The 57,671-nt window shown below is 47.3% G+C and carries 48 protein-coding genes and 14 pseudogenes (1 of these 62 cut by a window edge); 32 read left to right on the top strand and 30 right to left on the bottom strand.

What is annotated here, in order from left to right; translation table 11 throughout:
* Positions 1–59: 59 nt before the first annotated feature.
* Complete coding sequence (gntP, locus tag HBM92_RS20925) at positions 60–1,403, top strand: gluconate permease GntP (protein WP_000558251.1); 1,344 nt, start codon at positions 60–62, stop codon at positions 1,401–1,403.
* Positions 1,404–1,576: 173 nt separating this feature from the next.
* Here the strand turns inward: gntP and fimH are convergent, their stop codons facing one another.
* The 9 genes and pseudogenes from fimH to fimB (HBM92_RS20970) all read right to left on the bottom strand — a co-directional run.
* Positions 1,577–2,479 (bottom strand): type 1 fimbria D-mannose specific adhesin FimH, encoded by a 903-nt coding sequence (gene fimH / locus HBM92_RS20930; protein WP_000832222.1) that lies wholly within the window; start codon positions 2,477–2,479, stop codon positions 1,577–1,579.
* A 19-nt stretch (positions 2,480–2,498) separates the two neighbouring features.
* Positions 2,499–2,942, bottom strand: a complete 444-nt coding sequence (locus HBM92_RS20935) for a fimbrial protein (protein WP_077897989.1) — start codon at positions 2,940–2,942, stop codon at positions 2,499–2,501.
* A 72-nt stretch (positions 2,943–3,014) separates the two neighbouring features.
* Positions 3,015–3,545, bottom strand: coding sequence for a type 1 fimbria minor subunit FimF (gene fimF / locus HBM92_RS20940; protein WP_001244835.1), 531 nt, complete (start codon positions 3,543–3,545; stop codon positions 3,015–3,017).
* 9 nt (positions 3,546–3,554) lie between these two features.
* On the bottom strand, positions 3,555–6,191 hold the full coding sequence (gene fimD / locus HBM92_RS20945; RefSeq protein ID WP_000120918.1) for a fimbrial usher FimD: 2,637 nt from the start codon (positions 6,189–6,191) through the stop codon (positions 3,555–3,557).
* 66 nt (positions 6,192–6,257) lie between these two features.
* The gene (gene fimC / locus HBM92_RS20950; RefSeq protein WP_000066560.1) at positions 6,258–6,983 is read right to left on the bottom strand and encodes a type 1 fimbria chaperone FimC; all 726 of its coding nucleotides are present in this window, start codon (positions 6,981–6,983) and stop codon (positions 6,258–6,260) included.
* A gap of 36 nt (positions 6,984–7,019) precedes the next feature.
* A complete protein-coding gene (locus tag HBM92_RS20955) occupies positions 7,020–7,559 on the bottom strand; it encodes a fimbrial protein (RefSeq protein ID WP_000824114.1) in 540 nt (179 codons plus the stop codon).
* A 64-nt stretch (positions 7,560–7,623) separates the two neighbouring features.
* A complete protein-coding gene (gene fimA, locus HBM92_RS20960) occupies positions 7,624–8,172 on the bottom strand; it encodes a type 1 fimbrial major subunit FimA (protein WP_000695543.1) in 549 nt (182 codons plus the stop codon).
* A gap of 478 nt (positions 8,173–8,650) precedes the next feature.
* Entirely contained in the window at positions 8,651–9,247 is a 597-nt protein-coding gene (fimE, locus tag HBM92_RS20965; RefSeq protein ID WP_000044711.1) for a type 1 fimbria switch DNA invertase FimE, read from the bottom strand.
* A gap of 477 nt (positions 9,248–9,724) precedes the next feature.
* A pseudogene (gene fimB / locus HBM92_RS20970) lies at positions 9,725–10,144 on the bottom strand (type 1 fimbria switch DNA invertase FimB); the annotation flags it as partial.
* A gap of 87 nt (positions 10,145–10,231) precedes the next feature.
* On the opposite strand from fimB (HBM92_RS20970), the gene HBM92_RS20975 reads away from it, so the two are divergent.
* Complete coding sequence (locus HBM92_RS20975; RefSeq protein WP_000115885.1) at positions 10,232–10,750, top strand: ClbS/DfsB family four-helix bundle protein; 519 nt, start codon at positions 10,232–10,234, stop codon at positions 10,748–10,750.
* Positions 10,751–10,768: 18 nt separating this feature from the next.
* The gene (locus HBM92_RS20980; RefSeq protein WP_001546343.1) at positions 10,769–11,989 is read left to right on the top strand and encodes an ISL3-like element ISEc53 family transposase; all 1,221 of its coding nucleotides are present in this window, start codon (positions 10,769–10,771) and stop codon (positions 11,987–11,989) included.
* Positions 11,990–12,016: 27 nt separating this feature from the next.
* Here the strand turns inward: HBM92_RS20980 and fimB (HBM92_RS20985) are convergent.
* A pseudogene (fimB, locus tag HBM92_RS20985) lies at positions 12,017–12,220 on the bottom strand (type 1 fimbria switch DNA invertase FimB); the annotation flags it as partial.
* 1,453 nt (positions 12,221–13,673) lie between these two features.
* Between fimB (HBM92_RS20985) and nanC the strand changes: the two are divergent.
* The 4 genes and pseudogenes from nanC to HBM92_RS25495 form a co-directional block, all read left to right on the top strand.
* Complete coding sequence (nanC, locus tag HBM92_RS20990) at positions 13,674–14,390, top strand: N-acetylneuraminic acid outer membrane channel NanC (protein WP_001295734.1); 717 nt, start codon at positions 13,674–13,676, stop codon at positions 14,388–14,390.
* Between the two features lie 19 nt (positions 14,391–14,409).
* Complete coding sequence (nanM, locus tag HBM92_RS20995) at positions 14,410–15,516, top strand: N-acetylneuraminate epimerase (protein ID WP_001295733.1); 1,107 nt, start codon at positions 14,410–14,412, stop codon at positions 15,514–15,516.
* 63 nt (positions 15,517–15,579) lie between these two features.
* Positions 15,580–16,560 carry a sialate O-acetylesterase gene (locus tag HBM92_RS21000; protein WP_000991462.1) on the top strand — a complete coding sequence of 327 codons (981 nt, stop codon included), beginning with the start codon at positions 15,580–15,582 and terminating at the stop codon, positions 16,558–16,560.
* A 109-nt stretch (positions 16,561–16,669) separates the two neighbouring features.
* A pseudogene (locus HBM92_RS25495) lies at positions 16,670–16,875 on the top strand (restriction endonuclease); the annotation flags it as partial.
* Between the two features lie 267 nt (positions 16,876–17,142).
* Here HBM92_RS25495 and yjhR read toward each other — a convergent pair.
* Positions 17,143–18,249 (bottom strand): annotated as a pseudogene (gene yjhR, locus HBM92_RS21005) (helicase YjhR); the annotation flags it as partial.
* A gap of 62 nt (positions 18,250–18,311) precedes the next feature.
* Between yjhR and HBM92_RS21010 the strand changes: the two are divergent.
* From HBM92_RS21010 to HBM92_RS21095, 19 genes and pseudogenes are all read left to right on the top strand, one after another.
* Positions 18,312–19,481, top strand: a pseudogene (locus HBM92_RS21010) (IS3-like element ISEc52 family transposase).
* A gap of 61 nt (positions 19,482–19,542) precedes the next feature.
* Positions 19,543–19,656, top strand: coding sequence for a hypothetical protein (locus HBM92_RS25500; protein WP_228940813.1), 114 nt, complete (start codon positions 19,543–19,545; stop codon positions 19,654–19,656).
* A 376-nt stretch (positions 19,657–20,032) separates the two neighbouring features.
* On the top strand, positions 20,033–20,290 hold the full coding sequence (locus HBM92_RS21020) for a YjhX family toxin (protein WP_001054379.1): 258 nt from the start codon (positions 20,033–20,035) through the stop codon (positions 20,288–20,290).
* A gap of 11 nt (positions 20,291–20,301) precedes the next feature.
* Positions 20,302–20,849, top strand: a pseudogene (locus HBM92_RS21025) (GNAT family N-acetyltransferase).
* 55 nt (positions 20,850–20,904) lie between these two features.
* On the top strand, positions 20,905–21,651 hold the full coding sequence (locus HBM92_RS21030) for an SAM-dependent methyltransferase (protein ID WP_000354249.1): 747 nt from the start codon (positions 20,905–20,907) through the stop codon (positions 21,649–21,651).
* Between the two features lie 127 nt (positions 21,652–21,778).
* On the top strand, positions 21,779–22,039 hold the full coding sequence (locus tag HBM92_RS21035; RefSeq protein WP_000077645.1) for a zinc ribbon domain-containing protein: 261 nt from the start codon (positions 21,779–21,781) through the stop codon (positions 22,037–22,039).
* 37 nt (positions 22,040–22,076) lie between these two features.
* Positions 22,077–22,193 (top strand): annotated as a pseudogene (locus tag HBM92_RS25145) (VOC family protein); the annotation flags it as partial.
* 244 nt (positions 22,194–22,437) lie between these two features.
* A complete protein-coding gene (locus HBM92_RS21040; protein WP_000010833.1) occupies positions 22,438–23,559 on the top strand; it encodes a M42 family metallopeptidase in 1,122 nt (373 codons plus the stop codon).
* The gene (gene sgcB / locus HBM92_RS21045) at positions 23,556–23,834 is read left to right on the top strand and encodes a PTS sugar transporter subunit IIB SgcB (protein ID WP_000722973.1); all 279 of its coding nucleotides are present in this window, start codon (positions 23,556–23,558) and stop codon (positions 23,832–23,834) included. Before HBM92_RS21040 ends, sgcB begins: the two co-directional genes overlap by 4 nt.
* 11 nt (positions 23,835–23,845) lie before the next feature.
* Positions 23,846–25,159 (top strand): PTS sugar transporter subunit IIC SgcC, encoded by a 1,314-nt coding sequence (sgcC, locus tag HBM92_RS21050; RefSeq protein WP_000460845.1) that lies wholly within the window; start codon positions 23,846–23,848, stop codon positions 25,157–25,159.
* Positions 25,160–25,171: 12 nt separating this feature from the next.
* A complete protein-coding gene (gene sgcQ / locus HBM92_RS21055; RefSeq protein ID WP_000118626.1) occupies positions 25,172–25,978 on the top strand; it encodes a BtpA family protein SgcQ in 807 nt (268 codons plus the stop codon).
* A 130-nt stretch (positions 25,979–26,108) separates the two neighbouring features.
* Positions 26,109–26,540 carry an SgcA family PTS sugar transporter subunit IIA gene (gene sgcA / locus HBM92_RS21060; protein WP_000606405.1) on the top strand — a complete coding sequence of 144 codons (432 nt, stop codon included), beginning with the start codon at positions 26,109–26,111 and terminating at the stop codon, positions 26,538–26,540.
* Between the two features lie 11 nt (positions 26,541–26,551).
* Complete coding sequence (locus tag HBM92_RS21065) at positions 26,552–27,184, top strand: ribulose-phosphate 3 epimerase family protein (RefSeq protein ID WP_000600624.1); 633 nt, start codon at positions 26,552–26,554, stop codon at positions 27,182–27,184.
* A 16-nt stretch (positions 27,185–27,200) separates the two neighbouring features.
* Positions 27,201–27,983: a DeoR/GlpR family DNA-binding transcription regulator gene (locus HBM92_RS21070; protein WP_000082779.1), complete on the top strand. Its 783-nt coding sequence runs from the start codon at positions 27,201–27,203 to the stop codon at positions 27,981–27,983.
* A gap of 302 nt (positions 27,984–28,285) precedes the next feature.
* On the top strand, positions 28,286–29,074 hold the full coding sequence (locus HBM92_RS21075) for an IclR family transcriptional regulator (RefSeq protein WP_000251800.1): 789 nt from the start codon (positions 28,286–28,288) through the stop codon (positions 29,072–29,074).
* Between the two features lie 4 nt (positions 29,075–29,078).
* Positions 29,079–29,984, top strand: a complete 906-nt coding sequence (locus HBM92_RS21080; protein ID WP_000714563.1) for a dihydrodipicolinate synthase family protein — start codon at positions 29,079–29,081, stop codon at positions 29,982–29,984.
* A gap of 10 nt (positions 29,985–29,994) precedes the next feature.
* The gene (gene yjhG / locus HBM92_RS21085; RefSeq protein WP_000116325.1) at positions 29,995–31,962 is read left to right on the top strand and encodes a xylonate dehydratase YjhG; all 1,968 of its coding nucleotides are present in this window, start codon (positions 29,995–29,997) and stop codon (positions 31,960–31,962) included.
* A 106-nt stretch (positions 31,963–32,068) separates the two neighbouring features.
* Positions 32,069–33,418, top strand: coding sequence for a GntP family permease (locus HBM92_RS21090; RefSeq protein ID WP_001128363.1), 1,350 nt, complete (start codon positions 32,069–32,071; stop codon positions 33,416–33,418).
* 346 nt (positions 33,419–33,764) lie between these two features.
* On the top strand, positions 33,765–34,751 hold the full coding sequence (locus tag HBM92_RS21095; protein WP_000373366.1) for a sugar-binding transcriptional regulator: 987 nt from the start codon (positions 33,765–33,767) through the stop codon (positions 34,749–34,751).
* 40 nt (positions 34,752–34,791) lie between these two features.
* Here HBM92_RS21095 and HBM92_RS21100 read toward each other — a convergent pair whose 3' ends face one another.
* The 4 genes from HBM92_RS21100 to mtnK all read right to left on the bottom strand — a co-directional run bounded on the left by HBM92_RS21100 (position 34,792) and on the right by mtnK (position 38,956).
* Positions 34,792–35,796 carry a GRP family sugar transporter gene (locus tag HBM92_RS21100; RefSeq protein ID WP_000471145.1) on the bottom strand — a complete coding sequence of 335 codons (1,005 nt, stop codon included), beginning with the start codon at positions 35,794–35,796 and terminating at the stop codon, positions 34,792–34,794.
* 103 nt (positions 35,797–35,899) lie between these two features.
* Entirely contained in the window at positions 35,900–36,541 is a 642-nt protein-coding gene (locus HBM92_RS21105; RefSeq protein WP_000439686.1) for an L-fuculose-phosphate aldolase, read from the bottom strand.
* A 30-nt stretch (positions 36,542–36,571) separates the two neighbouring features.
* Positions 36,572–37,687: an S-methyl-5-thioribose-1-phosphate isomerase gene (gene mtnA, locus HBM92_RS21110; protein WP_001022015.1), complete on the bottom strand. Its 1,116-nt coding sequence runs from the start codon at positions 37,685–37,687 to the stop codon at positions 36,572–36,574.
* Positions 37,688–37,696: 9 nt separating this feature from the next.
* Positions 37,697–38,956, bottom strand: a complete 1,260-nt coding sequence (gene mtnK / locus HBM92_RS21115) for an S-methyl-5-thioribose kinase (protein ID WP_000132325.1) — start codon at positions 38,954–38,956, stop codon at positions 37,697–37,699.
* A 799-nt stretch (positions 38,957–39,755) separates the two neighbouring features.
* Between mtnK and HBM92_RS25730 the strand changes: the two genes are divergently transcribed.
* The 6 genes and pseudogenes from HBM92_RS25730 to HBM92_RS21145 all read left to right on the top strand — a co-directional run bounded on the left by HBM92_RS25730 (position 39,756) and on the right by HBM92_RS21145 (position 47,570).
* Complete coding sequence (locus tag HBM92_RS25730; RefSeq protein WP_000788354.1) at positions 39,756–40,010, top strand: glycosyltransferase family 2 protein; 255 nt, start codon at positions 39,756–39,758, stop codon at positions 40,008–40,010.
* Positions 40,011–41,113: 1,103 nt separating this feature from the next.
* A pseudogene (locus tag HBM92_RS21125) lies at positions 41,114–41,684 on the top strand (restriction endonuclease); the annotation flags it as partial.
* Positions 41,685–41,753: 69 nt separating this feature from the next.
* Positions 41,754–42,923 (top strand): annotated as a pseudogene (locus HBM92_RS21130) (IS3-like element ISEc52 family transposase).
* A gap of 7 nt (positions 42,924–42,930) precedes the next feature.
* A pseudogene (locus HBM92_RS21135) lies at positions 42,931–44,442 on the top strand (McrB family protein); the annotation flags it as partial.
* Positions 44,435–45,721 carry an McrC family protein gene (locus HBM92_RS21140; RefSeq protein WP_000504875.1) on the top strand — a complete coding sequence of 429 codons (1,287 nt, stop codon included), beginning with the start codon at positions 44,435–44,437 and terminating at the stop codon, positions 45,719–45,721. The pseudogene HBM92_RS21135 and the gene HBM92_RS21140, both read left to right, overlap by 8 nt.
* 109 nt (positions 45,722–45,830) lie before the next feature.
* Entirely contained in the window at positions 45,831–47,570 is a 1,740-nt protein-coding gene (locus HBM92_RS21145; protein ID WP_000781649.1) for an Alw26I/Eco31I/Esp3I family type II restriction endonuclease, read from the top strand.
* Positions 47,571–47,582: 12 nt separating this feature from the next.
* Here HBM92_RS21145 and dcm read toward each other — a convergent pair whose 3' ends face one another.
* The 15 genes and pseudogenes from dcm to HBM92_RS21220 all read right to left on the bottom strand — a co-directional run.
* Entirely contained in the window at positions 47,583–48,773 is a 1,191-nt protein-coding gene (dcm, locus tag HBM92_RS21150; RefSeq protein ID WP_001295727.1) for a DNA (cytosine-5-)-methyltransferase, read from the bottom strand.
* Positions 48,766–50,388 carry an Alw26I/Eco31I/Esp3I family type II restriction adenine-specific DNA-methyltransferase gene (locus HBM92_RS21155; RefSeq protein ID WP_001295726.1) on the bottom strand — a complete coding sequence of 541 codons (1,623 nt, stop codon included), beginning with the start codon at positions 50,386–50,388 and terminating at the stop codon, positions 48,766–48,768. Before HBM92_RS21155 ends, dcm begins: the two co-directional genes overlap by 8 nt.
* Before the next feature lie 661 nt (positions 50,389–51,049).
* Positions 51,050–51,355, bottom strand: a pseudogene (locus tag HBM92_RS25735) (helix-turn-helix domain-containing protein); the annotation flags it as partial.
* A gap of 262 nt (positions 51,356–51,617) precedes the next feature.
* A pseudogene (locus HBM92_RS25740) lies at positions 51,618–51,731 on the bottom strand (transcriptional regulator); the annotation flags it as partial.
* Positions 51,722–51,871, bottom strand: a pseudogene (locus HBM92_RS25155) (hypothetical protein); the annotation flags it as partial. The pseudogenes HBM92_RS25155 and HBM92_RS25740, both read right to left, overlap by 10 nt.
* A 105-nt stretch (positions 51,872–51,976) precedes the next feature.
* A complete protein-coding gene (locus HBM92_RS21175) occupies positions 51,977–52,153 on the bottom strand; it encodes a DUF957 domain-containing protein (RefSeq protein WP_000839286.1) in 177 nt (58 codons plus the stop codon).
* A gap of 16 nt (positions 52,154–52,169) precedes the next feature.
* Complete coding sequence (locus tag HBM92_RS21180) at positions 52,170–52,658, bottom strand: DUF5983 family protein (RefSeq protein WP_000761690.1); 489 nt, start codon at positions 52,656–52,658, stop codon at positions 52,170–52,172.
* Complete coding sequence (locus tag HBM92_RS21185; RefSeq protein ID WP_000854759.1) at positions 52,655–53,032, bottom strand: TA system toxin CbtA family protein; 378 nt, start codon at positions 53,030–53,032, stop codon at positions 52,655–52,657. The genes HBM92_RS21180 and HBM92_RS21185 overlap by 4 nt, the downstream gene beginning before the upstream one ends.
* 89 nt (positions 53,033–53,121) lie before the next feature.
* Positions 53,122–53,490, bottom strand: a complete 369-nt coding sequence (locus HBM92_RS21190) for a type IV toxin-antitoxin system YeeU family antitoxin (RefSeq protein WP_001295723.1) — start codon at positions 53,488–53,490, stop codon at positions 53,122–53,124.
* A 162-nt stretch (positions 53,491–53,652) separates the two neighbouring features.
* Positions 53,653–53,874 (bottom strand): DUF987 domain-containing protein, encoded by a 222-nt coding sequence (locus HBM92_RS21195; RefSeq protein ID WP_000692345.1) that lies wholly within the window; start codon positions 53,872–53,874, stop codon positions 53,653–53,655.
* 62 nt (positions 53,875–53,936) lie between these two features.
* A complete protein-coding gene (locus HBM92_RS21200) occupies positions 53,937–54,413 on the bottom strand; it encodes a RadC family protein (protein WP_001186775.1) in 477 nt (158 codons plus the stop codon).
* 15 nt (positions 54,414–54,428) lie between these two features.
* Positions 54,429–54,902, bottom strand: a complete 474-nt coding sequence (locus HBM92_RS21205; RefSeq protein ID WP_001350782.1) for an antirestriction protein — start codon at positions 54,900–54,902, stop codon at positions 54,429–54,431.
* 341 nt (positions 54,903–55,243) lie between these two features.
* Positions 55,244–56,062 carry a DUF932 domain-containing protein gene (locus HBM92_RS21210; RefSeq protein ID WP_001234738.1) on the bottom strand — a complete coding sequence of 273 codons (819 nt, stop codon included), beginning with the start codon at positions 56,060–56,062 and terminating at the stop codon, positions 55,244–55,246.
* A gap of 117 nt (positions 56,063–56,179) precedes the next feature.
* Positions 56,180–56,375: pseudogene (locus HBM92_RS21215) on the bottom strand (DUF905 family protein).
* Positions 56,376–56,445: 70 nt separating this feature from the next.
* On the bottom strand, positions 56,446–57,671 hold the end of the coding sequence (locus HBM92_RS21220) for an Ag43/Cah family autotransporter adhesin (RefSeq protein WP_001546341.1). The gene runs 1,621 nt beyond the window's last position; only the last 1,226 of its 2,847 coding nucleotides appear in the window; the start codon falls outside the window, past its right edge; the stop codon is at positions 56,446–56,448.

A 57,671-nucleotide genomic window follows, 5' to 3' on the forward strand; every position in this document is an offset into this window, starting at 1 on the left:
CAATTTACATAACATGTCGCCCAAAATAACAACGGTTCAACCAGGTAAGGTAAAACGTTATGCATGTGCTTAACATTCTCTGGGTGGTATTCGGCATTGGTCTGATGCTGGTACTGAATTTGAAGTTCAAAATCAATTCAATGGTGGCTTTGTTGGTGGCGGCGCTGTCCGTCGGGATGCTGGCGGGCATGGATTTGATGTCGCTGCTGCACACCATGAAAGCGGGCTTCGGCAACACGCTGGGGGAACTGGCTATCATCGTGGTGTTCGGTGCGGTCATCGGTAAATTGATGGTCGACTCCGGCGCGGCTCACCAGATAGCACATACGCTGCTGGCGCGTCTCGGTCTGCGCTATGTACAGCTGTCGGTGATTATCATCGGCCTGATTTTTGGTCTGGCGATGTTCTATGAAGTGGCCTTTATCATGTTAGCGCCGCTGGTTATTGTCATTGCCGCCGAAGCTAAAATTCCGTTCCTGAAACTGGCGATCCCGGCAGTAGCAGCTGCCACTACCGCACATTCACTGTTCCCACCGCAGCCGGGTCCTGTGGCGCTGGTGAATGCTTATGGCGCAGATATGGGGATGGTTTATATCTATGGCGTACTGGTGACGATCCCAAGTGTAATCTGCGCAGGTCTGATCCTGCCGAAGTTCCTCGGCAATCTTGAGCGCCCAACGCCATCATTCCTGAAAGCAGATCAACCGGTAGATATGAACAATCTGCCCTCTTTCGGCGTTTCGATTCTGGTGCCGCTGATCCCGGCGATCATTATGATCTCTACCACCATCGCCAATATCTGGCTGGTAAAAGATACCCCTGCCTGGGAAGTGGTTAACTTTATCGGTTCCTCGCCGATTGCAATGTTTATTGCGATGGTGGTTGCATTCGTACTCTTTGGCACCGCACGTGGTCATGACATGCAGTGGGTGATGAACGCTTTTGAAAGTGCGGTGAAAAGCATTGCAATGGTGATTCTGATCATCGGTGCGGGTGGCGTGTTGAAGCAAACTATCATCGACACCGGCATTGGCGACACCATCGGCATGTTGATGTCCCACGGCAATATCTCGCCCTACATTATGGCATGGCTGATCACTGTGCTAATTCGTCTGGCGACGGGTCAGGGTGTCGTTTCGGCGATGACCGCCGCCGGGATTATCAGTGCTGCAATCCTTGATCCAGCAACTGGTCAGCTGGTTGGCGTGAATCCGGCGCTGCTGGTACTGGCGACGGCTGCGGGTTCCAACACCCTCACCCACATTAACGATGCATCTTTCTGGTTGTTCAAAGGTTACTTTGACCTGTCAGTAAAAGACACGTTGAAAACCTGGGGTCTGCTGGAGCTGGTCAACTCCGTGGTTGGGCTGATTATTGTGTTGATTATCAGCATGGTAGCGTAAAAGAGCACCTGAGCCTGCCATTGGCAGGCTCTGTTCGGATTGTCGGCAAAGTGCACTTTGTTTATGCCAGATGCGACGCTGGCGCGTCTTATCTGGCCTACAAAGGGCTAACGTGCAGTTTTTTAGCTTCAGGCAATATTGCGTACCTGCATTAGCAATGTTCTGTGATTTCTTTATTGATAAACAAAAGTCACGCCAATAATCGATTGCACATTCCCTGCAGTCACCTGCCCTCCGGTACGTGCGTAATTTGCCGTTAATCCCAGACTTACCGCCGAAGTCCCTACTGCTCCTAACGATACCGTGTTATTCGCTGGAATAATCGTACCGTTGCGCGTCAACTGTACGCCGACGCCCTGCGCTGGTGAAAACGACGCGGTATTGGTGAAAATCGAGTTGCCCGCATCTGCGGTTGTGCCGGAGAGGTAATACCCCAGGTTTTGGCTTTTCGCACAATAAACGGTAAGAGGAATTGGCACTGAACCAGGGTAGTCCGGCAGAGTAACGGTGACATCATGAGCAGAAACATCGCAGCCGCCAGTAGGCACCACCACATCATTATTGGCGTAAATATTCCACACAAACTGGAAATCATCGCTGTTATAGTTGTTGGTCTGTCGCAAAATAAGCACGGCAATTAATGAGCCAGCTTTAATCGCCACCCCACCCGCACTGCTCACAGGCGTCAAATAAAGCGCCACCGGCCACGGCTTATCCGTTCTCGAATTATAAACAACCCGCGGCGTTTCGCTGGTAGTCGGAAATGGATAGCTACTGCCACTATATTTTACGGTCCCGGAAAAATTAGATAACACGCCGCCATAAGCCGAGCCTCGTTGCAGTGTGACATAGTCTGTAATGGTTTCCGGATAATCGTTATGGCAAAAGATTTGCGTCGAAAGATCTACGACCAGGTTTTGCCCCACATTCACGGCAGGCGCAAGGTTTACATAAACATTAGCGCTGCCACCGCCAATAGGAATAGCGGTACCATTGGCGGTTTTACAGGCGAATGACCAGGCATTTACCGACCAGCCCATCAGCAGTACAGCAAACAGGGTAATAACTCGTTTCATGACAATTATCTCTTCGGGTTCAGCTGTAGGTATAGGTGATGCTAATCACTGCCTGAATGGTTCCCTGAGTGGCTCCGCCATTTACCGTCAATGCTCTGACCTGTAACGGGAAGTGCGCTGATTGTGAGGAATCATCCACCTGAACTGTTTTGGTTGCGCCAGTATTCAATGTGTTGCCACTGTCATCCTGTAGCTCTAACTGGATGTTTTGCGCGGTCCCCTGGTTTTTATAATATCCGGTACTGTCGGCTGCCCCGCTGAAGCTGGCAGTGACCCTCGACGTTCCCACCGGACAATTAGTCAACTCAAGCGCAACATCATGCCAGGCCGATGCCGCCCCGGCAGACATCAGACTGAAAGAATAAAGATCGCCGAGATCAACCGTGGCATTGGTGGTGGAAACCGTGCACGGTTTGGCGACGACCTTACCGTTCACCGTGATGGTGACATCGGCTGCCTGTATCGTCGCACTTGCGAGCGCCAATATTGCCGCCAATAAATACCCACGTTTGCGCCATTTCATGAGCATCTCCAGTTACTGATATTCAAGAGTGAAGGTAGCCGTGGCATTGATATGCCCCGCAGTGACAGGCACCTGTGTCGCCATTAGCCGGGCGTAAAAATTCAGCGTATTTGGTTTACCCGGCGTCAGGGTCGTCCACGAAAGCGCGGACGATGGAGCATTAAGGGGTATTTGATTTTGCTGCTCATTCAGAAGCTGTATTCCCAGTCCCGAAGCCGCTGACACCGTATTTTCAAGTGCAAGCAGGTTGGCATTGTGGCTATCTGCAACACCGGTAAACCCAACTTTTACGGCAGAAACGGCATTACCACAGGGTGACAGCAAAATACGAAATGGAACGACAGGAGTCGTCGCGCCAATGTCGTTAAATTGCTTCGCCGCGTTTTCCATCAAATCAACAGTAAAATTGGTTGATTCAGCGGCCACACTACAGCCGTTATCTCTGACATAGCCGCGGATAGTAATCGTGCTATCCGCAGCCAAAACGCGACTTACCGCCAGCCACAAAAAAGCGCACAGAAGATAAAAAGGTTTGTTTCTCATCACGCCCCCTTAACGACATTCAGCTGATAGCTGGGTTAATAACTGCTGCTGACTCTCTGGTGGCAGTTGATAATTGGCGATACAGTGAGCATTTTCCTCTTCTCCCCATTTCACCTGAACTTTTCCCGCTAAAGGCATTCCGCTGAGGTAAACCTGACCATTATCCGCAACAATGCCGCTACTCTGGCTACTCTCTGATGTCACCATCGCCCCAAACGGCAGCGGCTTATTATTGTGGGTTAGCGTCATGAGCAGTTTTATCCCAACGCGCGCTTTAAACTCTGCTCGCACGATCGCCCCACGAGTGGGAACAACGTTAGCGACCGCGTTATCTAAATCGACGTTATCAGCCAGGGTATTGGTATCCAGCGCCACTCTGTTTTCCCGATATTCGGTGGCATAAGGCAGCACGGCATAACCGCGCCAGTCGGTACGCACCCCCGTCTGGTTTTCGACTTTTGCATCTTTTGCGCCAGGCGCTTTAACAAGTACCACCGTATCGTTTAACGGCTGCCCCAGCGTTACGCCATTGGCATGAGCCAGTACCCCACCGCTGACTCCGTAATAGAGCTGCTTAATATCATCGCTATGGCTGTAACCGATATTGGCATTGCCGTAACCACCGCGATAATTCAGCGTGGCGTAGCCTGTACTTCCGCTATTTCCATCGCCTCCCCCGGCATAGCCGGTTTGCACGCTATAGCTGAGGTTGTTGTCTTCCAGCAACGTACCGTATACACCAGCCAGATTGGTCATCCGACCGTTGAGATCGTGTGACATGCTGTAGCTGGCACTGGCATGTCGCCACTGAGATTTACTGTCAGAACGCAGCCAGTGGCTGAAAGGAATATTGACGTTAAGCGCTAACATCTGATCCCGTCCTTTTTGCCAGGCGTTTTTCGTCAGGCTATAGCTGAGCGTCCAGTTGATATCTTCGAACGCAGTATTTAATCCAGCCTGGAATTGCTCATCGACATTACTCGTTCCCCAATAAGTTTGATGGCTACCACTCAAATACAGTGTTGATGAGCGCCCGAGTTGCTGAGTAACGGTGAGTTGTAATTTCCCGCGTTTGTTATAAGCGAGGTTGTAATAGTCGGTGAATTTCGGCTTAACCTGAATAACACCATCCTGTGTTTCGATGTTGTAGCCATTCATTCGACTGTATGTTGTATCAGCGAAATTAAAATATCCGCTGGTCGAATAACGGTAACCCACTAACTGAATATTCGTGCCTGACTCATTGAGCGATTTGTTATAGAGAAAACGCACCGATTGTCCGTCATGCTGACTGTCATCGGGAAGTGTGGAATTAGCCTGCGTCATATCCACAGACAGAGCACCCAGCGCCCCCATGTTTTTCCCGATACCGAAATTAAAAGCACGATAACGATCCGCCAGTTGCGTTCCACCATATATTGTCCAGCCAGCCGGAAGGCCGTGGAGTAATGTACTCTGGAAAAAGCGGGGTTTTTCCTGTTGCGCATTTCCACTACGGTATTCTCCTGCCGTAATGGAATAACGAGTATGCCCTTCACGTTGCAAAAGCGGGACTGACGAATAGGGTACGGTAAAAATCTGCGTGCTGCCGTCAGCCTCTTTGATCGTTACCTGCAAGTCACCACTATTACCTGCGGCATAGATATCGTTGATGGTAAAAGGCCCCGGTGGCACCGTACTATTATAAATGTCATACCCATTTTGTTTAATAGTGACCTGTGCAGTACCACGAGCAATACCGTGGATCACCGGGGCAAATCCTCTTTGACTATCGGGTAACATATTGTCATCTGAGGCCAATTGTGCGCCGCGAAAGTTAATACCATCGAAAATATCGCCCTGAGTATAACCATCACCCAGCGTCAGCCGGGAACGTAACGGTATTATGTCTCGCTCAAGCCAGGTATTGATATGCTGCCATTTATTTTTGCTACCTGATGATCTGTCGCTACTGTTATAACTCCAGGTGGTATTGTCGCGTAAACGCCACGCACCAATATTTAACCCACTCTGTAGGTTTAAATATGCATAATGGCTGTTACCCCCAATCCGATTCTGTACACTATTTCCGCTGAAATTATAATTGAGCAATCCGGCATTAATACCGGGATCCCATAACTCAGGAGGAATATAACCACGCGCGCGATTACTCATAAATGCCTGAGGGATCGTCAGGTTGAGTCGCTGCTGACCAACATCTAAATGCGCAGTAGCGTCCTGGACCATTGTGGTTAATGGCACACAGGCATCATCCGCCAGCAGATTCATACCGGCGACAGAAGCCATATTCAGCCCCATACTGGCGAGTTGCGCGCGTGTCAGGCAGGGAACAATCCCTTGTTCACTGTCGCCCGTATTAAATGTGACATCACGCGTTGCCATATAACCATTATTCAAATAGATATCGACGCGATACGTCCCTGGCGGTAATTCTTGTCCATTTTCAAAACGCGATAAATCAGCCACAGCCTGGGGATCATCCGCTAAAAAGCGCGGGTTAAAATAGAGTTCGGCAGATGACAAAGGTGCCTGTGCGGCAAAAGCACAGGCAACAAAGAGCCGGACAAAAAAACCAGCCAAACGATGCTTACGAATATGCAAGCATTGTGTGTTTCGCTGGTAAAGTCTTAAATTCAGATATGACATTATTCCTCCGGTTTAAAATCACCCGGCAGTCAATTCTTTTTATTCAGGCGAAAAATTCCCCCTGAGTTATTCCATTACGCCCGTCATTTTGGGGGTAAGTGCGCCATAATCATTTATTGTTCGGTAAGTAATATTGCTTCCTGCATCAGAAGGCAATTTAACCGTGCTTTCGCCCATTGGAGGCACCAATGCATTTTCAAGAACCCGGGTTCCGGCATTCAACTCTGTTACCGTCAGGTAATAGGGTGTCGGGTTAATCAGCGTCAGAGAATTCGCGCTACGACGAAATCTTAATTTTTCTGCGGCCTGATCGGGTGGCAACGCTAATTTAGCCGGACGATAGTACAGTTTAATGCGGCTGATAATTGCGAGCTGTAGCGTATTCTCAGTCAATTTTGATTTATCCATTGACGGAATCGCTTTAACGTTCATCCAGAATAAACTTTCCCGGTCCTGTGGCAATTGGTTATTTGTTGCATCAAGAATACGCAAGGTATTCTCTTTTTTTCCCTTCATCGCAAACAGAGGAGGCGTCACGATAAAACGACCATCCTTTACACCATCGGCATTTTCCACCCATGATTGAATTAAATAGGTGCTATTTTCATCATTATTTGTCACGGCAAGTTGCACTTGTTTTTGCCCTGCCGGATAAATTACGCGAGTCGCACCTAAGGCCACTCCCGCTTCAGCGCGTCCGGCAACCATCATTGCCATGAACATCAGGATACCTGCCAGCAAGCAGAATGTTATTTCCTGCGATTTCCTTACATTGACGTTTTTATTACTCACTGTCCTGTTCCTGTTATCACATTATCTGCTGAACAATTACTGATAGGTTAAAGAGAACCAGGCCTGTGCATTGGCGATGCCGCCAGTAACCCGACGCCCGGTAGCACGATATTTGGCGATGAAATGTAGCGAAGTAGAGCCTGAGTAAAGCCGTTTCCAGTTTGCTGGAGGACGATTAATCGGTACGAGGTTTCCTTCATCATCAAACAACGCTACGCCAATATTGGTGGCTATCCCTGGCCCCTCTCCCACGGAAAGCACATCCGGATTTTTACCATCCGCGACACCGTGAAACGCCACACCCACACGTTCACTCACCACCGTGCTACATTCCCGTAAATGAATAACAAAAGGCACCGGTGCGCTATCTTCCCCTACCGCGTGAAACCGGTTACTGCTGATTTGCCCCATATTGACCGTCATTTGTTTATCACCAGCTTCAATCCGGCAAGTTTCCGCAATAATGACGCCCTGAAATTGCATATTTCCGCCGGGCAGCGTGGTATTCCATTTATTTCCGGCCAGAGCAAACATTGGCAGCAACGACGCTAATAGAAATAATCTCTTCCTTTTCATCGTTATTTTTATCACACAAGGGTGGGCATCCCTGCCCGTAATGACGTCCCTGAACCTGGGTAGGTTATTGATACTGAACCTTGAAGGTCGCATCCGCATTAGCAGCACCCGGGGTTGCGGCACCGGTTGCAAAATAACGCGCCTGGAACGGAATGGTGTTGGTTCCGTTATTCAGGGTTGTTTCTGAACTAAATGTCGCACCGTCCAGCGCCAGCGCAGCACCCGTTCTGTCCAGGATCTGCACACCAACGTTTGTTGCGCTACCCGCAGCTGAACTCTGCAGAGCCAGTACATCAGTATGCGTAGCATCAATTGCCGTACCTAAGAAGGCAACAGCGGCTTTTGTGGCAACAGTGGTATCGCAATCATTCAGCTGAATGTTAAAACCAACGGCAGAGCTGGTTGCTCCAGCCTGCTTCAGGCTAGCGGTACGAACCTGGCCTAACTGAACGGTTTGATCAACAGAGCCTGCATCAACTGCGCAAGCGGCGTTAACAACTTCCCCTTTAAAGTGAACGGTCCCACCATTTACCGTCGTAGTATCGGCCAGAGCCGCTGCGGAACTGAGGGACAGAGCCGACAGAACAACGATTGCCAGAGTTTTAATTTTCATGCTGCTTTCCTTTAAAAAACTATTTCTAAATCGACATGGGCAGTCGTTCTGTACACTTTGTTTTGTCAACGAGTTTGACTGCCAACACTGCACAGTTTTCCCCCAAAAGATGAAACATTTGGGGCCATTTTGACTCATAGAGGAAAGCATCGCGGACAAACTTTTTCAGTTTATTTGTTGGCTTAATATTCTATTGTTATCTTTATTTATAGATGTTTATATTGCATGAGGTGGTTTTTGGAGAGAAGAATGAGGAAGATGCGTCGAGCCACAGAAACGTTAGCTTTACATATAGCGGAGGTGATGTGAAATTAATTTACAATAGAAATAATTTACATATCAAACAGTTAGATGCTTTTTGTCGTTTTTTAATATTTTTATGCTTGAGAAAAATACGTAACTTATTTATGATATGGACAGTTTGGCCCCAATTGTCTTGTATTTATTTGTTTTTTAACTTTATTATCAATAAGTTAAATCAAACCTCTTCTCTTTTTAATTTTTCGTTTATGAGATTATTTCTTTCCCATAATCCGGCAAAACGAGCAGCATTACTGGCGGTATAACGCACAGTATGGCGAATATTTCGATGCCCGAGATAATCCTGAATTAAACGAGTATCTGCACCACGCTCCGCCAGTTCATAACCGCAAGCATGCCTTAACATATGAGGATGAGTCTGCGTTACGGTTCCAGCTTCAATACCGGCATCGCGAATAATGCGATAGGCCTGCTGGCGAGAAAGCCGACTCCCGCGGCGAGAAATAAATATAGCGTCAGTCCGGTCAGCGCCTTTCCAGTTAGCACGTTCCTGGGTCCAGCGTTCCACGGCTTCACGCTCATCAAAACGTAACGGGTGAACGGTAGAAAATCCGTTCTTCAGTCGGCGAATATTTATTCTACCTTCATTAAGGTCAAGGTCCTGATAATGCAGATCAAGCAGTTCACTAATACGCATCCCATGCCGATATGCCAACAGAATAAGACAATAATCTCTGGCTCCCGTTGCCCCGTAACAAACCGCCTGCATCATGGCCTGAACTTCTTTACCGGTAAGATAACGACGTTTACTCACAATAGTAGTACTCCTAACTGAGATATATTTGAATGAATACCTATAGGAAACCTCAATCGGTCAAAATTAGCCCAATAGATAAAAAGATAACCACACACGGAGTGATGTGGCTATCAGTCAATTACATTAAATATCATACAAAAATAAAATATCACTGATGTGACAACATCTATTTTCATTGATTTGATTCAATATAACAATAGATTGCAGTGGATTAACTTCCAGTTGCTTAAAAAATAAAGAAAAAAGTGCGGAAACAGGAGAATTTAAGTGATGTGTAAATTTATGAATGATTTTGTTTATTTATTTTGAAGAACATAAACCATTGTATTTTGTATGGATATGGTTAACTTAATGTTTATTATGAAAATTAATAATCACACTTACAATAACATCAATTAATAAATGGTTAATCATTTTTGATATATCGTAAGAATAATGTAGTTTTAAACACCATCCCTGGTATCTCAACTATCTCTATAAAACAGCGTGACGCTGTCGTCCTCTGGCTCTATCCCAGATGCCGTAAAAACGCCCTGCATTGCTGGCGGTATACCAGACAGTATGACGAATATTGCGATGCCCAAGATAATCCTGGATAAGTCGCGTATCTATTCCCATATTCGCCAAAGCAAAACCACACGAATGGCGTAACATGTGCGGATGAATCTCCAGTGACAACCCGGCATTACCACCGGAAGTCGAGATAATATGGTAAAACTGTTGCCGAGAAAGCGGATTTCCCTTACGAGATAAAAATACCCACTCGCTCTCAGCATGCGGGTACGAAGTACGGATACTCAACCAGTTTTTTAAAGCCTGAACTTCTTTGTTCAATAGCGGATGCGTTGTTGAAAAGCCTTTTTTTAATCGATGGATATATATGGGTCTTCCCCTGTTGTGGTGGGTGGTACATAATTGAGTGATTTTCAAACACCACACAGTACCTTTATGGTGTCTCTTTTTACATGAGAGGGAATTCTTATGAGTGTGCCGCAAACAAAAGCTGAACTGCTTTTAGCTATTGATAAAAATTTTAGTAAATTAATTAGTTACCTCAACACAATCCCACCAGAAATTACTTCAGATAAATCAATGGACGGACACGCCAAAGGAACGGAGATGAGTGTTCGTGATCTCGTTTCGTATCTGCTTGGATGGAATGCTCTTGTTGTAAAGTGGATCGCTTCTGATGCTAAAGGTCTGCCTGTCGATTTTCCGGAAACTGGCTATAAATGGAATCAGCTTGGCCTTCTTGCTCAAAAATTTTACTCAGATTACAGTGAGTTAAGTTATGAGTTGTTAGTAGCTGAACTTCAGACTGTAAAAAATGAGATTGTGAACCTTATTAATGATCGTACCGATGATATTTTGTATGGAAGACCATGGTACACAAAATGGACGATGGGGAGAATGATCTCATTTAACACATCTTCGCCTTACGCCAACGCTAATGGAAGATTAAGAAAGTGGGCAAAAAATAATAATATCAGTTTAAAGTAAGCTTCAGAATGAAATTATATGGACGAAAAATCCCTCTATGCCCATATCCTTAACCTGACTGCACCATGGCAGGTTAAATCCCTTACCCTCGATGAAAATGCAGGTTCCGTTACTGTTACAGTCGGAATTGCTGAAAATACTCAGTTAACCTGTCCGACCTGCAGGAAATCCTGTTCTGTTCACGATCACCGACATCGTAAATGGCGCCACCTTGATACCTGCCAGTTCATGACATTAGTAGAAACCGATGTTCCCCGCGTTATGTGCCCGGAGCATGGCTGCCAGACTCTGCCTGTACCGTGGGCAGGTTCCGGCAGTCGGTACACTCTGCTGTTCGAATCGTTCGTGCTCTCATGGCTTAAAATCAGCACCGTTGATGCGGTCAGAAAACAACTTAAACTTAGCTGGAATGCCGTTGACGGCATCATGACCCGCGCGGTTAAGCGAGGCCTGTCGCGGATTAAAAAGCCTTTATCAGTGCGTCATATGAATGTAGACGAAGTCGCCTTTAAAAAAGGGCATAGGTATATAACCGTGGTATCTGATCGCGACGGGCGGGCACTGGCATTAACCGATGATCGTGGCACAGAGAGTCTTGCCAGCTATCTCCGTTCGCTTACTGACAGTCAGTTGTTGGCCATCAAAACACTGTCGATGGACATGAATGCGGGCTATATAAGAGCAGCGCGTATCCATTTACCCAATGCGGTCGAGAAAATCGCCTTCGATCGCTTCCATGTGGCGAAGCAACTGGGCGAAGTGGTTGATAAAACCCGCCAGAATGAACATCCGCACCTCCCTGTTGAAAGTCGTCGTCAGGCCAAAGGTACCCGCTTCCTGTGGCAGTACAGCGACAAATGGATGACTGAGTCCCGGCAGGAAAAGCTGATGTGGTTGCGGGAACAGATGCAACAGACAAGCCAGTGCTGGACACTGAAAGAGCTGGCAAAAAATATCTGGGATCGCCCCTGGAGCACAGAACGCAGGAATGACTGGTTGCAGTGGATATCGCTGGCGTCTGAATGTGATGTGCCGATGATGAAAAACGCAGCGAAAACCATTAAAAAACGGTTATACGGAATACTGAATGCAATGCGTCATCGCGTCTCGAATGGAAATGCGGAGGCGCTGAACAGCAAGATCAGACTGCTGAGGATAAAGGCCAGGGGATACCGAAACCGGGAACGCTTTAAACTGGGAGTTATGTTCCACTATGGGAAACTGAATATGGCGTACTGAGTCTTCCCACCATGATCGGGGAAGACCCATATATATACACTTTGCCTTAAGATCAATATCCGAAATCCTCAATCGACAAATTTCACTCGCCCGGAAACCATGAATAAAACAAAGCAAAGTCAGACAATAATTACGTGCTGCATGAGGCCCGGTATTTGCTGCTTTAAGGAGTGATTCGATTTCACTATGGGTCAGGAAGTTCCTTTTTTTGTTATCAGCCTTATTCTTCATCGTTTTTCCCTTAGAATTACAGACGCGCACTAGCTGTGCTGGGTTAGCAATAATCCAACATTTTTATCCTGATTATGTTTATAAAAGCGAACGTTTGCTTAATAACTAACGTAAGTGGACCAGTTCTTCTGAGTGAACTTAAATGGAGTAGCGATAGTTACTTATAATAACTTTGCCATACAAACGCCATGCTCTTGCATGCTATGTACCTTTATATATTTATCAATCGGATACGAATCTAATAATAACCCTCATCATTAATGCAACTAATCTTATCTATATATCATGTGATATGTTCTGTAACAAGTAAAATCAACATAAAAAATTCAGCAAAATTTAATATTCGTTCAACTAGCCGTCTCACATATGACATTATTAGTCAACTCCATTTACCACAAAATGGCTATTTCATGGAACGCAGTAATTTCTTAGTGGCTATTATCAAGCTAATTCTTAGGTCCCTAGCGATTATTCCTGGCTGGTTCGTCAGTTTAGGTCATGAGATTGTTACATTCCTTTTTATCCTGGAGATATGGGGGAACGCAGGCGACGCTTTTTCATCTACATCCGTTGGTAAATATGGCTTTGGTCACTACGACTTAAACCCTCCTCAATCACAGCTACTCGCCGGGCGATATGGCAAACAAACTAATTGAAACATCATCCTGAAAACACCAGCATCAACAAGCCTCTCCAGATCGACATCAGGAGTGACCAGTTACAAGCCACAAACCAAGAAACATATTTCATGATGAGAATTATGCTCAGCCTGATGGCGGGTAAACACTTATTTTCACCAAGCTCACTGAGTTAGCTTGCAAAGCTTTCTTTGTTTATATTCTAAATAAATTATTTATAAAACATATAGTTAAAAGAAAATCTTTAGTTTTTGAAGACCACCGCAAGTGTTCGTCTGGCTTCACATGGCATCTGCCTCTTAGAAAAAGATCGACATATTTTGTGACACGAATTGCAAATCTGGTTTTGTTGTATGGATTGCGTGATTTTTGATCTGGTATAACAGGTATAAAGGTGCACCACGATAGTCAATGAAACTGGGCATCTCGCAATCTATGGCAAACATCACTTCAGTTCTTTCTCATCGGGTGATGAAAACGCACTTCAGTCTGAAAGGAATATGAAAATGAGATCAACAGACACTCTATTTTATGACTCTGGGTAAAATGGATTGAGTAAGCGATATAGCTTACGAAAATTCAAATCAATTAAACATCAGCAGAGATTTTATACTCAGGTATTTAATCTGGCTCTCTGTTTATTTAAATAATGTGGAAAGAGATTTTTCACAGGAGACATTATACAAAAAATATAAAATACAGCTACCCGTTGCCAAAGACACTATAAGCCTGGCAAAAAATATTACACAACATAAATGCTAATTGTTTATGCGGGCTTTGTATTGCTTTCTGTATCCTACAAATGAGTGAAATTTATGAAAAAGGCTAAAATACTTTCTGGCGTATTATTACTGTGCTTTTCGTCCCCATTAATTTCTCAGGCTGCGACACTGGACGTACGTGGTGGATATCGTAGTGGAAGCCACGCCTATGAGACTCGACTCAAAGTCAGTGAGGGATGGCAAAATGGATGGTGGGCAAGCATGGAAAGTAATACCTGGAATACCATTCATGATAATAAAAAGGAAAATGCCGCACTCAATGATGTTCAGGTTGAAGTTAATTACGCAATTAAACTTGATGATCAATGGACGGTACGCCCGGGAATGTTAACGCATTTTAGCAGCAACGGCACACGTTACGGACCCTACGTAAAACTGTCCTGGGACGCGACAAAAGATCTTAATTTTGGCATTCGCTATCGTTACGACTGGAAAGCTTACCGACAACAAGACTTATCCGGTGATATGTCTCGTGATAACGTTCATCGTTGGGATGGATATGTCACTTACCATATTAATAGTGATTTCACCTTCGCATGGCAAACGACGCTATACAGCAAACAGAACGATTATCGCTATGCAAACCATAAGAAATGGGCGACGGAAAATGCATTTGTTCTACAATACCATATGACGCCCGATATTACGCCATACATAGAATATGACTACCTTGACCGTCAGGGTGTTTACAACGGCAGAGATAATTTATCGGAAAACAGTTATCGCATTGGTGTGTCATTTAAACTGTAGTAGACAGGAGACAGTCACAATGAATAAAACAATAACGGCGCTTGCTATCATGATGGCTTCATTTGCCGCAAACGCGTCTGTATTACCGGAAACTCCTGTGCCATTTAAAAGTGGTACCGGAGCAATTGATAACGACACTGTCTACATTGGTTTAGGTAGCGCAGGTACGGCATGGTACAAGCTGGATACACAGGCCAAAGATAAAAAATGGACAGCGTTAGCTGCATTCCCTGGTGGACCAAGAGATCAAGCAACCTCGGCATTTATTGATGGTGATCTGTATGTGTTTGGCGGCATTGGCAAAAATAGCAAGGGCTTGACTCAGGTATTTAATGACGTACACAAATACAACCCCAAAACCAATAGCTGGGTTAAATTGATGTCGCACGCGCCAATGGGCATGGCGGGCCATGTGACTTTTGTACACAACGGCAAAGCTTATGTTACTGGCGGTGTTAACCAGAATATCTTCAATGGCTATTTTGAAGATCTCAACGAGGCTGGAAAAGATTCAACCGCTATAGATAAAATCAACGCTCACTATTTTGACAAAAAAGCAGAAGATTATTTCTTCAATAAGTTTCTGTTGTCTTTTGATCCCTCAACCCAGCAATGGAGTTACGCTGGCGAATCTCCCTGGTACGGAACGGCTGGTGCGGCGGTTGTGAATAAAGGTGATAAAACCTGGCTTATTAATGGCGAAGCCAAACCCGGATTGCGAACGGATGCCGTATTTGAACTTGATTTCACCGGTGATAATTTAAAATGGAATAGGCTTGCTCCCGTCTCATCACCAGATGGCGTCGCTGGCGGTTTTGCGGGGATAAGCAATGATTCTCTTATATTTGCCGGAGGGGCCGGATTCAAAGGTTCACGAGAAAATTACCAGAACGGTAAGAACTATGCGCATGAAGGCCTGAAAAAATCATATAGCACTGATATTCATCTTTGGCATAACGGGAAATGGGATAAATCGGGTGAATTATCGCAAGGTCGGGCCTACGGAGTATCATTGCCCTGGAATAATAGTCTATTGATTATTGGCGGTGAATCTGCAGGCGGCAAAGCGGTGACGGATTCAGTTTTGATCTCTGTGAAGGATAATAAAGTCACAGTACAAAACTAACGCTTCAGGGCCCCGGTAAAGGGCCCTGCTATCAATTTGTCATTTCAATTACGCGAAAATTATATGAACGCAATAATATCGCCCAATTATTACTATGTTCTTACCGTTGCTGGTCAGTCTAATGCCATGGCGTATGGCGAAGGACTGCCATTACCGGACAGGGAAGATGCGCCTCATCCCAGAATCAAACAATTAGCGAGATTTACGCATACGCATCCCGGAGGCCCGCCATGTCACTTTAACGACATTATTCCACTGACTCACTGCCCACACGATGTTCAGGATATGCAGGGTTATCACCATCCTCTGGCAACGAATCATCAAACACAGTACGGCACCGTTGGCCAGGCACTGCATATTGCACGGAAATTACTGCCCTTCATTCCTGATAATGCAGGGATTCTCATCGTCCCGTGTTGCCGTGGCGGATCGGCTTTTACCGCGGGCAGCGAGGGGACATATTCAGAACGGCACGGAGCCAGCCATGATGCTTGTCGTTGGGGAACGGATACCCCGCTCTACCAGGATTTAGTCAGCAGAACGCGAGCCGCACTGGCAAAAAATCCGCATAACAAATTCCTCGGCGTATGCTGGATGCAAGGCGAATTTGACTTAATGACCAGTGACTACGCGTCACACCCTCAACACTTTAATCATATGGTTGAAGCCTTTCGTAGGGATCTAAAACAATTCCATTCTCAGCTTAATAATATTACTGCCGCGCCGTGGTTTTGCGGCGATACCACCTGGTACTGGAAAGAAAATTTCCCTCATGCGTATGAAGCTATTTATGGCAATTATCAAAATAATGTTTTAGCCAATATTATTTTCGTCGACTTCCAGCAACAAGGTGAAAGAGGACTGACGAACGCGCCTGATGAAGATCCGGACGATTTAAGCACGGGATATTTCGGTTCAGCGTACCGGTCAGCGGAGAACTGGACGACGTCACTGCGAAGCAGTCATTTCAGCGCGGCAGCCCGTCGGGGGATTATTTCTGACAGATTTGTAGAAGCAATTTTGCAGTTTTGGCGCGAAAGGTGAGCGGGGAGTTTATTCATGGGGGATGTCCTTGTCCATTCCCAGAGCAGACAACAAAAAACAAATGAGATCAAGGTAATATCTCTTCACTTGCGGGCTCGAACAGCAGGCAATTGCCAATATAATAATCTGGCACAAGGGTGAAAAACGCGCACCGCATAAACCGTTGTTATTGCTTACAGATTAGCCGGATGCCTTAATAGACATCCGCGCCTTTTCGGTTATGGCTCGGAAATCTACGAACATCTACACAGTTTACTGGAACGTTTTGGGCCACAGCGTTCGCAGCACCGTCCTGATATGCCGTTCTGGCGATTATAAGTCGACGGATTCTGGCAAATAGACGATGATGATATGCTTAATGATGTTCAAAGAAATTAGGCCATTATTATATTATTGCTTGCATTTTCTTTCATTCCTAAAAGCACCCGCCATTAATCCCAGGCGCATTATGCAAAGGAAAATGATTAGGTAAACAATAAGATTTATAATCAGGAAAGGCGACTCGCAATAAAACGGAAAGTCGCCTTAACATTGGTAAAATATGCCCTTTACTACTCCTGTATCATGAACGGCTCATCACATTTAAAGCTGACGTTGATCCAGACTACCATATATTGCCTTTATTTCATTTTTTACGCCTTCGCCACGGTACACCAAAGACGTATCGTATCGTTGATACTTATCTTCCCGTGCAGCACTGAACCAGTTAAAAGATCCGACACACAGCAGTTCTTCATCCTCAATCACAATTTTGCTGTGGACACGATTAACCAATTTCGTAGCGATACCCATCTTATTGAGCTTTTCAACAGCATCATTCAGCAGATGTTGTTTCTCCTGACGCTTATCATCATCGACATGCGCTATATTGCAGTTTTTATCCGTCACCACGGTAATATCAATGCCCCGGGAACGGGCCAAAGCCATTGATGCCAGAAATCCCGTTTGCTCCACTTTTTGCCAAGATAACCAAGGGGAAATAATCGTTATTTTCTTTTGAGCTCCGGCAAGAGTCTTGTTCAAAAATCCATCATGCTGCTCCACACCATGCAGCGTTGAAATTTGTGTATGTGCGGAAATTAAATCCTGTCGTTTCTGAAACTCAAATTGCAACGCATTATTATCTGAAGAAAAGAGATATTTTGCCAATAACCCTCGCGGCGAAAATGCGGGCTGCATCTCGATAAGGTCCATATCGCCAAATACCAGAAAACTATCTTTAGCGCGTGAGACAGCAACATTGAGGATACTGCTGTTGCTATCAAGAAACCTGCCATCTTCATGTTTTGAGTAGACAGGAGAAAAGAGAACAATCGCCCTTTCCGCCCCCTGCAAGGAGTGCACAGTCCCCACTGTCAGTGAACCCTGCTCGTCTTTGCCATTAATTTCCAGCTTACGCAATGACGTTTTGATAGCATTAACCTGCGCCGAAAATGGCGTCACAACACCAACAACTTTGTACAGTGGTTCCCCGTAATGGCGCTCTATATCATCCTTATGTGCCACCAGCCATGCTGCTATTGTTTCAGCTTCAAGAGGGTTATAACGGCTTCCTCCATTTGGCTTCATGCCTCTACCATCAATATGTAAATATCCCATTGCGGGGAAAATCGTCCCTTTTTCCATCCCTCTTTTAGGCTGCAACTTACCGTGATAGCAAAGTGAGTTACAGTAGCCGATGAAGTGGTTTACTGAATTTGGCCACCTGAACAGAGGTGATATGCTCACCTCAGAACAACACAGGTGCCATAATGAAAAAAAGAAATTTCAGCGCAGAGTTTAAACGCGAATCCGCTCAACTGGTCGTTGACCAGAATTACACCGTGGCAGATGCAGCCAGCGCTATGGATGTCGGCCTTTCCACAATGACGCGATGGGTGAAACAATTACGTGATGAGCGGCAGGGAAAAACACCAAAAGCCTCCCCTATTACCCCGGAACAAATTGAAATCCGTGAGCTCAGGAAAAAGCTACAACGTATTGAAATGGAAAATGAAATATTAAAAAAGGCTACCGCGCTCTTGATGTCAGACTCCCTGAACAGTTCTCGATAATCGGGAAACTCAGGGCGCGTTATCCTGTGGCCACTCTCTGCCATGTGTTCGGGGTCCATCGCAGCAGCTACAAATACTGGAAAAACCGTCCTGAAAAGCCAGACGGCAGACGGGCTGTATTACGCAGCCAGGTACTTGAACTGCATGGCATCAGCCACGGCTCTGCCGGAGCAAGAAGCATCGCCACAATGGCAACCCAGAGAGGCTACCAGATGGGGCGCTGGCTTGCTGGCAGACTCATGAAAGAGCTGGGGCTGGTCAGCTGTCAGCAGCCGACTTACCGGTATAAACGTGGTGGTCATGAACATGTTGCTATCCCTAACTACCTTGAACGGCAGTTCGCCGTGACCGAGCCAAATCAGGTGTGGTGCGGTGATGTGACCTATATCTGGACGGGTAAGCGCTGGGCGTACCTCGCCGTTGTTCTCGACCTGTTCGCAAGAAAACCAGTGGGCTGGGCCATGTCGTTCTCGCCGGACAGCAGGCTTACCATGAAAGCACTGGAAATGGCATGGGAAACCCGTGGTAAGCCCGTCGGGGTGATGTTCCACAGCGATCAAGGCAGTCATTATACGAGCAGGCAGTTCCGGCAGTTACTGTGGAGATACCGGATCAGGCAGAGTATGAGTCGGCGTGGAAACTGCTGGGATAACAGCCCAATGGAGCGCTTCTTCAGGAGTCTGAAGAACGAATGGGTGCCGGCGACGGGCTATGTAAGCTTCAGCGATGCAGCTCACGCAATAACGGACTATATCGTTGGATATTACAGCGCACTAAGACCGCACGAATATAATGGTGGGTTACCACCAAACGAATCGGAAAATCGATACTGGAAAAAACTCTAACTCGGTGGCCAGTTTTTGTTGACCACTTCACTTATACTCGCCAGGGATATGCAATTGAAGCAATTACCGCCACGATTGACTGGATAAAAGAGAACGGTTTTTCACTCATCAAAGCCGGTGTGAATCCGGAAAATACCCTTTCAAAAAAATTACTTATCAGGATTGGCTTCAATTTTTCGAGCATCGAAGATGGGTGAGCATATTTATGTTCTGGATTAAACAAAAGGAGAATAATCTCCCGAAGGGAAAAGCCGATGAGGCCATTTCAGGCGTACTTCAACATGCATTCGTCAGTGTCATCTGCCTTTTCCAGTAAATGGGTTGGCATTCAATTTCCAAAGTACATCACACTTTTTCTACTGAAACATATCCCTCCTATAACTACGTGTTAATATTCGCTCCGTAAATACCTTTCAACTCAACCCGAGGCTTTGATGCTGGAGAATGTAATCATCCGATAATCAGTTCCCCGACCTTTTCAGGCCGGACTGATTATCAATGCGCCGAAATCGAATGCGGACACCGCGGTGTGTTTGCACGTTTTGCACATGATGATTAAACAGGTTCTTCAGTATGAATTTATCCCGTCAGGAACAACGTACGTTACACGTTCTCGCTAAAGGTGGACGTATTGCGCACGTCCGCGATTCTTCAGGCCGCGTCACTTCCGTTGAATGCTACAGCCGCGAAGGGCTGTTGCTGACCGACTGCACGCTCGCCGTCTTCAAAAAACTCAAAACCAAAAAACTTATCAAGTCCGTCAATGGTCAGCCCTATCGAATCAACACTACCGGGCTGAATAACGTTCGCGCTCAGCTCGATAATCGCTAAGGAGAGTTTCGATGACAGCACACCACTTCACTTTTCAAATCACAGATGAAAGTGATGCCAGTGATATCCGGGAAGTCGAAACCCGCGCATTTGGCTTCAGCAAAGAAGCCGATTTAACGGCCTCTTTACTTGAGGATGAAAGCGCGCGCCCTGCGTTATCGCTGCTGGCCCGACATGAAGGCAAAGCCGTCGGGCATATTTTATTTACCCGGGCAACCTTCAAAGGGGAAATGGATTCACCGCTGATGCATATCCTCGCTCCCCTGGCAGTCATACCGGAATACCAGGGGATGGGCGTGGGAGGACGGTTGATACGCACTGGCATCGAGCACCTGAGGTTGATGGGCTGCCAGACGGTTTTTGTTCTCGGCCACGCCACCTATTACCCCCGACATGGGTTCGAACCCTGTGCCGGAGACAAAGGCTATCCGGCACCTTATCCCATCCCGGAGGAGCACAAAGCCTGCTGGATGATGCAAGCACTCACCGCTCAGCCCATGAACGTGACCGGCCACATCCAGTGCGCGCAGGCCCTGATGAAACCGGAGCACTGGCGTGAATAACAATCTTGTTGTGCCCTTTTTAATGCTTAACCCAATAACAGGAATTAACTAATGGATATTCCACGTATTTTTACCATCAGTGAAAGCGAACACCGCATCCACAACCCGTTCACCGAAGAGAAGTACGCCACGCTGGGTCGCGTGCTGCGCATGAAACCAGAGACCCGAATTCTGGACCTCGGCAGCGGCTCGGGCGAGATGCTCTGCACCTGGGCCCGGGATCATGGCATTACGGGGACTGGAATCGACATGAGTTCGCTCTTCACCGCGCAGGCCAGACGCCGCGCGGAAGAACTCGGCGTCAGCGAACGCGTACATTTTATTCATAATGATGCGGCGGGTTACGTCGCCAATGAAAAATGTGACGTAGCAGCCTGCGTTGGCGCGACCTGGATTGCCGGAGGCTTTGCCGGGACAGTCGAACTGCTGGCGCAGAGCCTTAAACCGGGCGGGATCATGCTCATCGGTGAACCTTACTGGCGTCAGCTTCCGGCAACGGACGAGATAGCCCAGGCCTGTGGCGTCAGCTCGACGACCGATTTTCTGACGCTACCAGGGCTTGTCAGCGCGTTTGACGACCTCGGCTACGACGTGGTGGAAATGGTACTGGCGGACCAGGAAGGCTGGGACCGATATGAGGCCGCGAAATGGCTGACCATGCGCCGCTGGCTGGAGGCCAATCCTGACGATGACTTCGCCGCCGAAGTCAGGGCCGAGCTAAACATCTCGCCGAAACGCCACGTAACGTACGCGCGGGAATACTTTGGCTGGGGCGTGTTCGCACTCATCGCTAGGTAACAACAGGTTCCCGGTATTTCTGACTGGAGATACCGGGGGCTTAGCCTTTGCTTTAATCTGATGCATCACCTGCACAATACATATTCAGTATGTTTATTAATCAAGATGTCACCATAAGGAGCATCATATGTCACAACATGAACAGTTCTGTCAGGCTTGCGGAATGCCGATGTCGGCACCAGATGCACACAGTGCCAGTGATCAATATTGTGCGTACTGCAGCGACAGCAACGGCAATCTCAAACCCTGGGAAGAAGCGGTATCAGGTTTAGCCAGCTTCCTTGATTCCTGGCAAAAAGTCGGCCCGGAGGAAGCACATAAGCGTGCAAAACGTTATCTGACGGCAATGCCAGCCTGGGCTCATAAAGCGGAGAGTGATTTGAGCTGATTATCTATACTCCCTCTGAATCTATTCAGGAGATCCGATGTTTTCTTACATTATGCTGGGAACCAACGACCTGCCACGCGCCATTACATTCTAAGATCCGCTGATGGAGATGCTGGGGTATCCACGTGCAGGACGTAATGAAGAGGGAGCGTCCTGCAACAAAGTGGTGCGATAACAGTTACCGCGTTTTATTCATTCTCATTATTTCAACCATAATCACTGGTCTCTCTAGCCCGTAACTTTCACAAACGTTGAGCGCTTTTATTCCACTCGGCTCACATAATTTTTTATTTGTTCAGCTTTGCGCGTTTTCACGTGAACGTTCTCACAATTATTCGACCAGTCTGCGCCTATAAAACGCTCAACGAGTGATTGTTTTACGGTCTACGGAGATAGCTATGTCATTTTCTGTGCAGGAAACCCTGTTCTCGCTTTTGCAGCACAATGCGATTTCAGGACACGAAAACGCTGTCGCTGACGTCATGCTGTGCGAATTCAGGCGTCAGGCAAAAGAGGTCTGGCGAGACAGGCTTGGGAATGTCGTCGCGCGCTACGGTAGTGATAAACCCGATGCGCTGCGACTGATGATTTTTGCGCATATGGATGAAGTCGGTTTTATGGTGCGCAAAATAGAGCCTTCTGGATTTTTACGCTTTGAACGCGTAGGCGGTCCTGCGCAGGTCACTATGGCTGGATCCATCGTCACCCTCACCGGGGACAAAGGGCCAGTCATGGGGTGTATCGGCATTAAGTCCTACCACTTTGCCAAAGGCGACGAGCGCACGCAGTCACCTTCTGTCGACAAACTGTGGATTGATATTGGTGCCAAAGACAAAGACGACGCTATACGAATGGGCATTCAGGTCGGTACGCCTGTCACTCTGTATAACCCGCCGCAACTCCTGGCAAACGATCTGGTGTGCAGTAAAGCACTAGACGATCGTCTGGGCTGTACTGCCCTGCTCGGTGTAGCGGATGCTATCAGTACTACGGAGCTTGATATCGCCGTTTATCTGGTGGCTTCGGTACAGGAAGAATTTAATATCCGCGGCATTGTTCCCGTATTACGCCGTGTAAAACCTGACCTGGCGATTGGTATTGATATCACTCCATCGTGTGACACCCCTGATTTACACGATTATTCCGAGGTCAGGATTAATCAGGGCGTTGGGATCACCTGCCTGAACTACCATGGTCGGGGAACGCTGGCCGGATTAATCACGCCTCCTCGCCTGATACGGATGTTGGAACAGACGGCTCTTGAACACAACATTCCGGTGCAGCGAGAAGTGGCTCCCGGCGTGATAACAGAAACCGGTTATATCCAGGTTGAGCAGGATGGTATTCCCTGCGCCAGTCTCTCTATTCCTTGTCGCTATACCCATTCTCCGGCGGAGGTTGCCAGCCTGCGTGATTTGACTGATTGCATCCGCCTATTGACCGCTCTGGCAGGTATGTCAGCAGCACATTTCCCCGTTGAGCCTGATTCAGGCACTACACAAGAGGCACATCCATTATGAAAAAGATCCTTGTGGCATGCGGTACCGGCATGTCGACTTCAACCATGATTGCACACAAGCTGCAAGAGTTCCTGACTGAACAGGGCATTTCAGCCACTACCGCCCAATGCTGTCTGAATGAGATCCCTCTTAACTGTAACGGTATGGACCTTATTGTAACCTCCATGCGAACCAACAGTGATTACGGCATCCCTACGCTTAATGGCGCCGCCCTGCTCACAGGGATCAACGACGACGCGTTAAAACAACAAATCAAGGCTCTGTTAACTCAATAAAAGGAGGCATTATGTTTGATTACATCCTGTCTCTCGGCGGTACCGTTTTCGTCCCTATCATCATGATCGTGATTGGCCTTATCTTCCGCATCCCCTGGCTGCAGGCGATTAAGGCAGGGGTAACGGTTGGGATTGGTTTTGTCGGTATGGGACTGGTGATCGTCATGGCGATCGACAGCCTCAGTCCCCCTATCAAAGTGATGATTGAGCGTTTCGGCCTGGCCCTGCATGTCTTTGACGTTGGCGCAGGCCCTGCCTCCGGCGTTGGTTATGCGACAGCCATTGGCGCCATGATTATCCCAGTTATTTTTCTTCTCAATGTCGCCATGCTGGTCACCCGTCTGACCAAAACGATGAACGTCGATATTTACAATTACTGGCACTACGCCATTACGGGTACGGTGGTCCAGCTTATGACCGGTAGCCTGATTTATGGTGTGCTGGGGGCAATCTGCCATGCGGCGCTATCGTTAAAAATGGCCGACTGGACGGCAAAACGGGTACAGAACATCGTCGGGCTGGAAGGTATTTCGATACCGCAAGGCTACGGTTCCAGTTCAGTACCGCTTTTCGTTCTACTTGATGCTATCTATGAAAAAATCCCTTTCATGAAGGGACGCAATATCGATGCTCAGGAGATCCAGAAACGCTACGGCATGGTCGGCGATCCGGTGATTATCGGCGTAGTGCTCGGTCTGATTTTTGGCCTGGCGGCTGGTGAAGGCTTTAAAGGTTGCGCCAGTCTGATGATTACCGTTGCGGCAATCATGGTGCTGTTCCCGCGCATGATCCGCCTGATTGTTGAGGGCCTGATGCCCATCTCCGACGGTGCAAGAAAGTTCTTCCAGAAATATTTCAAAGGACGTGAAGTGTATATCGGTCTGGATACTGCTGTGACGCTGGGGCATCCAACCACCATTGCTGTCGGTCTGCTACTGATACCCATTATGTTAATTCTGGCCAGCATTTTACCGGGCAACAAAGTGTTACCCCTCGCAGACCTGCCGGTAGCACCGTTCTTTATCTGTATGGCTACGGTTATCCACCGCGGAGACCTGGTCAGGACGTTGATAAGCGGGGTCATCGTGATGATTACCGTCCTGCTGATCGCCACCCAGTTCGCGCCTTACTTCACTGAAATGGCGCTCAAAGGCGGTTTCAGTTTTGCCGGTGAAAGTGCGCAAATCTCAGCGTTGTCCGTGGGCAATATGTTCGGTTGGTCGATTTCTGAATTGATGTCGCTTGGGATTATTGGCGTTGTCGTGGCGGTCGGTATTGTCGCCAGCGTCGTGCTGTTCTTACGTAAACGTGAATTATCGGAATAAGGAGTACTTTCAATGAGTTGGCTGAAAGAGGTTATTGGGACGGAAAAAGCGGTCATCGCCATGTGCCATCTACGTGCATTGCCCGGCGACCCGAGTTTTGATGCGCAGTTGGGGATGAACTGGGTTATCGACAAAGCCTGGGACGATCTGATGGCGCTCCAAAATGGTGGGGTGGATGCAGTCATGTTCTCCAACGAGTTTAGTCTTCCCTATCTCACGAAGGTGCGTCCGGAAACCACTGCGGCAATGGCACGAATCATCGGGCAATTAATGAGCGATATCCGCATCCCGTTTGGCGTGAATGTTCTGTGGGATCCGGTCGCCTCATTCGACCTGGCGATGGCTACCGGCGCTAAGTTTATCCGCGAGATATTTACCGGTGCCTATGCCAGCGACTTTGGCGTCTGGGACACTAACGTCGGTGAGACCATCCGTCATCAACACCGGATTGGTGCAGGCGAAGTGAAAACCTTGTTCAATATCGTCCCAGAGGCCGCCGTGTATCTGGGCAATCGCGATATCTGTTCTATTGCTAAATCGACAGTATTTAACAACCATCCTGATGCGCTCTGTGTTTCTGGCCTGACCGCCGGGACGCGTACAGACAGCGCGCTGTTAAAACGGGTCAAAGAAACGGTGCCTGACACCGTCGTGTTGGCCAACACGGGCGTCTGCCTGGAAAACGTGGAGGAACAACTCAGTATCGCCGATGGCTGTGTGACCGCAACCACCTTTAAAAAGGACGGCGTTTTTGCCAATTTCGTTGACCAGGCGCGAGTCAGTCAGTTTATGGAGAAAGTGCATCATATACGCCGATAAGATAGGGATAAGCAGAGCGCTTATCCCCGGCAAAGAGCAATAACCCTTCTGCGATCCCTGCCGCCTTCGTCAAAAGTATCGACGGGGATCGCTACCAGATTAACCCGAATCGGCATGGAGTCAACGACGGATGATTAACGATATTAAATGGGTACAGGCACAACGTGAAGCCACCGACTGGCGTCAGGCCGTGGAAATCGCCACCCGCCCGCTGGTAGCCTATGGTGCCGCGCAGCCATGCTACGTTAATGGGATCATCGAAAATACCCTTAACTGGGGGCCTTATTATCTGATAGCCCCAGGAATCGCCTTGCCTCACGCCCGACCAGAGCAAGGCGCAAACTATAATCAGGTCAGTATCACCACGCTACGCACCCCGGTCGCCTTTGGTAACGAGGAGTGCGACCCCGTCTGGCTGCTTCTCTGCGTCAGCGCCACAGATGCCAACGCACATATTTTGACCATTCAGCGCATCAGCCAGTTTATTGATTCGCCACAACGCTTAGCGGCAGTGGGAAATGCCAGCACAGACGATGCACTGTTTGCGCTGGTATCAGGTTAACGGAGGCGCTTATGATCCTGCACCCTTCTCTCGCCAGCGCAAATCCTCTGCACTATGGTCGTGAGCTGACGGCATTGGACAATCTGGATTTTGGGAGCCTGCATCTGGATATTGAGGACAGCAGCTTCATTAACAACATTACGTTTGGGATGAAAACGGTGCAGGCCGTCGCCAGACAGACGCCTCATCCCTTGTCCTTTCATTTCATGGTTGCCCGGCCACAGCGCTGGTTTAACGCGCTGGCTGAAATCAGACCCGCGTGGATCTTCGTTCATGCAGAAACGCTGGACTATCCTTCGGAAACGTTAACTGAGATCCGCCATACCGGCGCACGAGCCGGACTGGTATTTAATCCGGCAACCCCGATCGACGCCTGGCGATATCTGGCGTCTGAGCTGGACGGAGTGATGGTGATGACCAGTGAGCCCGATGGGCAGGGACAGCGGTTTATTCCCTCCATGTGCGAGAAAATCCAAAAAGTACGCACGGCTTTTCCTCAGACCGAGTGCTGGGCCGACGGTGGAATTACGCTGGCAGCTGCACAGCAACTGGCAGCAGCCGGGGCGCAACATATGGTGATTGGGCGCGCCCTGTTCTCTTCATCTGACTATCGCGCGACCTTAGCTCAATTCGCCACCCTGTAAGAGGAGATTGTTTCTGATGAGCCAACAGAGACCTGACCGTATCAAACAGATGCTGCACTACCTGTGGCAACATCGTCACCTCTCCACACAGCAGGCCATGGAGCTTTTTGGCTATGCGGAAGCGACTGTCCGTCGTGATTTCCAGTATATTGCCAACCAGTATCCAGGCATGATCCGCGGTCACGGTTGCCTGGACTTCGACGACAGTACAGACGACAAAGAGTACGTCTTCGACGTGAAACGTACATTGCAATCTGTGGCGAAAAGAGAAATAGCTGCCCTTGCCCGAACAATGATCAAAGATGGCGACTGCTTTTTTCTCGACTCCGGCTCAACCTGCCTCGAACTGGCGAAATGCCTGGCCGATGCGCGGGTAAAGGTCATCTGCAACGACATTAAAATCGCCAATGAACTGGGCTGTTTTCCCCATGTGGAAAGTTACATTATCGGAGGACTGATTCGCCCAGGTTATTTTTCGGTAGGAGAGAGTCTGGCGCTGGAGATGATCAATGCCTTTTCCGTAGAACGTGCGTTTATCTCCTGCGATGCGCTGTCGCTGGAGACGGGGATCACCAATGCCACCATGTTTGAGGTCGGGGTGAAAACACGGATTATTCAACGCTCGCGTGAAGTTATTCTCATGGCCGATCACTCAAAATTTGATGCCGTTGAGCCGCATGCTGTAGCAACACTATCATGTATTAAAACGATCATCAGTGACAGCGGGTTACCTGAGACTATTGCACAGCGTTATCAGCGAGCCGGATGTCAGTTGTTTTTACCTCATTCAATAAAGTGATAAGTAAGTTCGTTCGAGAGGGATTTCAAGCAAAAATAATCAATGGCACCCAATAGAAAATATTGGCGATGCGCTCGAACGAATAAAGAAGCCCTATGCGCAATCCACACGCTACGATGTTGCAACAACACGCCATCTACTTTTTATTCTCATTCACTAAATGTGGTTGTTCTGGATTCATTATTCAAAGTGTGTACAAGATCACATTTAATCACTTCATTACAGTTCAGCATGCTGAACAAAGCATATTTTCCACTATGTAATGCCGATACCATTTATTCCATGAGCAAGAAGGAGCCATTATGGTTCGCAAAGGGTGTAATTCATTAGTCCGTGCTGAAAAAATATTAACCCACATTGCATGGGTTGGTATGGCAAGTTATATGGAGTTATTAAATAAATTCCAGTACCCCAAAAGCAGCCTGCTTAATTTATTGAATGTAATGGTGGAGTGTGGTTTCTTAATTAAAAACAAAAACGGCTACTATTCACTGGGAATAAAAAACTACGAATTGGGTTGTCAGGCGTTACACCGTCAAAATATATTTGAGGTGACTAAGCGGCCAATGCAGGAGTTGTCGCTGAAAAGTGGACTGGTTTGTCATCTTGGGGCGATGGAGAGCATTTCGGCTATCTATCTCGACAAGATCGAAAGTCCGGACTCTGTACCGACGAGCAAAAGCTGGATTGGCAAAAAACTTGAGTTGCATATTACCGCGTTGGGTAAGGCATTATTAGCCTGGAAGACACGAGAAGAACTGGATTATTTTTTAGAAGCACTCACGTTAACTCCACATACGCGCAATACATTTACCGATAAAAAATTGTTTCTGGAAGAATTACAAAAAACACGCCTTCGGGGATGGGCCATAGACAACGAAGAATCAACCTATGGGGCGGTATGTTTAAGTATGCCGGTATTCAATATGTATAACAGAGTTAACTATGCAATCTCACTTTCTGGCGATCCGGTAGTTTATTCAGGAAATAAGATAGACAGCTATCTGGAATTGCTCCGGAAATGCGCTGAGCAAATATCATATGGGCTGGGATACAGAAACGAAAATGAGCATTTACGAAAAGGAAACTGAGGTAATGAAAAAATTCAGCGGCATTATTCCACCGGTATCCAGCACGTTTCATCGTGACGGAACCCTTGATAAAAAGGCAATGCGCGAAGTTGCCGACTTCCTGATTAATAAAGGGGTCGACGGGCTGTTTTATCTGGGTACCGGTGGTGAATTTAGCCAAATGAATACAGCCCAGCGCATGGCGCTCGCCGAAGAAGCTGTAACCATTGTCGACGGGCGAGTGCCGGTATTGATTGGCGTCGGTTCCCCTTCCACTGACGAAGCGGTCAAACTGGCGCAGCATGCGCAAGCCTACGGCGCTGATGGTATCGTCGCCATCAACCCCTACTACTGGAAAGTCGCACCACGAAATCTTGACGACTATTACCAGCAGATCGCCCGTAGCGTCACCCTACCGGTGATCCTGTACAACTTTCCGGATCTGACGGGTCAGGACTTAACCCCGGAAACCGTGACGCGTCTGGCTCTGCAAAACGAGAATATCGTTGGCATCAAAGACACCATCGACAGCGTTGGTCACTTGCGTACGATGATCAACACAGTTAAGTCGGTACGCCCGTCGTTTTCGGTATTCTGCGGTTACGATGATCATTTGCTGAATACGATGCTGCTGGGCGGCGACGGTGCGATAACCGCCAGCGCTAACTTTGCTCCGGAACTCTCCGTCGGCATCTACCGCGCCTGGCGTGAAGGCGATCTGGCGACCGCTGCGACGCTGAATAAAAAACTACTACAACTGCCCGCTATTTACGCCCTCGAAACACCGTTTGTCTCACTGATCAAATACAGCATGCAGTGTGTCGGGCTGCCTGTAGAGACATATTGCTTACCACCGATTCTTGAAGCATCAGAAGAAGCAAAAGATAAAGTCCACGTGCTGCTTACCGCGCAGGGCATTTTACCAGTCTGAGGAGAAACTCATGTCTGTTCGCAATATTTTTGCTGACGAGAGCCACGATATTTACACCGTCAGAACGCACGCCGATGGCCCGGACGGCGAACTCCCATTAACCGCAGAGATGCTTATCAACCGCCCGAGCGGGGATCTGTTCGGTATGACCATGAATGCCGGAATGGGTTGGTCTCCGGACGAGCTGGATCGGGACGGTATTTTACTGCTCAGTACACTCGGTGGCTTACGCGGCGCAGACGGTAAACCCGTGGCGCTGGCGCTGCACCAGGGGCATTACGAACTGGACATCCAGATAAAAGCGGCGGCCGAGGTTATTAAAGCCAACCATGCCCTGCCCTATGCCGTGTACGTCTCCGATCCTTGTGACGGGCGTACTCAGGGTACAACGGGGATGTTTGATTCGCTACCATACCGAAATGACGCATCGATGGTAATGCGCCGCCTTATTCGCTCTCTGCCCGACGCGAAAGCAGTTATTGGTGTGGCGAGTTGCGATAAGGGGCTTCCGGCCACCATGATGGCACTCGCCGCGCAGCACAACATCGCAACCGTGCTGGTCCCCGGCGGCGCGACGCTGCCCGCAAAGGATGGAGAAGACAACGGCAAGGTGCAAACCATTGGCGCACGCTTCGCCAATGGCGAATTATCTCTACAGGACGCACGCCGTGCGGGCTGTAAAGCCTGTGCCTCTTCCGGCGGCGGCTGTCAATTTTTGGGCACTGCCGGGACATCTCAGGTGGTGGCCGAAGGATTGGGGCTGGCAATCCCACATTCAGCCCTTGCCCCTTCCGGTGAGCCTGTGTGGCGGGAGATCGCCAGAGCTTCCGCGCGAGCTGCGCTGAACCTGAGTCAAAAAGGCATCACCACCCGGGAAATTCTCACCGATAAAGCGATAGAGAATGCGATGACGGTCCATGCCGCGTTCGGTGGTTCAACAAACCTGCTGTTACACATCCCGGCAATTGCTCACCAGGCAGGTTGCCATATCCCGACCGTTGATGACTGGATCCGCATCAACAAGCGCGTGCCCCGACTGGTGAGCGTACTGCCTAATGGCCCGGTTTATCATCCAACGGTCAATGCCTTTATGGCAGGTGGTGTGCCGGAAGTCATGTTGCATCTGCGCAGCCTCGGATTGTTGCATGAAGACGTTATGACGGTTACCGGCAGCACGCTGAAAGAAAACCTCGACTGGTGGGAGCACTCCGAACGGCGTCAGCGGTTCAAGCAACTCCTGCTCGATCAGGAACAAATCAACGCTGACGAAGTGATCATGTCTCCGCAGCAAGCAAAAGCGCGCGGATTAACCTCAACTATCACCTTCCCGGTGGGTAATATTGCGCCAGAAGGTTCGGTGATCAAATCCACCGCCATTGACCCCTCGATGATTGATGAGCAAGGTATCTATTACCATAAAGGTGTGGCGAAGGTTTATCTGTCCGAGAAAAGTGCGATTTACGATATCAAACATGACAAGATCAAGGCGGGCGATATTCTGGTCATTATTGGCGTTGGACCTTCAGGTACAGGGATGGAAGAAACCTACCAGGTTACCAGTGCCCTGAAGCATCTGTCATACGGTAAGCATGTTTCGTTAATCACCGATGCACGTTTCTCGGGCGTTTCTACTGGCGCGTGCATCGGCCATGTGGGGCCAGAAGCGCTGGCCGGAGGCCCCATCGGTAAATTACGCACCGGGGATGTAATTGAAATTAAAATTGATTGTCGCGAGCTTCACGGCGAAGTCAATTTCCTCGGAACCCGTAGCGATGAACAATTACCTTCACAGGAGGAGGCAACTGCAATATTAAATGCCAGACCCAGCCATCAGGATTTACTTCCCGATCCTGAATTGCCAGATGATACCCAGCTATGGGCAATGCTTCAGGCCGTGAGTGGCGGGACATGGACCGGTTGTATTTATGATGTAAACAAAATTGGCGCGGCTTTGCGCGATTTTATGAATAAAAACTGAAAGCATAAATAAAAACATCCAGACACCTGAATTATCCGACTCTGCATCATTCGTTATTTGCTCAGTCGGATAATGATGGGTCGCTACCCTGTTATGAGAGGACGTTATGCCACTAATTATCGTTGTGGCAGGGATTGCTTTACTCCTGCTTTTAACCATAAAAATTAAGCTTAATACGTTTGTTTCGTTAATTATTGTCTCGATTGCTGTCGCCATCGCCAGTGGTATGGATTTGAGTAAAGTCGTCACCTCAGTCGAATCCGGGCTTGGCGGTACGCTGGGCCATATTGGTTTGATATTTGGCTTCGGTGTTATGCTCGGTCGCTTGCTGGCCGATGCGGGTGGTGCGCAGCGAATAGCGCTGACCATGCTGAATTATTTCGGGAAAAATAAACTTGACTGGGCAGTGGTCTGTTCGGCGTTTATTGTCGGTATCGCACTTTTTTTCGAAGTCGGTTTAATTCTTCTGGTACCTATTTTATTCGCTATTGCCCGTGAAGCAAAAATATCACCGATGTTTATGTGTGTGCCGATGCTTTCTGGTTTGCTGGTCGCACACGGTTTTTTGCCGCCGCACCCCGGCCCGACTGTTATCGCCAGGGAATATGGCGCTGATGTAGGATTGGTACTGATATACGGTATCATTGTCGGCATTCCAACCTTTATTCTTTGCGGCCCGGTATTGAATAAATTCTGCCAGCGCATTATTCCGGACGCCTTTAAAAAAGAGGGGAATATAGCCTCTCTCGGCGCGACCCGCCGATTCAGCGAAAGCGAAATGCCAGGCTTTGGGATCAGTTTTCTCACGGCAATGCTGCCGGTGATCCTGATGGCGGTTGTCACCATCATCCAGATGACTCATGCCAAAAGTGCCGCGGATTCTGGCTTATTTTACAACGTGATACTGTTCTTAGGTAATTCGACGATCGCCATGCTGATTTCACTGCTGTTCGCGATCTATACCATGGGCCTGGGGCGCGGGAAAACAATCCCTGACCTGATGGATTCTTGCGGAAAAGCTATCGCGGGTATTGCCGGTCTGCTGCTGATTATCGGTGGTGGTGGTGCATTCAAGCAAGTTCTCATCGACTCTGGCGTTGGTCAGTATATTTCCACCCTGGTTTCGGGTATGGATATTAACCCGATCTTGATGGCCTGGGGCGTGGCCGCATTCCTGCGTATTTGTCTGGGTTCAGCCACCGTCGCGGCGATCTCTACCGCCGGTCTGGTCATCCCATTGTTGGCAGTACATCCCAATACCAACCTGGCCTTGATTACGCTGGCTACCGGTGCCGGATCCTGTATTTGTTCTCACGTTAACGATGCCAGTTTCTGGATGATTAAAGACTTTTTTGGCCTGACCACCAAAGAAACGCTGTTATCCTGGACGTTGATGTCCACACTCTTATCCATCAGTGGGCTGATTTTTATTCTGCTCGCCAGCTTAGTTTTATAATCGGGTTCTTGCCAGTGAGCCAACCTGTTGTTCACTGTCCCCCATAATTTAGTGAGTGACGGCAACCGTCTGCACGGTGACGAATCGCTGGCGATCAAAAAGGGGCGATATTGAACCGTCGATTATGCTTGATGGGTGTACTCTCAGTAATACTGTAAAGCCGGAGCATGTCTCCGACTTTACAGTATAGGGGAACAGCAGGCGATCGCTCAAATGGTATGCTGGTTTATTTCATGTAAAAGAATAAAATATCTGTATAAAATCATGCCACTGGCAATCTGCATCAACTCTCCGGGTAAACAGGGTTAAGATGAGCATTTCCCCGGTTTAATACAGGTATACAAAAGTGGATAGAGATCAAACAAACAGCAGCCTGTTCAATGATGATCCCGTACTTCATGCAACATGGCTGTACTATCAGGAAGGCAAAAGCCAGACTGAAGTTGCAGCTATCATGGGGGTGTCCCGCGTCACGGTTGTCAAATACCTGCAAACAGCCCGGGAAAATGGACTGGTTCATATCAACCTGGATGTGAATGTCTTTGGCTCTATCGACGCTGCTTTGCAAATTCGCGATAAATTCAATCTCCAGAGAGTGATCATCGTGCCGGATGGCGAACATGCCGGAAAACGTGATGATACAAAGCTGATGCGGACTCGCCTTTCACGTGCCGGTGGCATGTATCTGAATCAGGTGATTGAGAATGGTGATGTGCTGGGGGTTGCCTGGGGAAGAACAATCCATCAGATGAGCAAAACCATGACGCCGAAGTCATGTAAAAATGTCACCGTTATACAGATGCTCGGTTCCATGCCATCTCAGCCAGACCTGACGATCATTGAATCCTCATCGCAAATCGCCTACAAGCTTTCAGGCCGTGTCGCCTCGCTGCACGTGCCCGCCGTGGTATCAAGCGCCAGACTGGCCATGGAGTTACAGGCAGAGCCTATTATTCGATCGAATTTTGACGTTCTGACTCGCTGTACGAAAGCCTTTTTTGTCGTGGGTAACGCGCTTGATGAAAATCCCCTGATTCGGGTGGGCGTGCTGAATAAGAAGGAAATGCAGACGTATCGGGATTTAGGCGCAGTAGGTGTCATTTGTGGTCGCTTCTATGACAAGGAAGGGATGCCCGTCGTGGCTGATGTTGACCAGCGTATTCTGGGAATCAGTCTGGCTCAGCTAAGGCAGATTGAACGGAAGATCTTCCTTGCTGGTGGGGAAAGAGGCTATGACGCAACGTTGGGTGCCCTGCTGGGAGGATATGTCACGGACCTGATTGTTGATGAAGGAACGGCAGAGTTTTTGCTGGCGTGTGAATTACCACACTAAAAGAATGAACAACTGCCCCATGTGGATATGGGGCAGGATTTTATTGATTAGCGGCGATAATAAGAACAATACCCACAATGTATGAAATAAACATGGTCAGCAGCAGTTTATTGGTTCCGGCTGGCGCACTGGCAAATTCTCTCCAGATGAAGACTCCCCAGATCACGGCAATCATTGTGGCCCCCTGTCCCAGACCGTAGGAAATGGCATACCCCGCCTGACCAGACGCAATCAGACTGAATGCCAGACCGACACACCAAATCATACCGCCCAGCCAGCCGCAAACATGATCCCGTAAGCTCCCGGAAAAATACATTTTCCCGTTGACCGGTTCTCCTGAAATAGGTTTTTTCATGACCAGCGTGTTAAGGACAAAGTTCGACAAGAACAGCCCCACGGCAAACAGAACAAGTGCTGAGTAAGGCGTCATCAGACCGCTGGCAGGCTGGCTGAAATTGTCAGACATGGAGTCCGCCAAGAAGCGGAAAAACCATCCCATGATGATACCCGCCAGAATGGCAGTAATGAGACCTTTATTACGGCGAGATTTATCCGCCTCCTGCGTGACACGACCATAGGCTATCGCGGTAAAAATAATGGCGCTCACAACGCAGGCGACACCGAGGAACAGAATGAGCGGATCGCCCTGCGGATTGCCGATATAGGTGGTGATCACACCCAGAGCCAGTGCCAGCCCCACACCCACAGGAAAAGCTACCGCCATACCGGCAAGATTAATAGAAGCGACCAGAAGAATATTGGAAATATTGAAGATAATCCCTGCCAGTATTGCCGACATCAGACTACTGCTGCTCGCCTGCTGAATATCAGGTATAAAACTGCGACCGGCTTCGCCCATAGAACCCAGCGTGAAGGCAAATAACAAAGAACACAGCAATAATCCAATTGAATAATCCCAATAGAATAGAGGGAACTCCCATTTTTTATTGCTGACAAGTTTAGTTGTATTCGCCCATGAACCCCAGCAAATCATGGTAATAAAACACATTATTATGGCGACAGCATACGATTCCACGATAAACATAAATAACTCCTTGTGGTAGTTATAATCAATCGTTGTGGACAGAGGGAATAGCAGCCATTCTGCGAATGGCTGTCATATGTTATTAATTAAAATAAAGCTGTAATTACGCTTTCAAACCATACGTTTTGAATTTTTCAAGGACGATGGTCATTTCGGCTTCAGACAGCACGGGAACATCGTGATGTAATCCGCCACATTTGATGTATAAATCAGCCAGCGTCTCGGTTTCACCCGCCAGCCACAACGTCTTTTCCAGCGTGACGTCCATGGCCAGCATACCGTGGTGCTGCATCAGCAAGGACTTACTTTCTCTGATTCCTTTAGATACACCGTCGGCCAGTTCAGGACTGCCAAAGGTATAATAGGGAATACAGGGAATATGATCCGTCCCCGATACCGCCACCATATAATGAATGGCCGGAATTGAATGATTATGTATTGCCACCGCCGTGGAATTCACCGCATGCGTATGTATGACAGCATTCAATTCTGGTCTGGCTTTATAACACGCCAGATGAAATAACCATTCACTTGATGGTATTTTACCCGCTTCAGGTATTCCCTTATCGTCTACAAAGACAATCATGTCCGGCGTCATCTTTGAATAAGCGATCCCACTCGGCGTAATCAACATGCCACCGGTATACCTGGCACTCACATTACCTGATGTTCCTTGATTAAGACCTGACGCATTCATTTCCCGACAAGTGGAAATGATTTTTTCTGCTAACTTAATCCGTTCCATTCCTGATCCTTAATAGCAATGGCCGCCGTTTTAATGCTGTTCCCCCTGGAGTGCTTTACTCTTCAGGTCAGCAAACATATCCGCCAGCGCTGACTTACTGGCAGCACAGACTCCCCGCTCAGTAATGAAGCCGGTAATGTATCGGGCAGGCGTGACGTCGAAAGCGTAGTTCCCACAACGGGTTCCTTCAGGGGCGGTATTGACCCAGCTCAATTCTCCCTGAGGGTTTATCCCATAGACATGGGACTGCTCTTTTCCGTCACGTTGCTCAATCGGAATGCTTTTTCCGTCCTCGATAGTCCAGTCAATAGTGGGAGAAGGTAACGCGACGTAGAAGGGAACATGGTTATCATGGGCCGCCAGCGCCTTAAGATAGGTACCAATTTTATTACAGACATCCCCTCTGGCCGTGGTTCGATCGGTCCCAACAATGCAGAGATCAACGTCACCGTGTTGCATCAGGTGGCCACCCGCGTTGTCGGCGATCAGGGTGTGAGGAATACCGTGTGAGCCCAGTTCAAATGCCGTGAGTCCGCCCTGATTACGTGGCCGCGTTTCATCCACCCAGACGTGAACAGGGATTCCGTTTTCATGCGCTTTGTAGATGGGAGAAAGCGCGGTTCCCCAGTCTACAGTCGCCAGCCAGCCTGCGTTACAATGTGTCAGGATATTGACCACACTCCCGGCCGGTTTTTTCTGGGCTATTTCGCGGATGACTTCTGTACCATGTAATCCAATTTGTTCACACAACGCGACATCTTCCTCGGCAATTTCTGCCGCCAGCGCCCAGGCCACATCCTTGCGCTCTGATACACAGAGATCCTTCAGTGTGTCTATCATCCTGTCGAGGGCCCATTTGAGATTAATTGCCGTTGGTCGGGTTTTGATAAGAAGGTCATAGTAACGCTGCAGACCCATGTCACTGGCATCGTGATTCATTCCCAGCGCGATGCCATAGGCTGCAACGACACCAATAAGCGGAGCGCCACGAACCCACATCTCCTGAATAGCCGTAGCGGCCATTTCCGCAGAGGTAAGCGCCACCACCTCGAACTTAAAAGGCAACTTAGTCTGATCGATGATTTCTACCGCTTTTCCATCCCCGGAAACCCAGACCGTACGATAGTGTTTACCTTTAATATTCATAATGACCTCTTACTTAACCTTCGCAGACTGGATGACGGAATCCATATTTTTAAACTGGCGGGCATTGACGATAAGATCGCGCGCCATGGTCAATGCACGTCGTTCACATCCTGCGCGAAGCTCTGTATTTTCAATCTGTTTCAGCTCGGCAACGCCAGCAAAACCAATGATCCGGCGATTCATTTCCATGCCGGCATTCACCAGGGAATCTTCAAGCAGCGTGGCAAAAAACTGATCCTGTGCGTCCTCAAGAGCGGCCCTGTTCTGTTGATACATTTCTGTCGGCCACGCGTCGCCCTGTGTTTTGTTGTCCCAGAGCTGGCGGAACTCCCGGGTGAAAACGGACCAGGTTTGGACAATCTGCTGAAGCAGCCATTCCTGATAGTCAGCGCGACGTTGCTCATTCGCATCCCACCCAGGGCGTGAGAAGTACGCCAGCAGGAGGTTGCCAATATAGTTGCCGATATCAAACGCCATTGGCCCCATGAAACCGAACTCCGGATCAATCACTTTGGTATCCGTGTCGGTCACCATGATTGAGCCTGAATGAAGGTCGCCATGTAACAATGCCTGCGCTTCTGTCATAAATTTGTACTTATAACGCATGGCAACCTGGATCATCTCTACATCAGCCCAGGCCTTATGGACGGCATCGTCCAGCTCAGGAGAAGTCCAGTTATTCCGTTCAGCGTTGTAATAGGGCTCTGTGAAGATCAGATCTTCCGTAATTTTGCACAGCTCATGATTCAACGCGAACTCGGCAGTAAGCGCTTTTTTCTGTTCTGCTGACATGCCAATGTCAGACGTATTGAAGAGAGTCTGTGCTAAAAATCTGCCGATATCTTCAGCTAGTTTAGGGAATTTTTTACCGTTAATCAGTTCCTTACGCAGAATCACGTGAGGAGTCAGATACTCCATGGCAAACAGCGCCATTTCCGGGTCGTAAAAATAGACCTGCGGAATCAGTGTGTGACCCGCGTACTTGGCTTCCTGACATAAGACGTTGTACTCAAAGCCCGCACGGCTCAGAGATAAAGGCCATCCTTCGCCCCCTGCACGAAGCCAGGGCAGAGCTTGTTTTACAATGATGGTTTTATGTGTCCCCTCAACGATAAACACCATGTTCAGGTTTCCGTCCCCCACTTCTGAAACTTTCCACTCTTCAGGTAACCCTCCCGGTTCGCATGAAGGGGTCAGTCTGGACGAGAGATAACCCGGCAGCGTGTCACATGTCAGCGGCTTGTAACCTGATGGAATTGAATCCGTCATAACAGTTCTCCTTGTCTACACAGAATGATAATCAACTTGTCATGTGACAACTATACATTATCAAATGTAAAATTATTTGTGACACATGTAGATTTTTTGAACTGTATAATATTAAAAATGATGTCGTATGGAGTCATGATCTTTACAGGAATCAGCAGAGGAAAACATCTATTATTACCATGTAATTCATGTTGTTATGTCGCAACAATAGTACTGCACGGGGAATTATTACGGGCAAACTTAGGCGAAAGGAAGTACTGAAGTGACAGAATAAATCACACTTTTTGTACATATGTACTTTTCTATTGTCTTTTGTTGTGGAAACAAATAGTGTTTGTCATGCCGATGCTAATAGACAGATAGATTCGAGGGCCAACAGCCCCATCATCATGATGGAGCAACAGAGGTGAGTCTAACGTTTCCGCACTTCTTATCGATCGGCACTAACGATCAATATCGATAAACTGATCTATCAAAACGATTATCTTTCTTGCAACCTGCCTGGTTATCCTTCTCTTACATTGCTCGCAGAAAAGCCCTTTTATTACGGTTAGTTATCTAGCTGAGACTTGCTACGCCCATTTTCCATGTACCCCAAATCACGAGGTCACAAAGGCGCGGAAAGATGAAGAGATGTGCACGTTGCAACAAAAAAAGAAGCGTCCTTGAACAGAGGCTCTCACTCGATAAAGAATTCTGCGACGAGTGCTTATTCGATATCGATGAGGAAATCAGGGAAAGAAGGATTATCACGATCAGACGCCTCAAAGATGACAACGAAAGAAAATCGTAGCTCAATATGAAAAATGGAATCGATGTCAGCGTCATTATCCCTGCTTACAACGCCGCTGAAACCAGCGTTAGTTTGGTTACTAAAATCCTCAGTGAACCCCACTTGGCTATTGAACTTATCATTGTCGATGACGGTTCTACTGATGAAACTGGCAACGTTCTTCGTCAAATCCACGATGATCGGCTCATTCTCATTGAGCAGGCCAATCAAGGTGTCTATGCCGCCCGAAATGCTGCTCTAGCCTTGCACCAAGGAGAATAGGTTATATTCCTTGATGCGGACGACGATATAGCAGATGGGTTCATAGAAAAAAGATGGCAGGCAGTTAGTACGTCGCAAGCCGACGTCATGATCTTTAATGGCTGGCATTCCTGTGCTGACCAACATCGAAGAGCGGTTCACAAAAAGCAGCCCTATGGTACGCCTCTGTCAGGTTATTAATGGATTAGACACTGTGTTACACACCGCGAATGGCCGCATTATCTGTGGCTGCAGATGGTCAGGCCATCCTATGTCAGGCAGCATTCACTGCGCTTCCAGTCCGGCAGGAGCCATAAAGACATTTTTTAAACGGTTCATCTTGCAGCGAGCAATGGTTGATTCTGTACATTGGATATAAAGGACTATATCTATATCAACAATAAGGCCTCTATCACACATCGGCCGGATTACTACGTTGTTCGTGCTATAAACTATGTTGAAGTGATCGCGAAAATCATCCAAGTAGCGGAACAAGAACAAAACAAAAAATAAAGGTATTTTTGTACCGGCATGCGCTGGTAGAGGCACGTCATTTTTTGGGACTCTACCGCAATCGCGTTGGGGATAAATCGGGCATGAAGGACTGCTTCAAAGCGAACATATTCGCAGCCCATTTATTCAGAGGTATCAGCAGTTTTAGCGATGTGTTTTTCTTTATTAAGCTGCTGGGCAAGCTATTCTGATAAGTTGTGCGTTGCTACACGACACCAGCGCACAGCTTAATTTCACGCTTTCTGACTAAATTGTTCAGGCCTTTTCTATAGGTGCAAACACAACTCCCCGTACTTTCCTCTTCCAACTCAAAATCATCGCACCTTGCTGACCCAAGAAGGGAGCATACCCTGCACTAGTATCCGCACAGCTAATACTCTATTGATACCAACAACGCTTCAGCACAACAAAGTAACTCGATAATCACAACTCAAAGTGAAGATGCCAAAAACTCGTTTGAGAGCAATAAATTCAATAACATGAAAAAAATGTATTTTGCATTGAAAATCTTACTTATTGCGCTTGGCTACAATTGCATGCTTGGTAATATAGATTATAAAACACCAGACTAGCTGCCTGGTAAGTAATGTAATAGCAGAGGAAATATCACGATGGATCTTGTAGATAGTGTCGAAGCAGGTAAGCTGACGATCAGTGAATTGATTGATGCCCTGGCGAAAGATAAAAATTACTCAGCTTCCAAGTGGGATCAGCGATACCGTGAATTTACGACCTTGCTACAACAAACCTCAACTTTTTCTGAACCTGAAACGGATGGTTTAGTCAAGAGGCTCTGGTATGAACGCGATAACGGTATTGCCAGTATTCGCCAGGGCGTTCCATCCTTAGCAGAATATCAGCAAAGCCTGCCACTGCTTAGAGAACTAACTGAACGAATTCGGCAACAGCCGGATGAAGAAACTTACCAATATGTTGGCAATGCACTACAACAAGCTAAAGAAAACGGACTTCTCAAGCGTATGTATAGGAGTTTGAGAAATCGCGTCTTTGCCGCGTTCTCGCCAGAAAACTACACCAGTACTGTGGATGAGAATGCTTTTAGTAAAGCAGCAGAATTCCTAAATCAGCACTTCCATCTCGGTCTGGCACTGACCGGAAATTGGTTACAGAAAAACTATGAATTGAAACAAGCCATACACGCCCAATCTCCTGACACAGTGAAGTGGTTTACTGAATTTGGCCACCTGAACAGAGGTGATATGCTCACCTCAGAACAACACAGGTGCCATAATGAAAAAAAGAAATTTCAGCGCAGAGTTTAAACGCGAATCCGCTCAACTGGTCGTTGACCAGAATTACACCGTGGCAGATGCAGCCAGCGCTATGGATGTCGGCCTTTCCACAATGACGCGATGGGTGAAACAATTACGTGATGAGCGGCAGGGAAAAACACCAAAAGCCTCCCCTATTACCCCGGAACAAATTGAAATCCGTGAGCTCAGGAAAAAGCTACAACGTATTGAAATGGAAAATGAAATATTAAAAAAGGCTACCGCGCTCTTGATGTCAGACTCCCTGAACAGTTCTCGATAATCGGGAAACTCAGGGCGCGTTATCCTGTGGCCACTCTCTGCCATGTGTTCGGGGTCCATCGCAGCAGCTACAAATACTGGAAAAACCGTCCTGAAAAGCCAGACGGCAGACGGGCTGTATTACGCAGCCAGGTACTTGAACTGCATGGCATCAGCCACGGCTCTGCCGGAGCAAGAAGCATCGCCACAATGGCAACCCAGAGAGGCTACCAGATGGGGCGCTGGCTTGCTGGCAGACTCATGAAAGAGCTGGGGCTGGTCAGCTGTCAGCAGCCGACTTACCGGTATAAACGTGGTGGTCATGAACATGTTGCTATCCCTAACTACCTTGAACGGCAGTTCGCCGTGACCGAGCCAAATCAGGTGTGGTGCGGTGATGTGACCTATATCTGGACGGGTAAGCGCTGGGCGTACCTCGCCGTTGTTCTCGACCTGTTCGCAAGAAAACCAGTGGGCTGGGCCATGTCGTTCTCGCCGGACAGCAGGCTTACCATGAAAGCACTGGAAATGGCATGGGAAACCCGTGGTAAGCCCGTCGGGGTGATGTTCCACAGCGATCAAGGCAGTCATTATACGAGCAGGCAGTTCCGGCAGTTACTGTGGAGATACCGGATCAGGCAGAGTATGAGTCGGCGTGGAAACTGCTGGGATAACAGCCCAATGGAGCGCTTCTTCAGGAGTCTGAAGAACGAATGGGTGCCGGCGACGGGCTATGTAAGCTTCAGCGATGCAGCTCACGCAATAACGGACTATATCGTTGGATATTACAGCGCACTAAGACCGCACGAATATAATGGTGGGTTACCACCAAACGAATCGGAAAATCGATACTGGAAAAAACTCTAACTCGGTGGCCAGTTTTTGTTGACCACTTCACAGATCCTTATTACGTGAATATGGCCATCTGGCATCTCTATGAATTGCTCCGTGAACGCGATAATGAACAAAAGCAGGAGAAAATAGCGAGCACTACATTCATAACCAGCAATGAGCCCATCGAGAACAAGATCATCCTACATTCACCAACTAACGTGATCTTCTTTGGCCCCCCTGGCACTGGCAAAACCTTCAGGTTGCAGCAAAAAATGAAAGAGTACACTTCTCATGCTGTTCCAGCTGATCGTGATGCCTGGCTGGATTCTCGCCTTGAATCGTTGAATTGGATGCAGGTTATAACGCTGGTGCTGCTCGATCTTGGGAAACGAGCCAAAGTTCGCCAAATTATTGAACATATGTGGTTTCAACGTAAGGCATTATTAAACGGTCGTAATGGCAACCTATCGAATACAGCCTGGGCAGCTTTGCAATCCTATACAGTTCCCGAGTCGTTAACCGTTGATTATAAGAATCGGCGTGAGCCTGCCGTATTTAACAAAACAGATAACAGCGAATGGTTGCTAGTTGATTCACAGCTCGAGCAAGTGGAGGATTTGGTAGAGCTCTACGCCGAACTTAAACGAGGCCCTAAATCTGCCGAAGCCATCCAGCGTTTTGCGGTGGTTACGTTCCACCAATCTTACGGCTATGAAGAATTTATTGAAGGTATACGCGCTCGCTCTGACGAGAGTGGCAATATCTCTTATCCCATTGAGCCGGGTATCTTTATGCGCCTTTCCCAACGTGCCAATGCCGATCCAGGACATCGCTACGCCATTTTCATTGATGAGATCAATCGCGGTAACATATCCAAGATCTTTGGTGAACTAATCTCACTCATTGAAGTAGACAAGCGTGCAGGCATGCCCAATGCAATGAGCCTACAACTGGCTTATAGCGGTGATCACTTCAGCGTACCCGCCAATGTCGATATCATCGGAGCCATGAATACAGCGGACCGTTCTTTAGCTCTGATGGACACGGCTTTGCGCCGTCGCTTTGACTTTGTCGAAATGATGCCCGATCTCTCTTTACTGAGTGGAGCTAAGGTGAAAGGCATAGAGCTCGAGTCGTTGTTAGAGAAACTCAATAGCCGCATCGAGGCTCTTTACGATCGTGAACATACGCTGGGGCATGCGTTCTTTATGCCGGTAAAAAATGCACTCGATGCCGGTGATGAAGAAGCTGCGTTTAAACAATTGAAGATCGCATTCCAGAAAAAGATCATTCCGCTTTTACAGGAATACTTTTTCGATGACTGGAACAAGATCCGGTTGGTGCTGGCAGACAATCAAAAGCAAGACGACAACCTGCAATTCGTGATTGAGAAAACCGACGATCTCGATACGCTTTTTGGTAACAACCATGGTTTACGACACCATGATCAGCAATCAACAGCTTACGAACTCAAAGATTTCGATCAAGAGATCTGGAATATTCCACAGGCTTATCGTTCAATTTATCAGCCCCAGCAGACTCCCCTTGATGAGCAGGCTGTAAATCATGGGTGAAGTTATCTCCGTTTTTGAATATGACCTATTGGGGAGTGACAAAGCGGCTTCAGTTGGCGCAAAACTGGTGCCTCCACTGGTCTTTAATTATTTAGAAGCGCTTAGCTTGGCAAGTAATCAAGGGAGCCAGTTCCTCAAACTCACCTCTCGCTCAGGCTTCAAATTGCTTCAGGTTCAAAACTACGCGGGGATGCTTTCAACACCTCACGGTTTCCAGCTTGAGATACTGCCCAAGGTTGGTAAAAACCTCACAGCGGCTAATGCACGTCAAACATTACTGACGATGCTAAGCCATTTGCCTGGGTTTCGACATATTGAAACTCAGCAAGCCACTCTTCAGGCTCAGCGTATGCCTTTGCTTGAGATTTTTATTCACCAGTTTTTGCATAGCGTTAGCCAATTACTTAAACAAGGTTTACGCTCCGACTATGTGAGCGAGCAAGGTAATCTGGCTTTTATGAAGGGCAAGCTGATGCTTTCTGCACAGCTGCGACATAACGCGGTGAATCGCCATAAGTTTTGTGTCGATTATGATGACTACATGCCTGATTGTGCAGCCAATCGGCTCTTACACTCCGCGCTAGATAAGCTTCTTAGTCTAAAGCTGTCATCAGAGAATCAACGCTGGCTTTACGAACTGCGCTTTGCGTTTGACGGTATTCCACTTAGCCGGGATATTGAACGTGATATAAACAACTTACGCCTCGAGCGTGGTATGGCTCATTACAACGAGCCAATGGCGTGGGCGCAATTGATCCTGAGAGGAATGAGTCCGAGTGCTTTGCAGGGAAACACCAAAGCGATATCACTTTTGTTCCCTATGGAAGCGGTATTTGAATCCTTTGTGGCACAGACCCTACCCTACGAATTACCTTCTCATCTCAAAGTAATACCACAAGCGGCTACTTATTCTCTTGTGAAGCACGGGTCTAACGATTGCTTTAAACTTCGGCCGGATTTGTTGATTCAGTCACGTCGACCGGTACAAACCAAATTGGTGATGGACACAAAATGGAAGCTAATAAATAGCAACTCCCAAAAAACAACACAGTATGGGCTAGCGCAAGCCGACTTCTATCAAATGTTTGCCTACGGTCAAAAATACCTAAATGGGATTGGCGAAATGTACTTAATCTATCCTGCGCATGATCAATTTAACCAACCGATACAGCAGCATTTTGCTTTCTCTAAAACATTAAAACTATGGGTTGTTCCGTACCAGATAACAGCAAACCGCGGGGAGAGGATGATGTGGGTGAAGGATGTGTCCAGTATATAAATTTCTAGCCAAGCTGGCGATGAACCAGTCCTCTAAAAAATGGGTATAATCATAGTTTATTTACTAATTAAATTAATATAAAGTAATTACTTTATTATATGGAGAATTTATGAAAATGGGAAAAATTGCAGTTACTCCTAATAATGATAAAGCAGCCAGCCACTCTAAAGATGAAAATTTAGCCACAAATACAATTAAGAAAAACGTAAAACCTAAATATGGCGATGCGGCATTTTTAGAGTACACTCGACTAATAGTTAACCACCCGAATTATTTTGGAATGCCAGATCCCTTTGGGGAAAAAGGTGAGATTCAATGGGAAGCTCCATCAAATAGGGCATCGGGGAAATTTAAACACACTCATCAACGGCGCTATGAATGGTGGAAAAATAAAGCCAGAAGTATTGGGATAGACCCTGACACTGAAAAAGCATGGATTAGTAAAACAGCTAAACTAATTCATCCACTTGGAGTTAAACCATGCAAGAAATGCGGTAAAGAAATGGAATTATCTTACTCCTACCCAAATGAGCATTTCTTTTCTCGGGTTAGGAAACTTAATTATATAGATGAGACTTTTGAGCTATCTCAAAATGAACACATAGTTGATTTGTTGACTCGTTTAGATGATAGATTTGGTGAAAGAATATATTTAGATTTACCACATTTATTTTCTACAAAATCCATCACGATTCCAGATATTTCAAGCAATCTCGAAGCATGGATTGAGTATCTAAAAGAACAATACATACCTCAAGAATCACGTATGCTTAGCCCTGGAGCCATGGCAAATCCTCCAGATCGTTTTGATGGATTTCATTCATTTAACCGCTGTTGTCGCTCTATTGCTGATAAAGGAAGGACCAAAGAAAATCTTAAATCTTATGTTACTGACAGAAGAGTTTTCGAATATTGGGTGGATGGTGATTGGGTAGCTGCAGACAGGCTAATGGGCCAAGTTAGAACAAATAATATATTTATTAACGAGGAATGTTTGAATGCCGGAAATGGTGGTTTACATCCAACTCCTTGCCAAGCAGATCACATTGGCCCAATCTCACTAGGGTTTTCCCATCGCCCACAATTTCAACTACTTTGCAAATCATGTAATAGTGCCAAAAACAATCGTATGTATTTAAGTGATATAATCTCTTTATTAGAAGCTGAGAATGAAGGTCATACGGTTATTTCATGGTTCGCAGAAGAAGTATGGAATCGACTAAAACACTCTGTAGATGATAGTGAAAAAGCCTTAAGACTAAGTAAAATACTACGTGATAATAGACATACATATATGAATCTTCTTAAAAAAATAATGGATGAAGGTTATTATACTTTCCTTGCAAGTCTTTTACATCTTGAGGTAGCCAATTATAACCCAATATTTGAGGGATTATGCATTTCAAATCATTTAACTCATTATAAATCATTAAAAAAAATAAAACGTGAATCAAAATATGCTGCTGTGCAAAAAACAAGACGAATCAGAATAGCATTTACTTCATTGAATGATTATCATAGAAAAGAAAATCGGAACGCATTTATTGTATCAAATGAATTATCTGAGAAGTTTTTCTCTGAAGCTATGGATAATTTAAAATCATTAAGTGAAATTACATCTTGCTTAGATGAAAAAATATCCGGAATAATATCTGAGAATTCAGATTCAAAAAATGAATTTCGAACAATCATTACAGATCTACGAGAAATAGTGACAAACAATAAAGAAAAATTCAACTTGATATTAAAATATCTAATATCAGGGATGAGCGAAATAGGAAAAGAACTGGAATCATATTGGGAAAATGATCGTTATGTTCGCTCAATCCCAGAAGAATTTATAGAGTAAGACATAGCCCTCTTATAAAGAGGGCTTTATATTCCTTTCATAATATTCTGAAGGAGTAATATTACCTCTCATGAATAATTGATAGTCATTTTCGGGGTGATGGATATAATATTTACCACTTCCATCTTCACCATGTTGCAAAGGAGGCAGATCAGATAATGCATCCTTTACAGATACCCAAGATTCCTTATCTTCTGTTAATTTTTGTGGAGGTTCAATTGAAAATAAAGGGTCGTTTGAACCAACCAATATAACCCTTTTTCGGCGCTGAGGGATTGCATAATGTTCAGAGTTTAATATCCATCCATTCATAGTTTTCATGGTTGATGAGAATTCTTCTTTGACTCTTTCAAAGACCTTACCTTTTTCCATATTCAACAAACCAGCAACATTTTCAAAAATAAAACCGTTTGGTTTTATCTCATTTAAGAGAGATTTATAATGCATAAAAAGTGAATTTCTTGGATCATCCATTGTTCTGGCATTTCCTGCCGTAGAAAATCCCTGGCATGGGGGTCCACCAAGTATCCATAATTGTTTATCAAAATATAATTTCTTAAATCCTGATATTTTATCTGCTATTTTTGAAAAAGTTTCATTATCAGAAATGCTGCCACATAAAACTTCTTTGTGAACATTGTTTGAATATGTTTGTAGATATTTTTCTTCAATATCATTCGCCAATAATGGAGTCCATCCAGCCCATTTGAATCCTAGTCCCAGCCCTCCAGCTCCGGAAAATAAATCGATATAATAACCAGTATTACCTATCGCCTTCTCTATTTCTTTCGCAATCAGAAAAGCTAAAAATGGGGGCACTGCATTACCGATTTGGGTATTAATTGCTGTTTGACCTCCGAAGAAAATAAAATCATCCGGGAACGATTGTAGTCTTGCAGCTTCTCTCTGGGATAGAACACGATCTTGCTCATAGTGAATATGGCAACCATTCCCAGGTCGGTTAAAATATGTATTGATAGTATATGCAGGCATATCTGGAAGTAATCTACCGTAGTATGTTGAACGGCTTCCTTTTCCTTGTGCATAACTATCCCTAATTTGCTCTATTCTTTTAGACGGTACATCTAAAGGAATATTTTTCCAGTTGCCACCTGGCGGTACTGAGTTAACAATCATCATATCCAATTCACTTAGCTTTGCTGCCTTGTGATTGGGAATCATAAATGTTTCACTTTTAGTCATAATGTTGAAAAATCCTCAATAAACTTTCTTTTTCAGCTAACTCAATCTTATCAAATGAAGACAGAAGCTTATTAAATTCATTCAAATCCAATTTGTAAATATTTTTGGCAACATAAGCCTCAATTTTCAACTCAGCATCACAACATCCCTCTATGCAAGAAATCACAAGTTGTTTTAATTCAGAATGTTGTAATAATATTTTTTCAGACGGTATTGCAGTTTTTCGTAAGGCTGACAATGATACATGACCAGTAGCTAAAAAGCTTCTTAATTGAAATTCAAAACAAAGGGAGTTTATAATACCAAGCAAACTAAAGAGCGAATCTTGCGAACCACTTTTATAATAGACCACCCCTAATGAATTCCCTGCCAAAGAGTTAGGAGGTATTATCGTTGCAATCATTCGCCTTTTTTGACTCGGGCGTGAAATGTCACGCCATGCAATCCTTACGAAATTAGAATTGGATAGAACCTTATCAATTTTTTTCGTTATTCTTAAGCTCTTCTCATTATGAAAATTATACCTCCCAATCATTTTTCCTTTAATGAATAATAATCCGCCGCCACTTTTTTGTGTCCAGTCACTACTACCAGTTTCATCTATTTCTCTTCCTGCCCATATCTCTCCATTTTTTTCCAGACTACCCCATGTTGGGTATCCCTCTTGCAGCTTTCTTAACAAATGAACGGCATGAACACCTTGAGATACCGGAATGCTAAGATATTGAGAATCTATACTAGACAAATCAAAAAAACCTAGTGATTTAATATTTAAGTTTTTATCATACACACTAAGTTGAATATTATCATTAAGGGATTCACCTTTATTAAAAATAAAAGAACATGAAGAAACATCAGCACCGCCGAATAATTTAGCCTCAGCTGGATAATAATTTATGCAATCAATCCTCCCTGAATTAAAAAACTTTTCACGTAATATGTACGATTGTTCATCTGCGAAAAAAGATGCAGGCATAACTATAGCTACCAATCCATTTTTATTACATATTTCTAAGCTAAGTTCTGCACCAACACGTGAAAGATTAGTCCCCCACCCAGCAAATTTACGCTTCGGCTGAGAATATGGCAATACTCTTGACAAATAATCATCAAACTCACGAAGAGAGTCTATATACATCGATTTCATAGATGGTTCAAAAAAATCGAGCTCTCTAGAATCTGGTTTTATATTCTCCCAAGGCGGATTGGTTATAACACAATCAAAATAATCAACATATTTTTTAAATTCATAAAAAACATCACTATTTTTTATAGTAATGTTAATATTTGCACCTGCTAACTTAAGTTCAGACAACGCATTTTTAGCATAAGTGAGGCCTGTATTTTCTATATCGAACAGATAAACATTCCACTCTACATCTGGAAAACCATTTATCATCCATTGTTTAATAAGCAATGTAATAAGTCGACCATCCCCTGAAAATGGATCTGCGACATTATAACTTTTTTTATCACAGGAATTTATCAATGGTAATAACTTCTCTATCATCAAAAGAGCTATTTTTGGATCTGTATAGTATTTACCTGTCGCTTTTTTAGTGAATTTTGTTGTCTCGTCCAAGGACAGTGAATTAATTAAATGGATATGTTTCATGTAAAATATCTCTTCCATTAATAATATGGATTATATCATTTAACTTGTGAACACTCAACAATAACTGTACATAAAAACAGTCATTAAAGATTTCCCCTAGAGTGAGCATCGCTATAAAAATTTAAATTAATTTTATCCTGCTCCGAAAGAAACAGTTATCATTTATTCCATAAAGAATAACTTGCTTTATAATCACTTTAAATATCGATATCAATTTTAATACTATGGTTACTTACCATATCAATAAATAGCTTAACCCGTTATCTCGATACCCCTTAAGAACCCCTTCCGCAACTGCAACATAATCTACGCTCATCCACATGCCTGGTGCGTATTACCGTGAAGGAGATCGGTGAGTTATTGAGTGATCTCCTTTCATGAAAATACGCACCTGGCTTTAACTGTTCCTGATATAAGTTGACAGTTTTCTGTCCGTAAAACGGTTGATGAACTTCATCGGGCGTTTTGTATTTCAATGCCAAATGTGACCGCTCATGGTTATAAATTGCCACGAATTCTTTTACCATTTACCGGCCCTACGTCAGCTCTGCAGGACGCGAGAGTAAAAACTCATTTTCAGGATTCCGTTTATCCACTCAGCCTGCGCATTCTGGTGGCAGTTATAACCATTAGTCATTGAACAGGTTATTGATAAATAATTAAAAAACTCAGTTTTCTGGCTCGCCTGCTCAAGCTGTTCTTCAAGTTCCCTGATTCTTTGCTCGGGTGTCAGCGGGACAGTCGCCAGAGCCACAGGCAGTCTCCTCTTTACCTGGTCAGGAAGTCCGGGGCTCCAGTCAAGCCGGCCATATTTACGCAACCAGACAAGAACGGTGGAGCGCCCCTGAATGCCATAACTGCAGCCGGCCTGTTTATAAGTCATCTCGCCTTTTTCAACCTTCTCAACAACGGCTATTTTAAAGGATAGAGGATAATCACGTTGAGTGCGTTTGAACCCAGACATCATCACGTTCTCCGGGTTTAAGTCAGGAACGTGTCATAGCTATTCAGGACGGGTCACCGACACAAAAAAAGTCGCCCTTGAGCGACTCGATTTGCATACGGTATGGTGCGAAGGCCGGACTCAAACATGCGATTTAACCTCATGATTTAAAATTGTTAATAATAAACAACACCATCCTATACCAACACAGATACCAACACGAAAAATCACTGGTTTTCGGCATCGAACCAGGACAATCAGGTCCTGATTGAGATACCGAGCTCTGTTACTCGTCATCTTCCTCGACAGGCTCCATTGCATCAAGTGGTACTCGCACCATCGCGATAGAACCAATCCGGATAAAAGCATCTTCCCCATCTATATCGGTTAACTGATATCGCTTACTTGATGCCGGATAATTGTGTCGATTGGCAACAGTGTACTCTTTCGTACAGCCAGAATGTGGCAGACTGAGGTGGAATAGATAACGTCCGTATGCCCGCTGACCACCTCCGGGCGGGAGAGTGTGGTATCTGACATCATCATTTTTCCTTTCTGTTTATAAATGAAAATGCCAGCCGTGTTCAGGCTGACGTCAGGGAAGTGAAATCGGGTGAGTGATCTTCACTGGTTCTGGTACAAAAGTTACTGTTGGCGCAGGGTACGGATACCCTCCCTGGCCTGTGCGATACAGGGCAACAGTGCTGCCGAATCTGTTTTATCCTCATCGTTGTCGAAGATAATTCCCGATTCGCAGTCGATATTGTCCTGCAGCCACGTAATCAGAATATCCAGCGCTGTTTCCGTGGTTAATGATTTCATGTTGTGAATTTCCGGATTACCAGTCGAAAGTGGGTAAACCCGGCAGATATCCGGCACTGGCATCCAGATGAATGAGACTGACACCATAACACCGGATGAGTGTGACGACCAGACGACGGAACGTTTTTGACAGCCCCAGGCGCTTAAGCCGCAGAACCGGGTATGACCACGTATCGGTACGTAACAGATAACCGGTACCGGTAAAATGAATCCATTCTGATTCACCGAAGTCACTGGTCTGGTGTGACAGCGAGTACAGCCAGGCGTTGTCCGTTTCCGTGATATGTGCGGTACTGCAGCGTATGCCGGTAAGGGCAACAAATGGTGGCGTGCAGTCTGCTGAGGTCCGGTCAGATTCATCAACAACACGAAGGGAGTAGCCGTTATCGCAGACCATGTTAATCAGTTCAGCGAGATTAACACCATCAATGTCAACGACAATGCGCCCCATGTTCAGCGCCTGCACGTTAACGCTGTCGGCTTCCAGCGTCAGGGCCAGTTTCATCGTTTCGCCTCCGGATGCTTCCCCAGGGTAATGTTATTTACCGTTCTGTAATTGTCGCGGATCATCAGGCCTGTTGCCCGGCGAGCCCGGAGGATATCGATGCTGTTTATTAACTGAGAGTGGGTACAGGCGCTGAATCCCGGCAGGTCGGTACGTACCAGTGCGTATTTTTCCACGAGAAAGTTCACTGCATCACACAGTGAAATGCCTGCCTCAATATGCTGCTCAATCACACGTTCATCAGCGAACGGTGTGTCATTCAGCGTAAGGCCGTAGTGCTGGTCCAGCAGTCGGGTGAGCAGTGTCTGCCAGATGGTGACTGGAGACGGGCAGCACGATACCTCCCGTACATGCGTGTCGGGTAATGTTTTCATACTGAAGATTTTCCTGATATGCAGAGATAAAAAATGGGACAGTGGCGTGGTGAAAACACCAGGCCGGAGCAGAAGGTTATTCTGGTGGTTTACTTTTTCGTTTCAGGTGTCGGATAAACAGCCAGATAAACGTAACCACAGGAGCCGAGGGTGTCGGCTTCACAGGTCAGCCCCTTCGCATACAGTGTCACGGTATGCTGATGGCGGGGATTCAGTTCACCACTGGTGAGCATTAATTTCAGTTGTTTCATCAGCAGCGGAAAGGCCTGGTCCAGAGGGTACGCATCCGCATCTCTGAACCGGCCTCTGATACCGGCACGGTCGGCAAGGTAATGCAACCGGTTACCCTCCTGCACCAGACGGGCGCCGAAACAGGGCGTCACTGTGCAGGGTAGTCCCCACCAGGGATGGTCGTCATTGTCATCGGGATGCGTTGTCCCGGAAAGTGTGTCTGACACGATAAAATCCTCACAGAAAATCGGTGAATGATAGTTTAACGATGACGGGTCAGCCGGCGCGCAGACCGGCTTCGGTAAAGGTGTATTCGTTGATGAGCAGGACCTCATCCACAGCGGCGTCTGAGCTCTGCCAGTCGTACTCGTTTTCCGGGTGACGGAACATCAGTTCAGGGTGACGCTCATCAGCCGGACATACGGACCAAAACTGTCCTTACGGCGTTCTGCAAACACGGCCAGCACACCGGGAATATCCTGCACTTCACGACCGGTATACGCTTCAGCACTGCCGTGCCAGCGGTATTTGCCGGTACAGAACGGAAAAAGACGGGATGCCGGATGCTGACGGTGAATACGCATGGCTTCGCCACGGGTGATGATTTTCATAGTGGGATACCTCTGAAGACAGAAGATAAAAGTGAAAACAGGTGTGATGTGGTTGTGACGGGTTAAAGCAGACCATATTCGGCAAAGGAGAAAACCTGGCTGCCACCGACTATCAGATGGTCCGGCACCCGGATATCCACCAGGCCCAGTGCCTGTACCAGACGTTCCGTGATAAGGCGGTCTGCCTTGCTGGGTGTGACTTCACCGGACGGGTGATTGTGTGCCAGCACCACAGCAGCGGCATTGTGATACAGGGCGCGTTTAATCACTTCCCGGGGATGGACTTCCGTGCGGTTGATGGTGCCGGTGAAGAGGGTTTCACCGGCAATCAGCTGATTCTGGTTGTTCAGATACAGCACCCGGAACTCTTCACGTTCCAGTCCCGCCATGTTCAGAATCAGCCATTCTCGTGCCGCACGGGTGGAGGTGAAGGCCACGCCGGGTTCATGAAGATGGCGGTCCAGGGTTTTCAGGGCCCGTTGAATGAGGCTGCGCTCGCCGGGCGTCATCTCTCCGGGCAGAAAGGAAAGCTGTTGCATTGTACTTCTCTCCATTCAGTCGATGATGCGCATAATGGCGCTGCATTCCGGATGCTGCAGGGCGTAATCCCGCAGCCGGTAATAATGGACCGTCATGGCATAACACTCCGTACGACAGGCATGATGACTGTACGTCATCAGACAGGCAGCAATGCCGGCGGCTTCCGGGCTCATTTCAGCGCGGTTACCGTTCATGGCATTGAACAGTACCCATGTTTCGTCATCATCGTCATCCGGTTCGGGTGCCATAAATGCCCCGCCGTTGTTCAGGGTGTACAGATTCCAGATACCACCGCAGTAGTCTTCACACAGACGGTCCATCCAGCCGAAGATACGGGGCTCCAGGGTCACCCACTGTGGAATGAGGCCAAAGTGCTGCGGCCAGAAGCTGATGCGCCGTTCATCAGGGACGGGAGTGGCTACCAGTTTTTGCAGGTCAGTCTCCGGTGCACAGGCCGAAGAGGTGGTGTTCTGAGACAATGTTTTCATGTATGAAATCCTTGTAATGTGAATAAATGAGAGGGAGTAAAGGTCGGGAGCTGGCAACATCACGTTCATCACTGACCGTGATGACCCGGTAATATCAGGGATGAATGATATTCGGCTGAAATTCCGGACAGCCGTACGCGTAACCGTTCCGGTCACAGACGGATGGCCAGATGCCATTGCCTGTATACTCAGTCTGCACAGACTGATTTCTCCGGGACGGTAAAGCAGACGGGTACACCAGGCGCACAGGTCATCATCAGAAATGGAACGACACCCCGGCAGCGCCTCCGGGGCGTCGGGTGATTCTGGTGCCTGAATCACGCCTTCAGGGACATGCTGCATCAGCGCAGGCTCTCCAGCAGCGTTTCTGCCATTACCCACAATGCGCGGTTGAGCTTAATATCGGTGTCGATGTTGTGAATGGCACGGGTGTGGATACGTTTTCCTTTTGCACTGCGGCCGGAAATTCCGCCTTTCAGCATATTCTCCTGGATGGTCTGATATGCGCTCCACAGGTCTTTACCGTAATCCTCCCGGCGTCGTGGTGTCAGAATGTCAGCGGTGGTGACTGGCTGATGTTCGTCACCATAACGGTAAGTCAGTGCCGCCTGTGCCAGCGCCTGGCGTGTCGGTGGCGGCAGGACCAGCGACTGCATGGCATCACGCTTTTCCTCAATCCGGTCAAACACGCCCACCACCTCGTAAGCCCCTTCAATGACTCTGTCCACCACATTTCCCCGATGCGGAACACGCACTTCCCCCGGAGACTGACCACAGACGCATCCGTTCTGACAGACGAACCTGAAGTAACCCGGCAGCATCTGGTAGCTGGAGGTACCGTCATGGGAGTTGAGCAGAATGATTTCAGGGACATGTTCTCCGTTTATCTCTCCGGCCCGCCGCAGACGCAGCATGTGTTTTGTGTATCCCCGGCGGCCCGGGTCGCGCACACGGGTCTGGCAGGCGAAGAATGGCTGAAAGCCTTCCCGCTGCAGGCTTTCCAGTACGGTGATGGTGGGAATGTACGCATATCGTTTACTGCGGGAAGTATGCCGGTCTTCACCGAAAATACTGGGAACATAGTGCATCAGTTCTTCGTGTGTCAGCGGACGGTCACGGCGTATCTGGTTCGTATAACCAAAACGACTGGCTAGTCGCATAATTTGCTCCTTATCGGTGGTTAAGATTTACTGGTGTAATAAATGAAAAAGCCACGTCTCCCGGAGAAGACGCGGCCTGACAGATGAAATGAATGACGTTTATTGTCTGAGAAGCCCTTAACTGGCGAGCTGAGTATTAAGCTGTGTTCCGGCATCACCAGCGCAACTGACCTTCAGCATTACGGATAACCAGCCGGGAATATGTTCCCTGGTCATCTTCAGTAAACACATTGCGGTAAGCTGTTTTGACGGCAACAGCCTGTTCGCGTGAGAAAGGGCCTTCGGGCAATAAACGTGATGTACAACCCGGCATATCTGTTGCTCCCTGAAAGTAAAAAGCCCCGGTCATGATGACCGGGGCCTGAAGGAGAGTGACCTGATTATCAGAAAGTCACATTCAGCGTGGCCTGACCGTTATAACCTTCAGCGCTGCTGCCGCTGACGCTGTGGGCATAACCGCCCTGAACGCCCAGGGTGATATTTTCCCGGACACGGGCTTCCAGTCCGGCCTGCAGGTCCAGTGACGTGCCATTCCGGGACGGTGAGAACGTCATGTTACTGCCGGCGGCGGCTGTACCCATGCTCATGTCACCCCGGGAGCTGAAGGTGCGGATAACAGAAGGCTGTACCCACCAGTTCACCGGCAGTTCACGCACACGGTGTTTTGCACTGTCGCGCAGGGTGTCACGGGATGAGGTGCCTTCACCAAAGCTCATATCGTTGTGGCTGCCCAGACGGAAACCGGCACGCACATGTTGTGCACTGCCATGCCCAAACTTCACATAACCGGCGTTATCCTGGCCGTCATCCAGGGAAAGTCCCTGCCAGGTATACTGCAGTTGTGGCTCCAGCATCAGGTTGTCAGTGATACTGAAGGGCAGACCGGTTTCCAGTGAGCCCAGCCAGCCCCAGCCCCGGGCGCGGAAGTCGTTATTGTCCGATGACGCTTTCATGCTGTGGCGGGCTCCCTGTGCCACAATGTCAGCCCACAGGCCGGAGGACGTGTGTGTCAGATTCAGGTATCCGCCCAGGCTGCCGGCATCATCCCGGACCGTGCCGGCGCGGGAACCGTCATCATCCTTAACATCAACGGAAGAATGGCCTGCGGCACCATACACCCCTGTCGTCAGAGACATACCGGCAACCTCTGTTCTCAGCAGGTCACCCTCCAGACGGACGAAGCCATAGCTGCCGCTGCTTTCCGGCGTGGCTCCACGGGCAATACCGCCGTTGTTATCGTGACCGAGATGACCGCCCTGAATGCTGAGACGGACGCTGTTATTTTCACCGTTTACACCGGTCTGATGGCTGCGGGAGCCTGCCAGAATCCGGTCATAGTCCATTGCCTGTGTCAGCATGGATGTATACAGGGGGACTTCAGCACGATAAGCATTTTCACTGCGCAGGTACCAGTCTTCATCGCTGTCACGGTTCAGGGTGTAGTTAAAGGCGCCGGCCTGAAGCGGGCGACTCAGGGCAAACGCACCTTCTTCTGTGGTAGCGCCATTCTGTGCATCCACAACCCGGATACCCTGTCCGGTGGTTGCCACCCCGAGGTTACTGTTTCCGACATTTGTAAACGCAAGCCAGGTTTTGCCGGTTGCCTGAC

Source organism: Escherichia sp. E.sYA108, assembly GCF_011754335.1.
GTDB classification, from domain to species: Bacteria; Pseudomonadota; Gammaproteobacteria; order Enterobacterales; family Enterobacteriaceae; genus Escherichia; species Escherichia coli.

Bases quoted from the DNA above. Each gene is read 5' to 3' on its own strand.
- gntP (WP_000558251.1), top strand. From the start codon at position 60: ATGCATGTGCTTAACATTCTCTGGGTGGTATTCGGCATTGGTCTGATG.
- fimH (WP_000832222.1), bottom strand. From the start codon at position 2,479: ATGAAACGAGTTATTACCCTGTTTGCTGTACTGCTGATGGGCTGGTCG.
- fimF (WP_001244835.1), bottom strand. From the start codon at position 3,545: ATGAGAAACAAACCTTTTTATCTTCTGTGCGCTTTTTTGTGGCTGGCG.
- fimD (WP_000120918.1), bottom strand. From the start codon at position 6,191: ATGTCATATCTGAATTTAAGACTTTACCAGCGAAACACACAATGCTTG.
- HBM92_RS20955 (WP_000824114.1), bottom strand. From the start codon at position 7,559: ATGAAAAGGAAGAGATTATTTCTATTAGCGTCGTTGCTGCCAATGTTT.
- fimA (WP_000695543.1), bottom strand. From the start codon at position 8,172: ATGAAAATTAAAACTCTGGCAATCGTTGTTCTGTCGGCTCTGTCCCTC.
- HBM92_RS20975 (WP_000115885.1), top strand. From the start codon at position 10,232: ATGAGTGTGCCGCAAACAAAAGCTGAACTGCTTTTAGCTATTGATAAA.
- HBM92_RS20980 (WP_001546343.1), top strand. From the start codon at position 10,769: ATGGACGAAAAATCCCTCTATGCCCATATCCTTAACCTGACTGCACCA.
- nanC (WP_001295734.1), top strand. From the start codon at position 13,674: ATGAAAAAGGCTAAAATACTTTCTGGCGTATTATTACTGTGCTTTTCG.
- nanM (WP_001295733.1), top strand. From the start codon at position 14,410: ATGAATAAAACAATAACGGCGCTTGCTATCATGATGGCTTCATTTGCC.
- HBM92_RS21000 (WP_000991462.1), top strand. From the start codon at position 15,580: ATGAACGCAATAATATCGCCCAATTATTACTATGTTCTTACCGTTGCT.
- HBM92_RS21020 (WP_001054379.1), top strand. From the start codon at position 20,033: ATGAATTTATCCCGTCAGGAACAACGTACGTTACACGTTCTCGCTAAA.
- HBM92_RS21030 (WP_000354249.1), top strand. From the start codon at position 20,905: ATGGATATTCCACGTATTTTTACCATCAGTGAAAGCGAACACCGCATC.
- HBM92_RS21035 (WP_000077645.1), top strand. From the start codon at position 21,779: ATGTCACAACATGAACAGTTCTGTCAGGCTTGCGGAATGCCGATGTCG.
- HBM92_RS21040 (WP_000010833.1), top strand. From the start codon at position 22,438: ATGTCATTTTCTGTGCAGGAAACCCTGTTCTCGCTTTTGCAGCACAAT.
- sgcB (WP_000722973.1), top strand. From the start codon at position 23,556: ATGAAAAAGATCCTTGTGGCATGCGGTACCGGCATGTCGACTTCAACC.
- sgcC (WP_000460845.1), top strand. From the start codon at position 23,846: ATGTTTGATTACATCCTGTCTCTCGGCGGTACCGTTTTCGTCCCTATC.
- sgcQ (WP_000118626.1), top strand. From the start codon at position 25,172: ATGAGTTGGCTGAAAGAGGTTATTGGGACGGAAAAAGCGGTCATCGCC.
- sgcA (WP_000606405.1), top strand. From the start codon at position 26,109: ATGATTAACGATATTAAATGGGTACAGGCACAACGTGAAGCCACCGAC.
- HBM92_RS21065 (WP_000600624.1), top strand. From the start codon at position 26,552: ATGATCCTGCACCCTTCTCTCGCCAGCGCAAATCCTCTGCACTATGGT.
- HBM92_RS21070 (WP_000082779.1), top strand. From the start codon at position 27,201: ATGAGCCAACAGAGACCTGACCGTATCAAACAGATGCTGCACTACCTG.
- HBM92_RS21075 (WP_000251800.1), top strand. From the start codon at position 28,286: ATGGTTCGCAAAGGGTGTAATTCATTAGTCCGTGCTGAAAAAATATTA.
- HBM92_RS21080 (WP_000714563.1), top strand. From the start codon at position 29,079: ATGAAAAAATTCAGCGGCATTATTCCACCGGTATCCAGCACGTTTCAT.
- yjhG (WP_000116325.1), top strand. From the start codon at position 29,995: ATGTCTGTTCGCAATATTTTTGCTGACGAGAGCCACGATATTTACACC.
- HBM92_RS21090 (WP_001128363.1), top strand. From the start codon at position 32,069: ATGCCACTAATTATCGTTGTGGCAGGGATTGCTTTACTCCTGCTTTTA.
- HBM92_RS21100 (WP_000471145.1), bottom strand. From the start codon at position 35,796: ATGTTTATCGTGGAATCGTATGCTGTCGCCATAATAATGTGTTTTATT.
- HBM92_RS21105 (WP_000439686.1), bottom strand. From the start codon at position 36,541: ATGGAACGGATTAAGTTAGCAGAAAAAATCATTTCCACTTGTCGGGAA.
- mtnA (WP_001022015.1), bottom strand. From the start codon at position 37,687: ATGAATATTAAAGGTAAACACTATCGTACGGTCTGGGTTTCCGGGGAT.
- mtnK (WP_000132325.1), bottom strand. From the start codon at position 38,956: ATGACGGATTCAATTCCATCAGGTTACAAGCCGCTGACATGTGACACG.
- HBM92_RS25730 (WP_000788354.1), top strand. From the start codon at position 39,756: ATGAAAAATGGAATCGATGTCAGCGTCATTATCCCTGCTTACAACGCC.
- HBM92_RS21140 (WP_000504875.1), top strand. From the start codon at position 44,435: ATGGGTGAAGTTATCTCCGTTTTTGAATATGACCTATTGGGGAGTGAC.
- HBM92_RS21145 (WP_000781649.1), top strand. From the start codon at position 45,831: ATGAAAATGGGAAAAATTGCAGTTACTCCTAATAATGATAAAGCAGCC.
- dcm (WP_001295727.1), bottom strand. From the start codon at position 48,773: ATGACTAAAAGTGAAACATTTATGATTCCCAATCACAAGGCAGCAAAG.
- HBM92_RS21155 (WP_001295726.1), bottom strand. From the start codon at position 50,388: ATGAAACATATCCATTTAATTAATTCACTGTCCTTGGACGAGACAACA.
- HBM92_RS21175 (WP_000839286.1), bottom strand. From the start codon at position 52,153: ATGAAATCATTAACCACGGAAACAGCGCTGGATATTCTGATTACGTGG.
- HBM92_RS21180 (WP_000761690.1), bottom strand. From the start codon at position 52,658: ATGAAACTGGCCCTGACGCTGGAAGCCGACAGCGTTAACGTGCAGGCG.
- HBM92_RS21185 (WP_000854759.1), bottom strand. From the start codon at position 53,032: ATGAAAACATTACCCGACACGCATGTACGGGAGGTATCGTGCTGCCCG.
- HBM92_RS21195 (WP_000692345.1), bottom strand. From the start codon at position 53,874: ATGAAAATCATCACCCGTGGCGAAGCCATGCGTATTCACCGTCAGCAT.
- HBM92_RS21200 (WP_001186775.1), bottom strand. From the start codon at position 54,413: ATGCAACAGCTTTCCTTTCTGCCCGGAGAGATGACGCCCGGCGAGCGC.
- HBM92_RS21205 (WP_001350782.1), bottom strand. From the start codon at position 54,902: ATGAAAACATTGTCTCAGAACACCACCTCTTCGGCCTGTGCACCGGAG.
- HBM92_RS21210 (WP_001234738.1), bottom strand. From the start codon at position 56,062: ATGCGACTAGCCAGTCGTTTTGGTTATACGAACCAGATACGCCGTGAC.